37 protein-coding genes and 1 riboswitch (1 of these 38 only partly in view) are annotated in these 42,712 nt (G+C 30.1%); of the genes, 10 read left to right on the plus strand and 27 right to left on the minus strand.

Going from position 1 to position 42,712, the window contains the following annotated elements:
• On the plus strand, nucleotides 1-45 hold the end of the coding sequence (locus ACJDT4_RS03410) for a hypothetical protein (protein ID WP_406786125.1). Its footprint begins 270 nt before the window's first position; only the last 45 of its 315 coding nucleotides appear in the window; the start codon falls outside the window, past its left edge; it ends in the stop codon at nucleotides 43-45.
• 89 nt (nucleotides 46-134) lie between these two features.
• Here the strand turns inward: ACJDT4_RS03410 and ACJDT4_RS03415 are convergent, their stop codons facing one another.
• On the minus strand, nucleotides 135-1,223 hold the full coding sequence (locus tag ACJDT4_RS03415; RefSeq protein ID WP_406786126.1) for a C40 family peptidase: 1,089 nt from the start codon (nucleotides 1,221-1,223) through the stop codon (nucleotides 135-137).
• Between the two features lie 322 nt (nucleotides 1,224-1,545).
• Here ACJDT4_RS03415 and ACJDT4_RS03420 point away from each other — a divergent pair, with 322 nt between their 5' ends.
• Genes ACJDT4_RS03420 through ACJDT4_RS03430 form a run of 3 tightly spaced genes read left to right on the plus strand, consistent with a single transcriptional unit; the run spans nucleotide 1,546 to nucleotide 4,371 of the window.
• Entirely contained in the window at nucleotides 1,546-2,223 is a 678-nt protein-coding gene (locus ACJDT4_RS03420; protein ID WP_406786127.1) for a phosphatase PAP2 family protein, read from the plus strand.
• A complete protein-coding gene (locus ACJDT4_RS03425; protein ID WP_406786128.1) occupies nucleotides 2,169-2,870 on the plus strand; it encodes a response regulator transcription factor in 702 nt (233 codons plus the stop codon). Before ACJDT4_RS03420 ends, ACJDT4_RS03425 begins: the two co-directional genes overlap by 55 nt.
• Nucleotides 2,860-4,371, plus strand: coding sequence for a HAMP domain-containing sensor histidine kinase (locus tag ACJDT4_RS03430; protein ID WP_406786129.1), 1,512 nt, complete (start codon nucleotides 2,860-2,862; stop codon nucleotides 4,369-4,371). The genes ACJDT4_RS03425 and ACJDT4_RS03430 overlap by 11 nt, the downstream gene beginning before the upstream one ends.
• Nucleotides 4,372-4,627: 256 nt before the next feature.
• Here ACJDT4_RS03430 and ACJDT4_RS03435 read toward each other — a convergent pair whose 3' ends face one another.
• The 22 genes from ACJDT4_RS03435 to ACJDT4_RS03540 all read right to left on the minus strand — a co-directional run bounded on the left by ACJDT4_RS03435 (nucleotide 4,628) and on the right by ACJDT4_RS03540 (nucleotide 30,943).
• Nucleotides 4,628-5,215 carry a type II toxin-antitoxin system PemK/MazF family toxin gene (locus tag ACJDT4_RS03435; RefSeq protein ID WP_406786225.1) on the minus strand — a complete coding sequence of 196 codons (588 nt, stop codon included), beginning with the start codon at nucleotides 5,213-5,215 and terminating at the stop codon, nucleotides 4,628-4,630.
• Nucleotides 5,216-5,340: 125 nt separating this feature from the next.
• Nucleotides 5,341-6,531 carry a tyrosine--tRNA ligase gene (tyrS, locus tag ACJDT4_RS03440; protein ID WP_406786130.1) on the minus strand — a complete coding sequence of 397 codons (1,191 nt, stop codon included), beginning with the start codon at nucleotides 6,529-6,531 and terminating at the stop codon, nucleotides 5,341-5,343.
• Between the two features lie 444 nt (nucleotides 6,532-6,975).
• Nucleotides 6,976-10,110 carry an alpha-mannosidase gene (locus tag ACJDT4_RS03445; protein ID WP_406786131.1) on the minus strand — a complete coding sequence of 1,045 codons (3,135 nt, stop codon included), beginning with the start codon at nucleotides 10,108-10,110 and terminating at the stop codon, nucleotides 6,976-6,978.
• Nucleotides 10,111-10,450: 340 nt separating this feature from the next.
• Nucleotides 10,451-11,701, minus strand: coding sequence for a HAMP domain-containing sensor histidine kinase (locus ACJDT4_RS03450; RefSeq protein WP_406786132.1), 1,251 nt, complete (start codon nucleotides 11,699-11,701; stop codon nucleotides 10,451-10,453).
• Entirely contained in the window at nucleotides 11,694-12,398 is a 705-nt protein-coding gene (locus ACJDT4_RS03455) for a response regulator transcription factor (protein ID WP_406786133.1), read from the minus strand. Before ACJDT4_RS03455 ends, ACJDT4_RS03450 begins: the two co-directional genes overlap by 8 nt.
• Nucleotides 12,399-12,659: 261 nt before the next feature.
• Nucleotides 12,660-13,304: an HAD family hydrolase gene (locus tag ACJDT4_RS03460; RefSeq protein ID WP_406786134.1), complete on the minus strand. Its 645-nt coding sequence runs from the start codon at nucleotides 13,302-13,304 to the stop codon at nucleotides 12,660-12,662.
• 1 nt (nucleotide 13,305) lies between these two features.
• Complete coding sequence (locus ACJDT4_RS03465; protein ID WP_406786135.1) at nucleotides 13,306-14,322, minus strand: SIS domain-containing protein; 1,017 nt, start codon at nucleotides 14,320-14,322, stop codon at nucleotides 13,306-13,308.
• Nucleotides 14,323-14,355: 33 nt separating this feature from the next.
• Nucleotides 14,356-15,189, minus strand: a complete 834-nt coding sequence (locus ACJDT4_RS03470; RefSeq protein ID WP_406786136.1) for a PTS system mannose/fructose/sorbose family transporter subunit IID — start codon at nucleotides 15,187-15,189, stop codon at nucleotides 14,356-14,358.
• A complete protein-coding gene (locus ACJDT4_RS03475; RefSeq protein ID WP_406786137.1) occupies nucleotides 15,179-15,964 on the minus strand; it encodes a PTS mannose/fructose/sorbose/N-acetylgalactosamine transporter subunit IIC in 786 nt (261 codons plus the stop codon). Before ACJDT4_RS03475 ends, ACJDT4_RS03470 begins: the two co-directional genes overlap by 11 nt.
• Nucleotides 15,965-15,977: 13 nt before the next feature.
• On the minus strand, nucleotides 15,978-16,448 hold the full coding sequence (locus ACJDT4_RS03480; protein WP_406786138.1) for a PTS sugar transporter subunit IIB: 471 nt from the start codon (nucleotides 16,446-16,448) through the stop codon (nucleotides 15,978-15,980).
• Nucleotides 16,449-16,460: 12 nt separating this feature from the next.
• Nucleotides 16,461-16,886 carry a PTS sugar transporter subunit IIA gene (locus tag ACJDT4_RS03485; RefSeq protein WP_406786139.1) on the minus strand — a complete coding sequence of 142 codons (426 nt, stop codon included), beginning with the start codon at nucleotides 16,884-16,886 and terminating at the stop codon, nucleotides 16,461-16,463.
• 21 nt (nucleotides 16,887-16,907) lie between these two features.
• Nucleotides 16,908-18,020, minus strand: coding sequence for an SIS domain-containing protein (locus ACJDT4_RS03490; protein ID WP_406786140.1), 1,113 nt, complete (start codon nucleotides 18,018-18,020; stop codon nucleotides 16,908-16,910).
• Between the two features lie 378 nt (nucleotides 18,021-18,398).
• The gene (locus ACJDT4_RS03495; protein WP_406786141.1) at nucleotides 18,399-19,136 is read right to left on the minus strand and encodes a GntR family transcriptional regulator; all 738 of its coding nucleotides are present in this window, start codon (nucleotides 19,134-19,136) and stop codon (nucleotides 18,399-18,401) included.
• Nucleotides 19,129-19,884, minus strand: a complete 756-nt coding sequence (locus ACJDT4_RS03500; protein WP_406786142.1) for a GntR family transcriptional regulator — start codon at nucleotides 19,882-19,884, stop codon at nucleotides 19,129-19,131. The genes ACJDT4_RS03495 and ACJDT4_RS03500 overlap by 8 nt, the downstream gene beginning before the upstream one ends.
• A 653-nt stretch (nucleotides 19,885-20,537) precedes the next feature.
• Entirely contained in the window at nucleotides 20,538-23,099 is a 2,562-nt protein-coding gene (locus ACJDT4_RS03505) for an ABC transporter permease (RefSeq protein ID WP_406786143.1), read from the minus strand.
• Nucleotides 23,096-23,779, minus strand: coding sequence for an ABC transporter ATP-binding protein (locus ACJDT4_RS03510; RefSeq protein ID WP_406786144.1), 684 nt, complete (start codon nucleotides 23,777-23,779; stop codon nucleotides 23,096-23,098). Before ACJDT4_RS03510 ends, ACJDT4_RS03505 begins: the two co-directional genes overlap by 4 nt.
• Nucleotides 23,780-23,792: 13 nt before the next feature.
• Nucleotides 23,793-24,443, minus strand: a complete 651-nt coding sequence (locus tag ACJDT4_RS03515; RefSeq protein WP_406786145.1) for a VanZ family protein — start codon at nucleotides 24,441-24,443, stop codon at nucleotides 23,793-23,795.
• A 187-nt stretch (nucleotides 24,444-24,630) separates the two neighbouring features.
• The gene (locus ACJDT4_RS03520; protein WP_406786146.1) at nucleotides 24,631-26,226 is read right to left on the minus strand and encodes an ABC transporter substrate-binding protein; all 1,596 of its coding nucleotides are present in this window, start codon (nucleotides 26,224-26,226) and stop codon (nucleotides 24,631-24,633) included.
• Nucleotides 26,227-26,320: 94 nt separating this feature from the next.
• A complete protein-coding gene (locus ACJDT4_RS03525; protein WP_406786147.1) occupies nucleotides 26,321-26,893 on the minus strand; it encodes a class I SAM-dependent methyltransferase in 573 nt (190 codons plus the stop codon).
• Nucleotides 26,894-26,966: 73 nt separating this feature from the next.
• Nucleotides 26,967-27,071: riboswitch (SAM riboswitch) on the minus strand.
• Nucleotides 27,072-27,145: 74 nt separating this feature from the next.
• Nucleotides 27,146-27,856, minus strand: coding sequence for a DUF975 family protein (locus tag ACJDT4_RS03530; protein ID WP_406786148.1), 711 nt, complete (start codon nucleotides 27,854-27,856; stop codon nucleotides 27,146-27,148).
• Between the two features lie 77 nt (nucleotides 27,857-27,933).
• Nucleotides 27,934-29,736: a MutS family DNA mismatch repair protein gene (locus ACJDT4_RS03535; protein ID WP_406786149.1), complete on the minus strand. Its 1,803-nt coding sequence runs from the start codon at nucleotides 29,734-29,736 to the stop codon at nucleotides 27,934-27,936.
• Between the two features lie 169 nt (nucleotides 29,737-29,905).
• Nucleotides 29,906-30,943: an ArsR/SmtB family transcription factor gene (locus ACJDT4_RS03540; protein ID WP_406786150.1), complete on the minus strand. Its 1,038-nt coding sequence runs from the start codon at nucleotides 30,941-30,943 to the stop codon at nucleotides 29,906-29,908.
• Between the two features lie 257 nt (nucleotides 30,944-31,200).
• Between ACJDT4_RS03540 and ACJDT4_RS03545 the strand changes: the two genes are divergently transcribed.
• The 6 genes from ACJDT4_RS03545 (at nucleotide 31,201) to ACJDT4_RS03570 (ending at nucleotide 37,924) form a co-directional block, all read left to right on the plus strand.
• Nucleotides 31,201-31,908, plus strand: coding sequence for a response regulator transcription factor (locus tag ACJDT4_RS03545; RefSeq protein ID WP_406786151.1), 708 nt, complete (start codon nucleotides 31,201-31,203; stop codon nucleotides 31,906-31,908).
• The gene (locus ACJDT4_RS03550) at nucleotides 31,905-32,828 is read left to right on the plus strand and encodes a sensor histidine kinase (RefSeq protein WP_406786152.1); all 924 of its coding nucleotides are present in this window, start codon (nucleotides 31,905-31,907) and stop codon (nucleotides 32,826-32,828) included. The genes ACJDT4_RS03545 and ACJDT4_RS03550 overlap by 4 nt, the downstream gene beginning before the upstream one ends.
• A gap of 99 nt (nucleotides 32,829-32,927) precedes the next feature.
• The gene (locus tag ACJDT4_RS03555; protein ID WP_406786153.1) at nucleotides 32,928-33,848 is read left to right on the plus strand and encodes an ABC transporter ATP-binding protein; all 921 of its coding nucleotides are present in this window, start codon (nucleotides 32,928-32,930) and stop codon (nucleotides 33,846-33,848) included.
• Nucleotides 33,841-34,635 (plus strand): ABC transporter permease, encoded by a 795-nt coding sequence (locus ACJDT4_RS03560; protein ID WP_406786154.1) that lies wholly within the window; start codon nucleotides 33,841-33,843, stop codon nucleotides 34,633-34,635. The genes ACJDT4_RS03555 and ACJDT4_RS03560 overlap by 8 nt, the downstream gene beginning before the upstream one ends.
• Before the next feature lie 15 nt (nucleotides 34,636-34,650).
• On the plus strand, nucleotides 34,651-35,448 hold the full coding sequence (locus ACJDT4_RS03565; protein WP_406786155.1) for an ABC transporter permease: 798 nt from the start codon (nucleotides 34,651-34,653) through the stop codon (nucleotides 35,446-35,448).
• A 121-nt stretch (nucleotides 35,449-35,569) separates the two neighbouring features.
• Entirely contained in the window at nucleotides 35,570-37,924 is a 2,355-nt protein-coding gene (locus ACJDT4_RS03570) for a transglutaminase domain-containing protein (RefSeq protein ID WP_406786156.1), read from the plus strand.
• Nucleotides 37,925-38,535: 611 nt separating this feature from the next.
• Here ACJDT4_RS03570 and glpX read toward each other — a convergent pair.
• The 4 genes from glpX to ACJDT4_RS03590 all read right to left on the minus strand — a co-directional run bounded on the left by glpX (nucleotide 38,536) and on the right by ACJDT4_RS03590 (nucleotide 42,507).
• On the minus strand, nucleotides 38,536-39,498 hold the full coding sequence (gene glpX, locus ACJDT4_RS03575) for a class II fructose-bisphosphatase (RefSeq protein WP_406786157.1): 963 nt from the start codon (nucleotides 39,496-39,498) through the stop codon (nucleotides 38,536-38,538).
• Between the two features lie 345 nt (nucleotides 39,499-39,843).
• Nucleotides 39,844-40,464: a dihydroxyacetone kinase subunit DhaL gene (gene dhaL / locus ACJDT4_RS03580; protein WP_406786158.1), complete on the minus strand. Its 621-nt coding sequence runs from the start codon at nucleotides 40,462-40,464 to the stop codon at nucleotides 39,844-39,846.
• A gap of 296 nt (nucleotides 40,465-40,760) precedes the next feature.
• Nucleotides 40,761-41,768 (minus strand): dihydroxyacetone kinase subunit DhaK, encoded by a 1,008-nt coding sequence (locus tag ACJDT4_RS03585; protein WP_406786226.1) that lies wholly within the window; start codon nucleotides 41,766-41,768, stop codon nucleotides 40,761-40,763.
• Between the two features lie 76 nt (nucleotides 41,769-41,844).
• The gene (locus tag ACJDT4_RS03590) at nucleotides 41,845-42,507 is read right to left on the minus strand and encodes a class II aldolase/adducin family protein (RefSeq protein ID WP_406786159.1); all 663 of its coding nucleotides are present in this window, start codon (nucleotides 42,505-42,507) and stop codon (nucleotides 41,845-41,847) included.
• Nucleotides 42,508-42,712 lie beyond the last annotated feature (205 nt).

Genomic DNA, 42,712 nt, shown 5'->3' on the forward strand with positions numbered 1-42,712 from the left:
GATTCTAATGGTAAAACATTAAAATTAAATGATAATACAAAATAGTAAAATCAGCCTATATCTCATTTTTATAAGTGATTTAAGATATAGGCTTAATTTTTTAGTGTATTCTTTTTATAATCTAGGCATTTTCCCTATTTTACTCTTCTTGCAGTAATATAATCTGATCTATCCATTGATGATATTTTTATCACATCCCCAGTTCTTGGAGCGTGAATATATGTATTATTTCCAACATACATTCCCATGTGAGTAGGATTTCCTCCTTGTCCAAAGAAAACTAAATCCCCTGGCTTAAGCTCATCTTTTGAAACTCCATATCCATTTTTTATTTGATCATATGTTGTTCTCCCAAGTCTAACCCCAAAATGACCATATACATATTGCGTAAAACCCGAACAATCAAAACCTGTAGAAGGGCTTGTTCCACCCCAAAGATAAGGAGTTCCTAGAAAGCTTGAAGCATATGCCATTACACTGCCATCAGAAACAGGTGCTGCCCCAGCTGAAGAATTATATTTAGGTGCTTCAATTCTCTCTTTTTCCCTTAAAACCATAGTTGAATTTATTTTAGCTTGAGACTCATCTACCTTTGATGCAAATAAATTTTCTTCAAGCTTAGCCTGCTCAATTAATTTTTTTTGAGAAGTTACGCTACTATTTAACCTTACTAATTTACTCTCATTTTCACTTTTTAATGCAAGTAGCCCCTTTTGTTTTTCTTGAATAACTTTTTTTTGATTTTCTACTTCTGCTCTTTTATCATCTAAATAGCCTATCATTTCTTTATCAAATTTTATTATTTTCCCAATTGACTCCATTCTTGCGATTAAATCACTAAAACTCTTTGATTGCAAAAGAATTTCCAGATAATCAGTTTGATTATTCATATACACAATTTTTATTCTCTTAGCCATTATATCCTTTTTAGTACTTACTTCTCCCTCTATCTCAGTTATATTTTTCTCTGTAGCACTAATGTCATTTTCTGTTGACCCTATGAGCTTTTTATTTTGTTCTATTTTAATCATATAGTCTTCAATTTGGCTATCTAATTTTTCAATACTCGCTTCAAGTTTTTCCCTCTTATCTTTTGCTTGCTTCAACGAATTCTTATTTTGCTGTAACTGTATCTCACTAGATATTGGTGCAGCATTCACTTTAACTTGACTTATCAAAACCATAGTAATAGCAATTGCAATCACCCTAGATGTCTTTTTCAATACATATCGCTCCTTTTTATAGAGTAACATTTAGTTCACATATTTATGAAATCATATTAAATGATAATATAAAAATATGTAGAAAATATGTAGAATCTGCATATGTACCTTAAAATACTCTATCTAAGCCTTACACCTCCTCTAAATATAGATAGACAAGTTAAAAGGTTGAAATTGCAAGTTGTTCATCTATAGTTATATGCTATAGTAAAATTTTTATAATTTTTTAATAATTACTTGAACATTTTTACATAAAAAACATATATAATTATATTATGGGGTTTTTACAAATATTCAAAAAAAAAAAAAAGGGGGGGGTTCAATGAATAAAGGCAAGGATATAAAAAACAGTTTATTTTATTTAAGTTTTATGCTTATACTTCCTTTACTCCACATAATATATAAATTTTTAAATGCCCCTCATGGAAAAATCCACAATCTTTCCACAATATTTGATGAATGTTTGCCATTTGTAAAGGTTTTTATTGTTCCTTATATAACTTGGTATGTGTTCACATATATAATACTAATATATATTTACTTTAAAAATAGAAAGATATACTTGCGAGCAGTAATAACTTATATAGTTTGCCTTATTATCTCATATTTTATATTCTACTTTTTCCAAACAACAGTGCCGCGTCCTGAGCTTATAGGAAACGATATATTTACAAATATAATACGTCTAATATACAAATTTGATAAGCCATTTAATTGTTTTCCAAGCATACATGTGATATCCTGCTATATAATAATAAAATCTATAAAAACATTAAAAATACACAAAAAATACACAAAACCATTGATATACTTTATAAGTATGCTTATAATACTATCAACGTTGCTAATAAAGCAACATGTGCTTTTAGATATATTATGTGCTATATTATTAGTTGAGACAGTTATACGACCTGTTTTTAAATTTGATTGGGAGAGATTTATCGCATGGAAAAAGAAACAATTCTTATTGTGGATGATGAAAAAGAAATTAGAGACTTAATTGATATATACTTAAAAAACGAGGGCTATAAAACTCTAAAAGCTGAAAATGGCATAGCTGCGCTTGAGCTTTTAAAGAATAATAATATTGATTTAATATTGCTTGATATTATGATGCCTAAAATGGACGGTATACAAACCTGTATGAAAATACGTGAAGAAAAAAATACACCTATAATAATGCTTTCTGCCAAAAGTGAAGACATAGATAAAATAATGGGCTTAACAACCGGAGCCGATGACTATATCACAAAACCATTTAATCCTCTAGAACTTGTAGCAAGGGTAAAATCACAATTAAGACGTTATTTAAAGCTTAATGAATTTAAAAAACCCGATAGTAAAAATGGTTTCATCGAGGTTGATGACCTAGTAATAAATGTCAATACTCATGAGGTTAAAATAGGTAACAAAGACATAAAGCTTACTCCTAGAGAATTTGATATTTTAAGGCTACTTGCCGAAAATAGAGGCATTGTATTCAGTATAGAAAAAATCTATGAAACGGTTTGGAAAGAATCCTTTATGGAATCTGAAAATACTGTTATGGTGCACATAAGAAAAATAAGAGAAAAAATAGAGCAGAATCCGAGAAAACCCATATATATAAAAACTGTTTGGGGGGTAGGATATAAAATTGAAAATTAAATTTCCATCTCTAAAACTCCTCTTAAACCCAATTAGAAAATTATGGGGCATCGCAAGAAAAAGTTTAAGATTAGAGCTTATTTTTGTATTTGTACTTTCATTTTTTCTATCTATAGGAATTGGAATAATATTTAATACAATTTTGAATTCAATTTCTGCTAAAAAAAATGCAAGTATAGAATACACTTATGGAATTAGAAAAATAGATGATGCTACCAGAAGAGCTGCCTCTAAGCTTAACGATATTTACAGCAAAAATAGCTCTCCTTCTGATATACAAGATGTTATGGATGAGCTATATGAAGATTCTCATTTAAATGCAGTAATAACAGATTTACAAGGAAATGTTATTATGGATTCTAAGCCTTACTCAATTTTAAAAAAAATAAACCTATATGATGTTATTAAAAACTCTACCAATAAGTTTTTAGAAGAATATGGTGTTTCTAATTATAAAGAAAAAAACTCTAGTTCCTACAATAAAGAATTTTATTCATTCTATCCTGTTAGTTTAAAGGATAAAAAAGGCTTTCTAATAGTGAATGGCATTCCTCAAGGAGTTATTGTATATAGCCACTCAGGTGACGGTTTACTATCCATAGTTACAGGAATAACGTCATTTATATTTTTGTTTCTTTTATTTACTAGAAAAAAGATGAGATACATAGAAGAAATATCCAATGGCTTAATTGAAATATCTAAAGGCAACCTACATTATAAGGTAAATACAAAAGGTCATGATGAGCTTTCTAAATTATCAACTAATATAAATTACATGGCTTGTGAAGTTAGCTCAAAAATTGAAAAAGAAAGAAAAGCTGAGAAGGCCAAAAATGAACTTATAACAAATGTGTCCCATGACCTTAGAACACCACTCACCTCAATTATGGGATACCTAGGGCTGCTAAAAAACAAAAAATATGAAAATCAAGCTCAAATGGAGGAATATCTAAATATAGCCTACAACAAATCCGAAAAATTAAAGATACTCATAGAGGATTTATTTGAGTATACTAAGCTTACAAACGAAAGCATAACACTAAATAAAGAATGTGTTGCTTTAAATGAATTTATCGAACAACTTATAGAAGAAATGATTCCTATATTTGATGAAAATAATCTTAAGGTAATAAAAGAAATTTGTAAGGAAAGACTAATTGTAGATGTAGATACTAATAAAATATTAAGGGTTTTTGAAAATCTTCTTGCTAATGCCATAAAATACAGCGTGAAACCAGGTCAAATAAATATAAAACTTTATAGAGAAAATGAAGAAGCTATATTTTGTGTAGAAAATGCAGGCAATCATATAGGCAATAGTGATCTTGAAAAAATATTTGAAAGATTTTATAGAATTGAAAAATCACGCTCAACCTCAACCGGTGGAAGTGGTCTCGGTCTTGCAATTGCAAAAAGCATAGTTGACCTTCATGGTGGAGAAATATATGCTGACTGCAAAAAAAATAAAATAAGCTTTTTTGTAAAATTAAAAACCATATAATAATTTAATATAAGTAAAAAAATGATTCCAAAATGTAATCATTGATTGCACTTTGGAATCATTTTTAATGGTATTATATGATATATAGTCTCCCAGCCTATGCCAGGTATGATAACATAATAAAAGAAATATGGGATATGATCTCCTAGACAAGACTAGGTATGTAAAACACTCACAAAATTATTATATTACTAATTTGAAGTTTTATCAACATTTTTTTATATAAATTTTCTATTATATGACTTAAACCAACAAATTAAACATCTATTGATAACTTTAATTTTAAATTCAATATTTTATTGACAAATTCATCATTTAATGTCGCAATATGTCTTCCAAGCCTTGCCTTTGACACAACTTTTATCTGTTCACATAAAACAGTACCTGTAATTTTATTTTCTTCACCTTTTACAAGTATATAATCACTTTCCCTTATCTCTATATGTGCCGCTATTTTTTTCCTTCTATTTGATATTGGAGCTATTATTGTTGTAGGTCCTTTTTCATTTCCTGTATTGTTTTGTATAATCACTACAGGTCTTATTTTATTTTCTTCAGAACCTATATTTTTTCCCAACTGACAGGTCCAAATTTCTCCGCGCTTTGGTATTGTTTTTATACTTGCGGCTATATTCTCATTAATTTGCATCTTACTATTAGCCCAATTTACGTATTCATATATCTCTTTAATATTATAAGCTCTTTTTCTTAAATTGTTTATCTGCTCATTATCCATTAGTTTCTCATTATTAAGTTTTATATATTCTTCTAATTGTTGTTCTATTAATTCTTTAGTATTTTTTATGTATTTTCTTAATTGAACACTATTCATATCTTTTATCATGACATTACCCACATTATCCCCCTCCCCAATAAGTATGCATAAATATATGATTATTATACCATATAAGAGCAAACTTTTATATTTTTTTTACAATCATCTATTTGAATTTAATATTTTTTGAAGTTTTACCTTATAATTCTAACAAGTTTTGCCTTTCCAACCTTTAATATACTTCCATTTTTTAAGCATATATTGAACTCTGTTATTTTGTCTCCGTTTACCTTCACTGCACCCTGTTTTATAAGTCTTCTTGCATCACTTTTAGAACTTGAAAACCCTGCCGCAACAATGCATGATATTATATCTTCATTCTCATCAATTTTAATTTCTTTAATATCCTCTGGTATACTGTTATTTTGAAATACCGTTTTAAAGTGTTCTTCTGCTTTAACTGCATTTTTCTCTCCATGATACAATTTTACAATCTCATTTGCAAGCCTCATTTTTATATCTCTTGGATTTTTATTTTTAAGATCGTTTTTTATATTATCAATTTCATCTGGATGTATATCCGTAGCAAGTTCAAAGTACTTTATTATTAAATTATCTGGTATTTTCATTATCTTTTCATACATTGTATTTTCATCTTCATTTATTCCAACATAATTTCCTAGACTTTTACTCATTTTTTCTACTCCATCTATTCCTTCAAGAATAGGCATAAAAAGTGCAATTTGTTTTTCTTCACCATATTCACTTTGTAAGTTTCTTCCCATAAGTACATTGAACTTTTGATCAGTTCCTCCCATCTCTATATCCGCTTTAATTGCAACAGAATCATATGCCTGCATTAAAGGGTAAAAAAATTCGTGAATTCCTATGCTTACATGATTATTAAAACGGTTTTTAAAATCTTCTCTCTCAAGCATTCTGGTAACACTGTATTTTGATGCTAGTTCTATTACATCCTTAAAATTTAATTTTGAGAGCCATTCACTGTTAAATCTTAATTCTGTTTTGTCCTTATCAAGCACCTTAAAAATTTGCTTTTCATAGGTTTTGGCATTTTGAACTACTTCTTCCCTTGTAAGCTGCTTTCTTGTCTTTGATTTTCCAGTTGGATCTCCTATCATTCCAGTAAAATCTCCTATGATTATCACCGCTTTGTGTCCTAAATCCTGCATTTGTTTTATTTTTCTAAGCACTACTGCATGCCCAAGGTGTATATCTGGTGCTGTGGGATCAAGTCCTAACTTTACAGTAAGGGGTCTTCCTTCTTCAATAGACTTTTTTAATTTTTCTTGAAGTTCCTCCTTATTTATTATCTCCTCTACTCCCTTATTTATAATCTTTATTTGTTCTTCTACACTTAACATTTTTATTACCACCCTTCCAATTTAACTTTTATTCAGAGTATACCCTCCAAATTCAGCATAATTTTATTAATAAAAAAACTCTCATCCTCATGAAAAATTCACAAGGACGAGAGTTGTATTCCCGCGGTACCACCTTAATTTACTAATACTTCGCAATATTAATCTTTTCAAGTACAGCAATGCATAACAAAATAATTTAAGATTCACTTTGCTTATACTCTATCATTTTAACGGTTGAAGCTTCCGTAGACACCTAATATCTTCAGTGTTAAGCTCAGAGACGTATTCAGAATATCCTATTTTCATTTTCCTCTCACCAAAATATAACTTACTAAAATTCATTAGTTATATATAACGGAAATTCTCTGTAGAAACTTTAGATAACTTACTCTTTCCCTTCAAAGCATTTAAATATTATTTTTTTACATATTACCAAATACATTCCTAGCTGTCAAGTTTGATTTTAAAAGTCTTTATTTCATAAGGCTTAACTGTAAAGTTAATTCTATTGTCTCCAAAATTAACATCATCTAAATATCTTTCCATTAGATTGCACTCATACGCACTTTTTATATTCCTAAAAAATTCTAAGGTTACACTGCTTCTCTTATTATGACATTCATAAAGCCTTACTATTATGTCACAATCATCCTCTGCCTTTTTAATAACTTCAATTATTACATTTTCTTTATTTATCTTTACAAAGGAAAGTTCTTTTGGCAAAATTCCATTATGCTCTTCCTCTAAAACAGTATAAAGAGGATTGTTAAGCATATATGCCATTTGAACAGTACTTCCCTCTCTCCAATTCCCACTATGAGGATAAATAGAATATGTGAAAAAGTGCTCTTCTTTATCTGCATTAGGATTTGGGTCTATTCCACTTTTAATAAGCGTAAGTCTCATCAGACCATCTTTTATATCATATCCATATTTACTGTCATTTAGTAAGCTTACACCAAAGCCACCTTCAGATAAATCCGCCCATTTGTGGCCACAAACCTCGAACTTAGCCATATCCCAGGAAGTGTTTTCGTGGGTTGGTCTTTCTACGTTTCCATACTGTATTTCATAGGTAGCTTTACTTGCATTGATATCTATTGGAAAAGCTGCCTTAAGAAGAACTTGAGATTGTTTCCAATCTACATAATTGTTAAAATCAATCCTTGCTAGCTCTCTATAAATATATATTTTTTGTACTATTATTGAATCAACAAATTTCTTTTTTATTTCTAAAGCTGCTCTGACAGGTCCATTTTCTACAATATCTATGCTAATTACATCATCTATTTTCCACATCTTTTCGGAATAATATATATCAATATCCCAATTATCAAAATTCATCGGCTTATCTTCAAAGGCTTGAAGTTCATTTCCAAGTAACCCTTGCTTTATAAGCTCTCTTTCATTAGCCTTATCATATAAAGCTTCTATTTCTCCATTTTCATTAAATATAACCTTAAAGAATTTATTTTCTGCTAGCTTAGCATTAATTATCATTTTAGGTAAAATATCAGCTTTTGAAGCTTCTACTACAGCATAAGTTCTATAGCCACTTGAAGGAATATCTTCTGCAAAGAAAATAGCCTCATTTTGAGAAATTCTCTGGCAAATTATCTCCTGCCCATTTTCATCTATAAGAGCTGGATTCTTTATATAAGGAGGTACTTCAAATTTACAAATATCACTCCTTGTAAATGACAGTGAATTAAATACTACAACTGATTTTTGGTTAAGTTCTATATTTGAAGTTATAAATTTAGCCGAAGCTTTTAAAACATTTTTACCTGAGCTTATTATTTCCTTGTATTCTTCTTTTGTAACCTCATACACCTCTTCTATTGATGAACCAGGTAGTATATCATGAAATTGATTAAGAAGAATTTTTTCCCATCCTTTATTTAAAGCTTCAAAAGGATAATCTTTATTTAAAATTGCAGCAATAGAGCTTAACTTTTCAGCCGCAAGATATATGTTCTCGCTAAGTCTATTATCCCTTTTATTTCTTGCCATTGAAGTGTACGTTCCTCTGTGATACTCTAGATACAATTCTCCAACCCACTTTGGAAGTCTTTTGTTATCCTTAACCTTATTCTCAACTCTTTTGAAGTAATCCTTTGAGGTCCCCATTTCAACCTTAGGACATCCTGGAATACCTTTATTTAGCCTTCTTGCAGCTTCAAGCATCTCATAGGTAGCTCCACCACCACCGTCTCCATAACCAAAGCATACAAGCACATTATTATTTATATCCTTCTCTTGATATCTATCCCATGCACCTATAATAGCTTCTGGATGTATGTTGCCATTATAAGTTGTAAAATGCTCACTTAAAGGACCAGATATGTCTTTAGTGGTTATAAAGTGTGTTAAAATTTCAGTTCCATCTATACCCTTCCACATAAATGTATCATAAGGCATCTTATTAAATTGATTCCAGGAGATTTTGGTAGTCATAAAATAATTAACATCAGACTTTTTTAATATTTGTGGAAGTGCCGCACTGTATCCAAATACATCCGGAAGCCAAAGCACTTCACTTTCGGCTTCAAATTCCCTTTTAAAAAATCTTTTACCAAACAATATTTGACGCACAAGAGATTCTCCTGAGGTAACATTGCAATCTGCTTCAAGCCACATAGCGCCTTCTGGCTCCCACTTTCCCTCTTTAACCTTTTCCTTTATTTTAGAGTATATTTCAGGATAGTCTTCTTTTACAAATTTATAAAGCTGAGGTTGGCTTGACATAAAAATATACTCTGGATACTCTTCCATAAGCTTTAAAACAGTTGAAAAGCTTCTACCTGCTTTTTCCCTGGTTTGAGCCACTGTCCATTGCCATGCAACATCTATATGTGTATGCCCTGTACATGTTGCAATAACATCCTCTTTTCCACAAAGTTTCTCATAAAATTCACTTTTTAAATATTCATTTGACGCGTTAATACTGTCATAATAATCTTTTGAAAATATTTTTCTAAAATCAAGTATGTTAACAGCAGCATTTAATACGCAAAGCATGTCTATTCTTCTTTTATCCTGAGGGTCTAAACTTTTGCAAACCCATGCAGGTACCTGCAAGTTAAAATATAGTTCTCTAGTTTCAATATCTATAACAGCTAATTCTCCATTAAGTGTAGCCTTTTTATCCTTAAGCATACCACCATAAGCATGCAAATCCACCTCATAAATTTCTCCAGCCTTTGCCTCATGAGATAGCATTACCTCCCTATGATTAATGTCCAAGGCTTGCACTTGCTTACCGTTTATATAAATTATAAATTGTGGATTAACTGCATCCCAGCCTTCTTCAAAGGTATAAAAATTTAATGCAATGGTCTTGCCATCAAATTCTTTTGGAACTTCAACTTTAGTTTTAAACCAGGAATGCTTATCCCTTCCACCCCATAAATCTCCTGTTTTAAAATCGTTCCAGCCTTCTTTGACTTTATCTATTTCCTCCATTCCAAGAAAATTACCATCATGAATTTTATAATTAGTTATAGGTATTCCTTGTGAATAAACATATTTTTTCAATTCATCACATATTTTTTGTACTCTTTCTAAAATATACTTCATTATTAATCCTCCCCGCAAAACGTTTTCAGAGCATATGTCAACCGGTTACCTGTTTCTTAAATCTTATTATATATTATATTTTTAATTATTTCTACAGATTTAACTATTAAAATTTAATACTTTAATCTGTCTGAGCATCTTTTCAGTGAGTAAGCATGCACGAGGCTTGGGCGAAGCCCATTATTCTTCTATACACTAAGCAGGTACTCGTTTAGAATCACCACTTAGATTTATAAAATTTATTATCAAGAGTGGTTTTATATTGTTCTAGAAGGATAATGGGCTTAAGCCCAAACCCCGCATATGTGTATGCGACGAAGCATTGTTACTTCGCTCTTTTTTAGATTATTGTCTTTAAAAATGTTATCTTAAATTCTGTTTCTACTCCAACCTTACTACTTACCATTATACTTCCACCTTGACTTTCAACAATTTGCTTAGTAAGTGCAAGTCCTATTCCTATACTTTCAGGGTTAGTAGAATTTTCTCCTTTATAAAAGCGTTTAAATATTTTGTTTATATTTTTCTCGCTTATACCTTCTCCATTATCCTTTATACTTATCTGAACGGAAAGTGGAGTTTCTTCTGCACTTATTTCTATTGTTCCAGCCTCTCCTGTATGTTCGATTGAATTTTTAACAATATTGGAAATCGATTCTGCCATCCACTTAGAATCATGTTTAATTTTTATACTATCATCTACATTTAATATTAAATTCTGCTTCTTTTCTTTTAATTTATATATAAGTGGTTTTAATGCATTTTTCACAGTGGTAAGCAGTTTTTCATTCTTAATATGAAATTCTACTGCACCAGCTTCAAGCCTTGCCATTTTAAGCAAATTTATGACAAGCCATTCCATCCTATTTAACTGTTCCGTAGATCTTTGAAGAAAGTTTTTTCTATCTTCCCACTTCATTTCGTTATCATTAAGCATTATGTCATTATACATAATCAAAGCAGCAAGCGGTGTCTTTAGCTGATGAGATATATCTGATATTATGTTTTTAAGCTGAGTTTTATCATTTTTCAAATTTGATAAGCTTTCCTTAAGTCTTTTAGCCATTACATTAAATTCATGTCCTAATATATAAAAATCTCCCTCTCCATTCTCCGGAAAGTTAACATTAAAATTTCCCTCTACTAAAGCCTCAGAAGCCTTGTATACCTCTCTTATTTTTTTAAACATACCTTTCAAAGCATTAAATGCCAAAAAATACAAAATAAAAACTGTCAAGCTTAAAAACAAAATTCCCATAAGCACAGTCTTATTTTTAAATTCAATAATGAGCGGGTTTTTATAGGCTTCAAGTTCATAGGTATATCCGTAATCATTCAAAATATCATTACTTTCTTTTATTTCTGTACTGCTTGGTCCTTGAGTAAAAACTTTTACTATTTGCTCTTTTTCTTCTGGGTGATTTTTTAAAATTCTTGCACAAATAACCTTATTTGAAGAAATATATTTTTTATTTAATCCTGATATACCAGCATTTAACAATACATACCAACCTAAAAGTACAACTATTTGAATAATTAAAAATTTTATAGTAATGCTTTTTACTTCTTCATTTTTAAAAATATTACTCAAGCTTTATCACCTCTTTATTCCATCTATAGCCAAGACCTCTTACGGTTTGAATGTATTCTGGCTCCTTTAAATTCTCTTCTATTTTCTCTCTTAACCGCTTTATATAAACATTAAGTGTATTCTCATCTACAAAATTGCCATCTATATCCCAAAGCTTTTCAATTATTGTACTTCTAGAGAGCACATTCCCCTTATTCTCTATAAATAATAAAATAAGTTTGTATTCCATAGACGTCAAATTTATTTCCTTACCATCTTTAAATATTTTAAACTTAAGAGGTTCTATAACTATATTACCCGTTTGCATTCTTCTTGGAGGTTCATTACTAATTACTTTATTTCTCCTTAAAACTGCGTTTATTCTTGAAACAAGCTCTTTAATCCTAACAGGCTTGGTTATATAATCATCCCCACCTAAATCAAGGCCCAAAACTACGTTTACCTCTTCGTCACAAGCAGTCATAAAAATTATAGGTAAATTACTGTCAGAAGTTCTTAACTCTTTACATAAATCATACCCACTTCCATCTGGCAAAAGTACATCCAAAAGCATCAAATTAAATGCTTCATTATTAAGCTTTTCCTTAGCTTCCTTTATATTTTTTGCCGAACTTACAGAAAAGCCTTCTTTTTTAAGGGCATATTCAACTCCAACAGTAATTGCCATGTCATCCTCAACTAATAATATTTTAATCATGCTTATCTCCTTCACCGATTTATATATCTATAAATAAAAAAACTCAATTCGATATATTTAAAAGCTTAAGTGTTTTACCTTTTATTCTATTATAACAATATTTTATAAAATATATAATAAACCAAATAGCATATTTTCAAAAATGAAAATATGCTATTTGGTTTCAAACTATATTGGAGGTAAAACTATACAAAATTCCTTTTAAAACTTTACTTTATTTAAGTAATAAAGTAGAGTTCAAAAGTAATCAAAAATTCAATTTCATATAAAATTCAATATTTCGCTAACATCTTTAATAATATAATCAGCAAAAGATTGATCTTGCATAAAATCTTTACAGGCTATTGCCGCTACATCCGCACCAGCATTCTTTCCAGCCATAATTCCAAAATAAGAATCTTCAACTATTAATACACTCTCTGAGTTTACAGAAAGTTTTTTCATTAAATCAATGTATATCTGAGGATTGGGCTTAGTTTCTATTACATCATCACTAGTAAGGTAATTACAAAGATACTTAGCTAGACCTGTTTGATTAAGCATACTTTCTACGTCTTTCGATGGTGATGAAGATGCCAATCCAAGTATAAAATTATTATCTGCTAAGGATTTTATGGTGCTCAAAACATTAGGAAATAGTATTTTTTTGTAATCTATTTCACCATACAATTTATAAAATTCTCTTTGTGCTTTTAAATATTCCTTAATATCTCTACTCCTTGCCCAAGTAGACTTAACAAAATCATCATAATTCTTTGGTGTATTGCCTACAATATAATTAAATTCATCATCTTTATAAGCAATATTATTTAAATTAAAGAATTGTTTCAACCTATTAATATAGACGGGTTCTGAATTTATTAGAACCCCATCCATATCAAACAACACTGTTGTATACTTTTTCATTTTAATATTCGAATTGACGATAGTAACGTCTAAATTCTAAACTATGTCCTGTATTAAGTTCATAATGGGCAGCAAGTCTTTCTGTGAGGATGGCTGTAGCAATCATTGGTGAAACAATCACTCTAAATTCATCATCAATATCAGTCAATTGAAAATCCTTAGTATCAAATACTTCTAGCTTATCAGTAAACTTTTTAGCAAAACGTTCTACACGTTCATCTAGTTGACGATATTCATCTTCACCCATTACTAAAAATACTGGCAAGTCTTTTTCAACTAATTCTAATGGTCCATGAAAGAAATCAGAAGATTTAACTGCTTTGGTTCTTACCCACTGCATCTCTTCCAAAATACACATAGAAAATAAATAAGTTTCACCCCATAGAACACCGGAACCTACAAACATTGTATATGGCTCTTTACTATATTTCCTAGCAATTTCAGCAGCTCTTGGTTCAAATTCTTCACGTATTCTTATCAAATTAGTGTGTAAATTTTTCATTTGATCTGCCCATCTATCATATTGAGAAAAATAACCTAAGTTCTTATATAAACGCAATGCTAACATAAAATACATTAGATATGAATCTTCGCAATCACCACAAGGGTTATATATAGCTTTAGTCAATAGTTTTGCTAAAGGTGTAGTTTCATCTTTTGTAAATCCAAACACAGGAATTCCTTTACTTATACATAATTTAGAAGCTTCTAAAATTTCTTTTGTATTTCCAGATGCAGAAGCTGTTAAAACTAAAGATTTTTTTGTTAAATAACTCATATTCTGTTTAACTAAAAATTCTCCAGCATTCTCAAGATAAATTGGGAAGTCACTTAAATGCTTGCAATATTCAACTACTGGATACCACTCAGCCCAAGTTCCACCAATACCTAAAACAACGATATTTTCGAAACCTTCTTTAGTTAATTCATCAGCTAATTTTTCAATGTTTTCTCTTTGTGCATAAGTTGTTTTACCATTCTTTAAATATTTTTCTAAATTAAAATTTCTTAAACTCATCTGTATCTTTCCTCTCTTTTCTAATTTTTATATTTATGCTCCTAGAATTCCAAAGTACGCTCCTGCAATTCCAACTACCAATAAAATAAGCATAATCATTAATGGATTAATCTTCTTTTTTAACATCCAATAAACAATGCCAAATAATGCCAGTATGGTTGATCCAGGAAAAATACCATCTAATAATGATTGAACTGTAGAAGCAGATTTACCAATTCCTATCTTAGTTGCAAAATTTATTGAGACCATATTCTTAGTCATTGCACCAACAACCATTATTCCTATGATGGAAGCACATTGCATAACTTTTTGCATTAAACCAGATTCTTCAATTTTTGAAATAACATCTGATCCAAATCTATATCCTAAAAATGTACATAAGTATCTTATAATATAATGTGGTATATTAAATACTAAGAAAAATAGTATTGGTCCTAAAATTTTACCTTGAAGTGCCAATGCCCCACCTATGCCAGTTGCTAAAATTCTAAGTGTCCCCCAGTAAAAGGCATCACCAATTCCTGATAACGGTCCCATAAGTGCCAATTTTACACTTGAAATTGAACTTGTATCAAAGTTTGGATTTTCAACGTTAGCTTCTTCCATCGCCGAAGCAATTCCTAGAGGTAACGTAGAAATATAAGGTGTTACGTTATATAATTCTAGATGTCTTTTCATTGCTTTTGAAAGCTCTTCTTTATTAGGATATAGTTTTTTCAATATAGGAAGCATAGCAAATGTAAATCCTACATTTCCCATACGTTCATAATTCCACGAATGTTCATATGGAATACTTCTAAAAAACACCTTCATTAAATCTTGTTTCTTTAGTTTTTTATCATATTCAGCATGAATCTTAAAACTCATCAAAACCATCTCCTTCCGTAGTATCCACTTCCTTTACTGCTTTTGATTTCGATGTATTTTGATAAATTAACATAATAGATACCAATATTACTGCAAATATTGCAACACCTGTTGTTGAAATACCTCCGTAAGCTACAACAAAGAAACCAAAGAAGAAAAACGGAACAACTTTTTTATTCATAATCATTTGGGCTAACATTGCAAAGCCTAAGGCTGGTAATAAACCTGCTGCTACTTGCATGCCAGCTTGGATAAACGATGGAATACTTCCAAGTAAGTGTGTAACAGTGCTGGAACCAAAGTAAAAAGCTAATGGCACAATAAGGATTCCACACCAATTTTGAAGATAACCGGCAATAAACATATCAATTGTAAACCTTTTAACATCAGCGTTCTTTGCATGCTTGTCACATCTATGAATAAGCATTAGCATCAATGGTTGTCCAAAACCAATATTCATAGCTAACATGATGGTAGCCACAGGAATACCCAAAGTTAATGCCGCAGAAGCCTTTGCACCAGACTGAATTGCAAGCGATACTCCTAAGATAGTTCCAGAAACCAAATCAGGTGGATTATAAGCCCCAACAGAAACTGCTCCAACCATTGCCATTTCAAGCGTAGCACCCATTATAATTCCTGCAGGTAGATTTCCCATTACAAGACCTACTAGAGATCCTAAAATAATAGGCCTTTGCAAAAAACTAGTTCCAAGTAACCATTCTGAATAGCCTAGAAGTGTAATTAGAAAAATAAATATTGTTTTAACTAACACTTATTTCCGCCCCCTAATTTAAAATACTTTGACAACTTATTTTCTTTTCAGTAGGTACCATTTGAATAAATAAATCATAATCATTATTTAAGAGTTCCTTTAACATACTTTCTTCATTCTCATTTAGGAAAACACTTTTGCTAACCTGCCTCTTTCCCTCAGCAAAAGGAACATTTCCTAAATTTATTGTTTTCATACCAATAGCTTTAGATATCTTAGCAGCTAAATCAATCGTTTCACAAATTATGAATAGATGATATTTATCTGTTATATTGCTTTGTAAGGCCTGAATGGCTTCTTCTAGATTTTTTGCAACTACTTTTACACCTTCTGGCTTTGCTAGTTTAATCGTTTGCATTCGTAATGCATCTTTTTTTAATGTATCACTAACCAGTAACAAACAATCTGCACCTAACATAGATGTCCATGACACTGCAACCTGACCATGAAGCAAACGGTAATCTACACGAATCATTTTAATCATAATTTTTTCCTCCTAAAATTCATCTAATTGTGCTTCTTCATCACAATCAATCAAATTATTACAAAAGATAATTCCTTTCCTTGCCTCTTTCACACCTTTTTCAATAACATCTCTTATATTAGTATCATCATTAGCTGCTAATAGTTGAATAACTAAAGACAAATTAGCTCCTGCTATTAAGAAAACATTTTTATATTTATTTAATAAATTCATTACTTCTGTATTAACACTTCCACCGAATAAATCTGTTAATATTATGACTTCCCCTTCTTCTATGTACTTTTCAATCAGTTCATGTAGCTTGTTTTTAAAATCTGGGCACTCGGACGTATATGCTGGAATCACATGTAGTGTTTTTTGTTCTCCCATTATAAACTCCGTTGAAAATCTTAAACCTTTCGCTAATTCCCCATGTGTTGCAATTATTATATTTCGCATTTACATTTTTCCTTCTTTCCACTAACGATCATTTAATTTATCTTTTAATCCATTCATAACATCTAAGTAATCATCCGTTTTACAAGAAACTAACTTTTCAAACTCATTAAAATACGGATGTGTCTTCCATGCATCTAATTCATCAGTCATTTTAGCGGCAATATATTGAAATACCACAACACTCAAAATAGGCATCATATTTGCATCTTCAATCTTAGGAATTATAATACATCCATCATCATTTACATCATCTCTTGTTGTTATAAAATAGACTTTATCGGTAATTTTTTTAGTTGCCATGTATATACAGTAAATGCGATTATTCGGAACAGGGTCATCAATTAAGTATACGGAATAATTAGGAGTTAACTGCATATTAGGTCCATGAATAAATTCTTCCGTTTCATATGCCATAGTAGGAACTTTTAAAGTTTCCTGAAATTTTAATGAGCCTTCTAAGGCTACTCCATAATTGGGACCATTTCCACAAACAAATGATGGCAGCAATTGTGATAATTTCATCTTGTTTTCCTTTACAAATCCTTCTACTAATTCAACCATCTTTGAATGGCTTTTAATAACGTTTTCAAACTGCTTTAAATAAATTTCTCTTTTTTCTTTAGTTATTCTTCCCTTTAATACTACTGCCTGAAGAGCAAATAACATTAAAAACTCAATTAAAGTTACAACTCCCATTGTTACATAATCAACTGTTTCAATTCCTACTCCATAATCTATCAATACATCTGCATAATCTTTTACGTCACTGTCAAGATTTCCTGTTAGGACTACTCTTTTAGTCCCATTCTTCTGCATAAATTTTAAAGCTTCAATAATATTAGTTGAGCAGCCACTTTGTGATACCACAATATTAAACATATTATCTGCTGGTTGATTCTTAAAATTAATAAATACTTCAGGAGTTACTACTTGCACTAACTCGTTTAACTTATCCTGCATATAGATCCTAGCTGCCATAGAACTATTGTAGGAAGATCCAGATGCAATTATTCTTATACCACTTTTACCACTTTTAATGTATTCATTACATATATCCTTACATAAATCATTAGAATGCAAAAAGTTATGTTTTAATCTTTCTGATGATAATTTTACATAATCAGTCATCTTCATAGTTTTTCATCGCCCCCAAATTGGTTCTATTAATAATCCTCTTTTCATTTTTACTATACCACTTGTATTGTGCTTATGCAAGTCCTTTTTATAAAAAATCAAAAGTTTTTTAATTCATACTTTTAATTTTCATAACAACTTAATTCATAAACCTCGTAAGTAATAATAAAAACTTGTTTATCTAAAAGATAAGCTTTCTATGTCATGTAAATAATTGTATAATATCACTAAAATACAATTGTTATTTACAGAATAAATGGCATAAAAATATCCCCAACCATATTACATGGCTGGAGATATAACTTACTTTATTCAATAAAAAAAATGATTTTAAATTCTTATGACTGAAGCCTTTATAGCTAATATATCTAGGATTATTTATTTGCTAATTGTATCATATCGAAAATCAACATTATCTGGATCCATATAACTTTCAGTAAACTCAACAATATTATAGTCATTATCGGCTCCAATATACTCCATTTTAAAAATCGCCTTACCCTTTTCAAGTTCTAGCAGTTCAGCTTCTTTTTCTGTTGCATCTATAATAGTTAAATTTTGAATAAAATGTTGAGGTAAATGATTGCGAATACTCATATAATCATAAAGAGCTACATTCTTAAAATCAATGCTTTCCATATCTTCAAAAAAGCATTTAGGTACATACGTATACTCAACCGCAATTGGCCTTTTTCCTGCATAACGTACACGATGCAATCCAAACACTTCTTCTCCAGCTTTCATTCCTAACTTAGCATTAATAAAATTACTTGAATCTATCTTTCCCAATCCTAGTACCCTATTGCTTACTGCCACACCAACATTTTTTAGCATTGTAGTAATACCAGTATTAACTATTTCATTAACAAATCCTAAATTAAATTTTTGTCTTTCGCTTTTATTAATATATGTACCACTTCCTTTAATACGATACACATATCCTTTTTTCACCAACTCATTAATAGCCTTTTTTACTGTCATACGGTTAACACCATACTTTTCTGCCATTTTCCTCTCACTTGGGATCAACTCTCCTGGCAAATACTCATGTTCTTCTATTTTTTTAACAATTATATCTTGAATCTGAATATACAAAGGCATTCTATAGTCAATCAACAAAACCACCTATCTTTCTATAAATAATCATATTGGTTTGCTTAAAAGATGTCCATTCTTTATTTTTTATTGAATATAAATACTGTACTAGCCTTCCATCCTTATCATATATCATTCCTTGCTTTTTTACTAAAGGTGTCAATTGTGAAATATTTAGTAATTTTGACTCTCTTTCATTGGCATAAACAATAGTAATTCGCTGTGAGTCTTTATACGGTATTACATTATACTCCTTCTTTAATATTTCAAACAAAGAACGATTTTCAAGATCATATTCAAACAATTTAGGAGCTATATTTTCTGGTATATAGGCATCATCCAAAGATATAGGTGTGTGACTTTTATCATCGACTATATATCTAAGTCTAGTGATTCTTAAAAGCTTTGTCCCTATGGGCAATTTTACTTCTTGTGACAATTTCTTATCTACTTCTATTCTTTCAAATCCTAGTAATTTATTCTGAATATTTTTACCTAAACCTTTAATCTTCTCGGATAATGACAATACTTCCCGAAGATCCTCATCAACCCGTTTTGGTCTAATATAATACCCACTACGCTGCCTTACTTCAATAATGCCTTCTCTTTCAAGTCTTTGCAGCGCCAAACGAATAGTAGCTCGTTGCACTCCATATTTTTCTGATAGTTTTCGTTCTGAAGGTAACTTATCACCTTCTTTTGCATGACTAAAAAATATATCATATCTTATTTCTTTAGCAATAAGTTCATCCTTATTTATTAATTTCATTTTAAATTCCCTCTCCATTTTTCTTATACGGTCATAGTTATAACTATATTTTAACATATTATTAAAATTATCTTGTATTTTTATACTCAAATAATTTATTTTTCTTATAAACCAATATATCAAATAATTCTACCAGATGTTTTTTAATGTTTCTATTACACAAACGATATACTTAACTGCAGTTTTACAGTCAACAAATATTACATATCAATAATTGTCTATTCAATTTCCTCGCATTTTGATGTATAAAATATACTTTACTTAACCAATAAATATCTATATTTCAATAAGCAGATATTATAAATTCAATACAATAAATATTAAAGAGAAGGAACTAAAATGTCAAGTAAGCTGTCATATTTCAAGTAAAATTATATAGTGTTTATTTAAAGCTTTTATTAATCTACATATAACGTAAAAAAATGTACCAGATTTGTATAAGTAAATCTAAGTACATTACAATCAAAATATATACGAACCACTTTCAATATTAAATAAAGCTAATAAATCAAGTGGTGATTTAAAACGAGTGCTTGCTTAAAATCACCACTTAGATTTATAGGATTTTTTTAACACGATGAAGCATTGTTACTTCACAACTTCCAGTTTTCACATGCTTTATCTTTATTTTTATTATGCCATGTCTACGCTCTTTACTCCTCTCTCAAGTTTTCTATTACATCCATGTTTTTTAGTTTTCTAAGTGGAATTAAAGAGGCTATAAGAGTTATTAGTATTGCAGCTAAAATCCCACAAATTATAGTTCCTATAGGAAACTTAAGTTCAAAGTCTTTAAGTTCACTGCCTGTAATTATTTTTATCAAAATAAAGTCTAAACCTGCACCTATAAAGGTTCCGAGTGCAGCTGCAATAATTCCATGAAGCGTTCCTTCAAGAAGTACCATTTTTGTAAGCTGCTCTTTTGTCATTCCAATTGCCATAAGCATAGCAAATTCTGCTTTTCTTAAAATAAGATTTATACTTACGGTATTTATTATATTTACAGCAGATATAAGTGTTATAAGTACAATAAAACCATAAACAAATACTTGCATTTCAAAATCCCTTTTTTTATTGTCCTGCACAACTTTATAATAATCTGTATAATAACCACCAATTTCAGAAGCTTTATTTTCAAAATAACTATATAATTTGTCTCTTGAAGCTCCATCCTTAAATACAATACCAAATCCCCCATAATTAAGAGTTCCATTTAGCTTTTTATACATATTCTCGGAAAATATAAAATTCATTCCTTCATAGGGATATCCGTCATTGTGGCTATCCAACGGATCTTTATTAAGTATTCCAACCACCGTTAATGTAATAAACTTCTTATTATCTATAGCTTTCTTTGCCTCTTTTTTTGCATTATCAAATCCATGGTCTTCATCATTAATTATATAACTTTTCATTTTAGGAATTGTTATTTTGTCTCCTACCTTATAATTTGAATAATCTTTATACACATTTCTATGACCATTTTTATCTGAAACACTAACTTTATTTTTATTAACAATTAAAACTCCATTGTCATTTAATTTTTCTTTATCAATTTCTCCAGAAGAAATATACTTTTCAGCTAAATTAAGAGCGGTATCATCATATGAACTAATATTTGAATCATTTAAACTTATAAAATTGTTATAAGTTTCTGCTACTCCACCTCGTAAATCAGTTGCATTATAAAATTTCTTATTAAACTTATCACTTGGAATATAAATTACCCCACCAGAACTAGACATTTTGTATACTTTTTTTACTCCAGATAATTTTTTAATTTGTTCATAATCTTGTAACCTTAAACCTTCATTGTTACCTTTAAATATTACACTATCATATGGTACTATTTTTTGTGTTTCATTATTAGCTTGCTTTGTAAAGCTAGCAAAAGTGGTAAATACAATAAACATAACTACTGAAATTACAAGTGAAAAAACAGTAACCCAGAATCTTCCTGGAAGCCTTTTTATATTTTTATAAGCAAGCTCTCCCTCATTTCCAAACAAAAGCTTTATTATTTTATTACTTCTCTTTTTTAATTTTTTATTTTTTATTCCAACTGTATTTTTTAATGCATCCATAGGGCTTATTTTTCCAGCTCTTCTTACTGGACTAAACGCTGATAAAAATATTGTAAACACAGAAAGGATTGCGCTAATAATAAATACCTCTGGATACAAACCTATTTTAAAATTTGAAGAACCTATAAGTGCTAGATTTCCCATAAGCTTTACTGTAATATATATTCCAAAATATCCTGCCAAAAATCCAACCGGTATACCTATAAGACACATATAAAAAGCTTCCTTAATAATCAGCTTTTTTATTTGCACTGGAGTTGCACCTATAGATCTCAAAATTCCAAAATGCTTTATTCTCTCCATAACAGATATATTAAAAGAATTGTATATAAGTGCAGCACTAGATACCACTATTATACTTATTAAAAACACTATAATCTTAATCATAAAATCATTTCTAAGCTCATTTGGACTTTCAAAATAAGACCTTAAAATAACATCATTATATTCTATTGTATATTTTTCGGTTTTTAAATCACTTTGCTTCGTTATTCTACTGATTACCCCTTGTTTGTTTCTTTTTTGTTTCAAATTTAGGAAAACATTAAATTTAGAATTATCATTAGCACTAAATTTTAAAAAAGTAATTGCTTTACCTTGGTTGAAAATATTATATTCATAGGCTCCAACTATTTTATAAGTTTTTGCTTCATTATCCTTAAGATTTATAGTTATACTATCTCCTATTTTTTTATTTTTTAGCTGATAAAAAGTTCCCATATCAATCATAACTTCATCTTCATTTTTAGGTAATCTGCCTTTTCTTATCTCAAAACATTTATTTACTATCTTTTCAAAACCACTTTTATCATAGGCTCTTACCATCAAACTTAAATTTTCATTTTGTAATTTTACTTTTGCACTATCCCACTTTTCTTCAATTCCAGAATTAAGCACCTCTGCATTATTTATTATCTTTTCTGCCTTACTGCTTGATATATTATCATACTTAAATTCATAATTTCCAAGTGAACTTTTAGCATCTTCTATTTGAGAAGTTCTATAGCTAAACAAAATAGTCCCTATGCCAGTAAATAAAGCTACAGATAAGATTACACCTAGGATCGTAAGTGCCGTTCTTTTCTTATTCACTTTTAGATATTTAAGAGTTATTTCAGAGTAGCTCTTCATTTTGAGACCACCTCATTCGATGTTATTTCTCCATCCTCTATGCTTATTACTCTATCTGCAAGCTTAGCAATTCTAAGATCGTGAGTTATAACTATAAGCGTTTGGTTATACTTTTTAGCAGAGTATCTTAAGAGCTCAATTATTTCTCTACTGTTTTTAGAATCAAGATTTCCTGTTGGTTCGTCAGCTAATATCAAAGATGGCTTGTTTGCAAGTGCTCTTCCAATTGATACTCTCTGCTGCTGTCCACCCGATAGCTGTGATGGAAGATGATCTCTTCTATCTTTTATCCCCAAAATATCCATTATTTCTTCAAGGTAATTTTCATCTACCTTTTTTCCATCTAATAGAAGCGGCATAACCATATTTTCCTCTGCCGTCAAAACTGGCAGCAAATTATAAAACTGAAATACAAATCCTATTTTTCTTCTTCTCATTATTGAAAGTTCTTTTTCATTTAAATTATTTATAGCTGTATTTTCTATAATCACCTCACCAGAAGTCGCCTTTTCAACCCCTCCAATAATATGAAGAAAAGTACTTTTACCAGAGCCACTTGGTCCTACAACTACTGTAAACTCCCCTTCATTTATAGTTAAATTTATATTCTTTAAAGCTTCTACTTTTGTATTTCCCTTTCCATAAGTTTTACATAAATTTTTAATTTTGAGTATTTCCATTTTTTAAACCCTCCTATATTCCAAATAAAAATTCGTTATAAAATAAGAACACACTTGCAAAAGAAAGTATAAGGTAAAATGCAGCTTCATGACGAGCCAAAAAAGATAATTTTGTTTCATCTAATTCTTCCACTTCTTTTTTATTTTTAAATAACTTCTTAAATAAACAAAAAATCAGAAGTCCTAAAAAAGCTCCAATAGTGTTCATTAAAAGATCATCTATATCTGTATCACGTATATTTAAAAGCTGACTTAGCTCAATTACTATTGAAAATAAAAAACCTGCTGTAACCACTTTTTTAACTGACTTAAATTCCTTCCAAATAAGCGGCAGTAAAAAACCTAAAGGCATAAACATTATAATATTTTCTATGTGTTCAAAAATCCCTCCAGAAGCAGCATCAAAAGGCACTAAATTTATTGTAGCAAAACTGATAAGTTCATTTTCTTTAATAGCAAAGAAAAGATCATGAAGAGTTCCCGCACCAGTACACATAAATACAAGCATTAAATATACAAAGAAAACGTAAACCCATATAAAATGTTTCAGGTTATATTTATGTCCACTTTTATGTTCTTTTTTTACCATGATTATCTGAAATATAACACACAAAAATATTACACATATATACTCATAAAGTATTCCTCCAAAAATTCCACTCACAAACACTTCAACTCCAATCATTAATAATTTCAATTACTATAATAATTCTTTTTTATTACTGTGGTATAAATTGTTTATTACAAAAAAGTAATAAAAAAGTTCTTACCCATACAAAATTATTAGGATAAGAACTTTTTTATTTTTTAATTTTAAATTAGGTAACAGCATTTAACATTTCAAAACACTGTTATTTCGCGACGTCCCAATTATAAACATCAATAAATGTTCCGTAATCTTTAGGTTTTCCATTAGTTACCCTTTTGTTTACGGCTGTTAATTGACTTGCTGCATAAACTACAGGGCAAGGTACATCCTCTGCTAAAATCCCCTGCAATTTATTATAATCTTCTTTAACCTTTTCTTCGTTTGCTTCTGACTTAACAGATAAAATTAAGTTGTCTACCTCTTTATTACTATATCCATTATAATTACCTGTAAGTATGAAGAATGGAAGATCATAAGTTGGATTTATAGGAATGATGGTATCTCCCATTATTGTTAAATCAAATTGACCATTCTTTGCCTTAGCTTGAGTAGTAGCAAAATCAAATTTTTGAACTTGCACATTAATACCTATATCCTTAAGATCTGCTGCTATAATATCCGCCGCCTGCTCTCTAGTTGTGTTTCCTGTAGGAACATTAAATATAAGAGTTTTATTTGAATCAAAGCCAGCTTCTTTTAAAAGTGCCTTAGCTTTGCTTACATCATAAGTTACTTGTGGTATATTTTTATTGTAATATGGATTACCTTCTGAGAAGAAACCATCTATAGCTTTTCCTTCACCCTTTAAAAGGTTTTGAACAATTTGCTTTCTATTTATGGCATAAGAAATTGCTTTTCTAACTTTAGCATTAGGTACTGCCTTTTCATTTATAAACAAAAATTGAAGATTATTAGGCTCGCCTGCAAAAGTTTTTACATTATTTAAACTTTTTACTTTACTATAATCATCTACAGGAATAGCACCTATATTCATATCAATTTCACCTTTTTGCAATTCAACTGCTAGATTAGTGCCCTGCATAACTTTAAAATTTAATTGATCCAGCTTTGGAACACCCTTATAATAGTTGTTGTTCGCTTTTAATTGTATGTATTGATCTCTTTCATATTTAACAAATGAAAATGCTCCATCCGTAACAGTTGGATTTTGAATAAAAGGACTCTTAGAAATTTCAGTTGGCTTTATGTTTGAAAGCTCATGCTTAGGCACAGTTCTTAGATTTTTACAAATTGAATCCTCAAACAATATTAATGAAACTGTAGCTTTAGTTGTAAACTGTACTGTATGATTATCAATTTTTTTAGCCCCAGCAAAATCACTTCCTTCAGAAGGTGTAAAGCCTTTATCATCTAGTCCTTCTAATATATTAAAATTTGATGCCGCCATAGATGATATTTTAGAGTTTGTAAGAAGTTTTAATGTAAAAATTACATCATCGGCAGTTACAGGCTTTCCATCTGTCCATTTTGCTTTCTTGTTTAAGTTAACAGTAAATACTTTATTATCATTAGTTTTAACCGAATCAGCTAGCATTGGTTTATATTTCATATCACTATCAAGATCCATAAGTGGCTCAAACAAGATTGAAGCAACAATTCCAGAAGATGTATCTGCTGGATCTATAGGATTAAGATTTCCTGGCGAATTAGTTATTCCAATATTAATTACCCTTTTAGCAGTTTTACTAGTACCTTCCTTACCACATGCTGATAATACTAATAAAGTTGAAATGCAAATTAGTACAATAAAATTTTTCAATATATTTTTCTTTTTCATCAATTTTCCCCCTTGTACATTACTCTTATAGAAATAATATAGTTATACTTTTTGTTTCAAATTTTGTCAATTGCATATAAATCATATTTTTTTGCTATGATTTTTTAAACACTATTTTGAAAGTTTTATCGTAATCCTCTTCACTTTCAATTTTAAACCCAGCCTTTTTCCCTAATTTCTTAAAATACTTTATATCCTGCTCATTATTTTTCTTCATTACAGCATAGGAGGTTTCGATTAATCCATTAGGTGTAGCTATTTCAAGTTCAATAAGAAATATATCTTTTTTGCTATCATCCTCTTTTGGAATAACAGCATCCCACAAAACAAAATTAGAGCCATTTTTTAAAACTCTGTATACTTCATCAAATACTTTTTTATGATCGTCCTTGTCAATAAACATCATTGTAAAAAATGAAGTAGCTGCATCAAAATTTTTATCTTTAAAAGTTAAATTTGAAGCATCCATAACCATCTTTATTGGTCCTTCTGCTGCAGCGTCAAGTTCATCCTGCCTTTTATCTACGGCAATTACTTTTCTTCCATATATTCCTCCAATGACTCCTTCGCCACCTCCACCAATATCTAAAATTTTTTCTCCTTGTATATTATTTTCTAAAGCCAATTTCTGTTTTTTTACAGTATCTATCCTATCTTTTCCACTCAAAATATCACCCCTAAAAATAAAAAAACTGTTTCCTCAAAAAGAAAACAGCTTAATAACAAATTTTATCACCATTTTCTTATCTCCCAAATTGCTTTGCAGGAATTAACACCGTACATCTAATGGTAATGCCGGTTGTCGGGTTTCACAGGGCCAGTCCCTCCACCACTCTTGATAAGATTTTATATAGTATTCTTATATGTTTAGTTAATTATACAATTAATTATATATCATGTCAATTAATATTTGAAAATTCTATTCTTTTGTTGCATTATTAAACCAATCTAAGCTATCCATGTAAAAAAAGCTTAATCCCAATAAGTTAACAGCTGATACAATTAAAGAAATTATAAAATATATTATGCAGCCTAATGTGCTTCCACGAAGTACCATATATAAAATCCCCGGTATAATTCCAAGTATTATATTATAGCCAAAAATTTTAAGTTTGTAACCTTTTGTAAGCTTTGCAGTTAAACTAATAATCTCTAGTATACCAAGGTCAGTATTATCTATCATAACAAAAAATGCAAAAATAAACATGTACGTAAGTATTATGCCAGGTATTATAAATAATATATAACCTACAACTAATATTAATCCTAAAAGAAATGTTAATCCTATTGACTTTAACATAATGTTTTCTTTAAAGCATACAAATATATCTGAGAATATAATTTCATGTTTATCTTGATAATTTCGTGATATACAATATATTCCTATACTTAATGGTATACAAACTCCAAAAGTTACTACTAGGGTAATAATCGCACACAATAAAATCTCACCAGCAGAGTGTTCTGACATTATGGCCGCACTGCCGATTATTAATCCAGAACAAAAGCTCATAAGCAAAAATGCCAAAGCTGGTATAACCATAGCTACAACAAATTTTATTATATTAGCTGCCCCCATAGAAAAAACATTTGAAAGAACTTTAAATACTGATATTCTTTCTTTGTACATAAATTTCCTCCTTGTATATATCGTCACCTTATATATATACTATGTTTTTTCTATATAATTACTATATTTTAAAAAGTTTATTCTATAATATCAATTCCAATCATTTTCATGAGATATTTAGCATTAGTTGTATCTGAACGTCCTTTTTTTAGCTTATAATCAAATTTTATCTTATTTCCCTCATAACTTTCAGAAAAATGATAATTTTTAATTCTCTTTTTATCATCGTATTCAAGACTACATAATTCAAAATCATGCGTTGAAATAAGTCCAAATACCCATTTCTCATTGAGACTTTTAAGTACACTCTTTGCTCCGACTATTCTATCATTTGAGTTGGTTCCACGGAATATTTCATCTATTAAAAAAATCATAGGGCGCTTTGTTTTTATATTTTCTATCATTTTTTTCATTCTAACAAGCTCAACATAGAAAGTGGACATTCCCCTATTTAAATCATCTGTTATTCTCATAGAAGTATATATATCAACAATAGAGCATTTAAGCGTGCTACCGCACACAGGTGCTCCTGCATATGCAAGAACAAGATTTATTCCAATAGTTCTTAAAAAAGTAGTTTTTCCAGACATATTTGAACCAGTAATTATAAATATACTGTCTGTCATATCAACATCATTATATACTCTTGTTTTTTCATCAATTAAAGGATGCCCTATTTCTTCCCCTGAAAATACCAAATTTCCTTCTGAAAGTTCTGGAAAAGTAAGTTTTGAATTCAAATGAAACATAACAGCAAAACTAGCTAGACTTTCAAATTCGCCTATTACATCAAGCCACTGTCTTATGCATTTTCCATACTTAGCTTTCCAATTTTCAAATTCAAAAAGCCTGTGGTACTCCCAAAAAAACACAATACCTAATACTACATATCCAACTATATTGTTTATATACTCAATTTTTTCAACTATAGTTGTAAGCTCTTTAAGAATTGCATTTGCACTTTTTCCGTTGAAGGTAAGTTTTCCTTTAAGTTCCTTTAAATATGGGCTTTTGAATTCTTCATCCTCTATCAATTTCAAAATATTAAAATAAGACTCCAAGTCATTTTTCTTTTTATATATAGGTCCCAACACTGGGGACATCTTTGCATAGCCAATTCCGCTTATAAGAAGATGTATTGTAAAAAATAATCCTATATAGCCATAGTACTTATCTAGCTTATAATAAATAATAAGAATAGAGGCTACTATAGTTATAACAGGAAGTACCCAAGATATTATTTTAGCAATTGGACTAGCAAAAACCTTTTTTGTACTTTCAACATAATCGAATAGCTGCTCTGGATTTTCAACGGTATTTTTATTTATAATCCCTTCGCCTTCAATTCTTTGAGTAAAATCAAGCTTTTCTCCAAGTTCTCTTATAGCTTCTTGTCTTTCCTTTATTTTATTAATATCCTTATTAGGATTTTTTAAAAGTTCTATTAGCTTTTCCCTACCCAAAAAAGTTTTTGTAATATTTATAAGCTGAAAAAGAGACTTTTCCCCCAATATATCAAGGTCAGTAAGATATGGCTTTTCCTCATCAATCTTATCAACTCCGCAGTCTTCAAAAGAAGTCCATGTACCATCAATTCTCTTCAAATACTTTTCATTAACTTCAAGCATATTTTTTATTCTTAAAAGTTCATAAGATATCCTGCTGTGAATACTTAACAAATATACGAACAATATATAAGATATCAATGTGCCCAAAATCATAAATACAGACAGATTTTTATAAGTAAGATATGTAAGACATGCTGCAAGTATAAAAGCTGCAAATCTAAGCAAACTTATTAAGCCATAGCTTTTTTTATTTTTAGCTTCCTCCGCCTTAAAATGATCTATACGCCTTAAAAATTCATCTTTCACTTCCATAAAAACATTATCCTTTCTCAATCCCATAATCATATAAAACATTATAGCATATAAGATAAGCAATATTAGAAGTATTCACAAATATTTCAAAAAAATTAACACCAGTAATATTACTGATGTTTGGGATTTATTATAACAAAAAAGTCTGACTTTTTAATTGTCAAACTCCTTATTTATTTTCAGCATGAGGAAGCTTACTTATATCAAGATTATGGCTAAGCCAACCCAAAAACTTTTTTATTTCATTTCCATTTGCACTAAAGTACTTAACATTCTTTATTCTTTCTTCACTTATTATCCCTACACTTCTGAGCTGCTCAAGATGATGGGATATTGTTGGAGTTGTTAAATTTATTATTTCAGAAATTTGCTTGCCATACATAGGTTCCTTCATTAAAAGCTTCAATATTTCAAAACGCGTACTATCAGAAATAACCTTAAGTACTTGAAACATTTTATCTACTTTAACTTCTGTACTTTCTATCATCTTATATGCTAAAACTTGAATATCGCTCATATACCTAACATATTTTCCGATTAAAAAATATGATGGTATAAATATATATTCTTCGTATGGATCTTTCCTTCTAAAATTCCTGCCCATTATATTTTGTGATATTTCAATAGGTTCATGTGACTTTAATTCATTTTCTAACTTTATGAATTCACTTTTATAGCTTTCATACAAATTATCCATAAGTTTATGAAACTCATCTGTATAAAATTCCAGAGAGCACTTTAAAATCATATCCAAAAATTCCTGCCAACTGTTCACTATGAACTTAAAACACTCAAGATCATCACATAAATATTTGTACCCATAAAAAAATTCCTCTAAACTTCTGTCACTTCTTAAAGCTTTTTTGATTTTTTCTTCATTTATTTCAAGTCCCCAAAAATTATAAAAGAACCTTTCTTTTGTGGTACTTTTTACGCTTTCTATATACTTTTCAACGTCATCAAATTCTCTATTTAGATATAAAAATTCAAAAATTCCATATCCTCCATCCTTGAGGGATTTTATCAAAACACCTAAATTTTTATGCTTGTTTACAACTTCATCCACGAAGGACTTTCCATAGACCTTTTTAACTAAACCTCTACATTCTTCATCCTTGCTAAAAATACTTAAAGTTATACTTATAAGTTCTATGACCATAGATTTTTTTAAATATACTTTAGGTGCCTTTTTTTCAAAACTGTTCATACTACCATCCTTTTAATATTAAATATTTAATACACCTTATATTATATAAAGATAAACCATTTCAAGTTTCAGAATGGTTTATCTTTAATTCTTTACTATTATTCTATAATTATAACATAGTTTTTTAATAATATTGCATGTAATTTAGCTATTACTTAATAAATACGCTGTTAAATTCAACTTTATATATAAACCTTATGTTCACATAAACTTCCTAAAATAAAATATGTTAGAATTAATTTTAAGGAGTGATTTTGATGAAAACTACAAAAATACTTATAGTTGAAGATGATGAAGCCATAAATACTATGATTAGTAAAGCTCTTTCAAAAGAAGGCTTTGATATAGAAGAAGCCTTTGATGGTGAAGAAGCTTTGAATATTTGGACTAATAACAGTGATTTTAAACTTATAATTCTCGACTTAATGCTTCCAAAAATCGATGGCATGGAAGTCATGCGAAGAATACGTGAAAAAAGTACAATCCCAATATTAATTTTATCTGCAAAAACTGAAGAAAGTGATAGAATTATAGGGCTTGGTCTTGGTGCTGATGATTATCTCGTAAAACCTTTTTCTGTAGCTGAACTTACTGCAAGAGTAAAGGCTCAACTTAGAAGATTTATGTATTATGATTCAAATGATAATAATGAGAAAGCCTCTATTCTTGAACACGGTAATTTAAAATTAAATTTAGAAAATTACACTTTAATTAAAAATGATGAAGTAATAAATCTACGACCAAAGGAATTTGAAATATTAAAATTGCTTTTTAAAAATCCAAGCAAAGTATTCACAAAAGCTCAGATATTTAACTCCGTATGGGGACAAGAATATATGGGTGATGATAACACAGTAATGGTACATATAAAGCGGCTCAGAAATAAAATAGAAGACGATAACGCTACCCCAAAATATATTGAAACCGTATGGGGAATAGGTTATAGGCTAGGTAAACTGCAATGATGTACGCTTTTTTAATTATTGTTATTTTCATTCTAATTGCAATAATTATGTTCCAAAATATTAAAATAAACAAAATTTCAAATTCTTTAACAGAAATAATAACTGGAAACTTTAACGCAAGAATAAAATTTCACGACTACAATAAGTCGGTGAGAAATCTAATCATAAACTTAAATCGTCTCATTGATAAATTTCAAGAAGTTGCAGCTGTAAACAAGCAGTACGAGGATGATAGAAAAAAGATGGTGTCAAATATATCCCATGATTTAAGAACCCCTCTTACTGCAATGCTTGGTTATGTTGAAATGCTACAAACTGATGCCTCTCTAAGCTTAAATGAGAAAAAAGAATATCTTAACGTTATTGAAACCAAAGGTGAAGTTTTGCGAAATCTAATTGACGAATTTTTTAGCCTTTCCAAAATAGACTCTGACGACATAAATTTCGAGTTCAAAAAAATAGACATCACAGAGGTTACAAGGCAGTGCATTCTTTCTTTTTTAAAAGATTTTGAAGCTAAAGAAATCACCCCTATAATTAAAATTCCAGAAAAAGAAGTGTACATTACTGCTGATGAAAAATCAATAAATAGAATACTTCAAAACATAATAGGTAACAGCTTAAAATATGGCATCAGTGGAAAAGTAATTGGAATAAGTTTAAAGGAAAACAAAGATAGTGTAACCATAGATATATGGGATAAAGGAAAAGGAATAAAAAAAGAAGACCTACCTTATATTTTTGAAAGGCTTTATACAGGTGAAAAATCTAGAAACAGTAATTTAAAAGGCAGCGGCATAGGCTTAACTATAGTAAAAAAGCTTGTTGAAAAACATAATGGAAAAATAGAAGTAGAAAGTCTTCCCTACGAAAAAACAACTTTTAAAATCACATTTTTTAAAAAGTTAAGAAACATGTAAGAAAGGTGTTATGTATCTGTAAATATTATGATGTATTATATTATTGAAATTACAGATAAGCTTTCAGTAATTCCAAAAACAAGTACTGGGGTGAATTTTATGGAATCAATAATACAAACGTACAATCTTACAAAAACTTATAAAAATACAAACGTAGTTGATGACCTAGATTTAAACATAAAAAGAGGACAAATTTACGGATTTTTAGGACAAAATGGTGCTGGTAAAACAACAACGCTTCGTATGATTTTAAATCTTATAAAACCATCAAATGGAGAAGTTAAATTATTTGGAGAAATTAATCCTTCTAGAGAAGTGTTCAAAAAAATAGGGGCAATAATAGAATATCCTGGTTTTTATCCAAATCTTACTGGAGAAGAAAATCTTGAAATCCACAGAAGAATGATGCAAATAGAAAATAAGGAATACATTAAGGATGCCTTGGAAACTGCTGGATTGGATCTTAGTGCAATAAAAAATAAGAAAGTGAAAAATTACTCACTTGGAATGAAACAAAGATTAGGTCTTGCAAGAGCCCTTCTTCACAAGCCAGAACTCCTTATTCTTGATGAACCTACTAACGGCTTAGACCCAATTGGAATCAAAACTATGAGGGATACCCTTATTGATTTATGCAATAAAAAGGGCATAACTATACTAATATCAAGTCATTTATTAAGCGAAATAGAGCATCTTGCAACTGAAATAGCAATTATACACAAAGGTCGTCTACTTGAGGAAATAGATTATAAAGAGCTTCAAAGAAAAAACCGAAAATACTTAAAAATAAAAGTAAGTGACGATAAAAAAGCCTGCTTTCTTCTTGAAAATAAGCTTAATTTTAAAGATTATGAAGTCACTGAAAAAAATATAATAAGAGTTTACGGAATGCTAGATAAAAGTGCTGCTATTTCTAAAATACTAGCTGAAAATAATATAGAATTATATGAAATGTCTGTTAGTCTTGATAACCTTGAAGATTATTTTGTCAAACTAACAGGGGGTGCTGTAAATGCTTAATGCCGTTTATTGTGAATTTCTCAAACTAAAAAAATCAAAATTTTATTTATTTTTGCTAATAGCTGCATGCTTTTTTCCAATAGTTTCATGCAATAATTTTTTAGGAACTAATCGTACTGTGCACTGGACCAGCTATATTTTTCAAGCTTGGCAATTCACTCCTGGATTTTTGAGTATTCCAGTATCCACCTTAATTGTTTCTTATATATTTACAAAAGAATTTCATTTTAAAACAATGTCCACTTTATTTTGCTATCCACTTAGTAAAACAAAAGTATTTCTTTCAAAATTAATAGCTTCGGGTATTTTAATAGCTTTCTATATACTCTTTCAATTTTTGTTAGTCATTTTAATTGGGCTTTTATTAAAACATGACGAACTTACAAGTCAAATTTTCTTTGGCTACTTAAAAATAAATTTATATGAATTATTTTCCATGTATGCAATTTTACCAATTGGCTTACTAATCTCACTAATTTGCAAAAATTTTATAGTACCTGTAGGCTATAGTTTTATAATTTCCTTAGCTAATATGTATATTTCCATTTATATATTAAAATTAAAAACAGACTCTACTGGAAGTTTTTTGTATAGCAATCAAGATTACTTTGTAACCTATTATCCAATGCTAGTATTTCAAAATTGTGTTAAATCTATAAAAACAGTTATGAATATAAGCTTAAACTCCGTACCGATGCAAATTTCAAGTATACTTATAGCTTTGATAGTTTTTGCTATAGGAATTATTTTATGTTTACTATATTACTCCAAATGCGAAATAAAATAACAGGAGATGTTTCAAATGTATAATGTCATCTATTGTGAATTCTTAAAAATAAAAAAATCTCATTTTTATTTATCTTTAATTTTCATAGTATCAATTTTGCCAATAGGCATAACTCTTTTAGCAAGCAAAGGAAATTCCTTAAGAAATGGTATTAATTATATTTTTCTAATAGAGCAAGCATCCTTTAATTTTCTAACTATTCCACTATCCACACTAATTGCTGCTTATATATTTACAAGAGAATTTTCTTTTAAGACAATGTCTAATTTATTTTGCTATCCAGCTAGTAAACTAAAGATATTTTTTTCAAAATTAGTATTCATAACCTTTTTAATAGCTGGCTTAATATTCTTTCAGCTTTTTCTTGCACTTTTACTTGGAAACCTATTTAATCATGTCGAACTTACAAGTAGCCTTCTGCTTGTATACTTAAAATTGAACTTATATCATATATTATGCCTATATGCAATTTTACCTATTGCGATTTTAATAGCTCTACTTTGTAAAAACTCAATAGTACCATTTATCTACAGTGCTGTAGTTTGTATATGCAATTCATACATGTCATTTTTTATACCAATGGCAAACAAAAATACTCTAGGGTATGCATTTAAAAACAATTGTGATTATATTCCAACATACTTTCCTATTAAAATACTTTCTAATTGCTTTAATTTTTCAGAAGGTAAAGTCTCATCAATTATACCAAATGCTGTTTTATTAAATACTACAAACGTAGTTGCTTCTTTTACAGTTTTTGCTGCTGGTACTACTTTGTGCTGCTTATATTATTGTAAATGTGAAGTAAAATAATGCAAAAACCATTATATAATTTCCTTTATTGACTATTGTGTCCAATGATGTTTTAATATATATTATAATTATATTAAATTTAATATTAAATATATTATAGTACATAAAGGAGATTATTTTAATGAAAAAACTAATTTCAGCTGCAGTCGTATTTTCAATTATTACAAGCAGCTTATTTACAGGTTGCAGCAATAGTAACCTTACTAGCAAAAATACTGATTCCTCGCAATCATACTATTCCGATACTAATTCTGTATCAATTCAAAGCATTAAAAAAAAGTATAAAGAAGAAAATAAAAATTCTATAATGCCAATGTACAACGTACCAAATAATCAAGAATTTGATTTTACCTTCAAATCTAATTTAGAAAATATAAAAGTCCAAGACATAGTTTCTGTTCACACAGATTCAAAATGCTTAGAGCAAAGCAAAGTTCTAGCATTTGAATGGCCAAAAAATAACAGCAATGATGAAACTCACGTATCTATAAAGCCCCTAAGTGCTGTATTAAGTTCTCAAAAAAATATGACTTCAAATGGTGCTGTTTGGGGAAATGCTCCTATATATTACATAAGAATAAATTATAGTATGAACTCAAAGAATGCAGAAAAATTGGACAACCCTATAATTATACCTTTCACAATAAAATCAGATTTACCAGTTCCAAATCTAAGGAAGGAAATAAGTACTGATGGTAGACTTAAATTAGTTTGGGATAAAGTAAACGGTGCGGAAAAATACAATGTATATCACGTTATCACACCGACTATAGGTGGAGACAAAAATGCCCCTACTAGCAGTGCAGAAGATGGTTATAAAGGTTACCCATTACTTGAAGCAACAACTACTAAAACAGCTTGGCAAGATTTCATGACTGATGGTAAAGATGGTCTCGAAACCATTGGCGACAAAATTGTAAGTGAAGAGAATAGCAGTTTAAATGGAGATTATTATGTTACTGCTGTAGCTGGTGATAAGGAATCAAATTTTAGTATTCCTGTATGTACATCTACTTTAAATTCAAAACTTCCAGTAGCATTAAATGATGGACAAACCTTTATTCATAAATTCCAAAATGCTGCTGAACTTCCTCATTCTGTGCCAGTAAAATTCATCGGTGGCACTGTTCAAAATAGAGAAGTCATATATGACACAAAAAATATAAGCACAGAAGATAACACCACGCTTATAAACTACAAAATAAAGGGCACTGCTCTTAAAGGTTATACTTATTTACTCAGCTTCAATGATTCTGATAAATCATTACTAAATAGCTTTAATTCTACTAACAAAGATACCTCCGGTGGATATGTTGAGCCAACTGATACAAGTGACAACGTACCAGATCCAAATGTTCCAACAATAATAAACGATAAAAATAAATCAGATAGTAAAAATTCAAATATTGATACGCAAAAGAAAAACACTGAAAATCACATAACTAAAGCAGATAAAGAAAAGATAACTACTTCTGATATAGTAAAAGAAGCCAAAATTTCTGCTTCATCACCGCTTGAGGAGTACTTGGCTTTGAAGCTTATAAATGTTGATTCAAGTATTTCATTAGAAGCTTTTCCTGAAGCTCAAAATATGAACACATTATCAGATACTATAAAAAAAGTAATATATCAAAATCCTCTTATATTAGGAGTAAAAAGTTATTATTATGACTATTCTACTTTAACTTTAAAAATAAAATATGATGATACAGTAAATGTCACAAAAGAAAAGCAAAAGCAAATACTTACTGAAGCAAAAAAGATAGTTTCTTCAACTATAAAACCAGAAATGTCAGATGAAGAAAAGCGTAAGGCTCTATATGATTATTTGGATAAAAACACCAGATATAATAATGCTGCTCTAAAGGATGCCGAAAAAAACAATTATAAACATGTAGATTCTAAATTTAACGATTCCTTTACTACTTACGGAATAATGGTAAAAAAATCTGGAGTATGTATGAGTTATGCTTATTCATACAAATTACTTTGCGACCTAGCCAAAGTTGATTGCATGGTAGTTACTGGCACAATAGAAAATTGCCCTCATGCATGGAATAAAGTAAAAATAAATAATGAATGGCTAAATGTAGATAATACAAACAATGGTACAAACTCAGGAATACCATATATGCTATATGAAAGCAATGATGAAACTGCATCAAATTTAACATATGTTGAAGATAAGGATTTCTGCCTCAACGACGACTTTTTAAAGTTTGCAGGAAAAAGCAACAAAAATGACTATTATGTTTCTAACGGACTTGAAGTTAATGACTTATCCCAATACTCAACTAAAATAAACGATTTTCTAAAAACAAATAAACCATATATAATATTAAGGTTTTCAAATAAATTTGATAAAACCGAAGTTGCTAAAGCTACAGTGGAAGTATTCAAAAATGTTGGTACAGACAAGCTGTCTACAGCACGTATTAAATCCTTAGAAAATTATATAGAAATAACAACACACTAAACATATAGCAACTTGAAAGTTTGAAATGATGGTATCAAATTCATCATGATAAACTAAAATTTAGCGAGGTGATATTGATTTGGGATATTAAATAAAGCTAATAAATCAAGTGGTGATTTAAAACGAGTGCTTACTTACGGTATAGAAGGATAATGGGCAAAGCCCATGCCCCGTGTATGTTTACTCGCTGTCGCTCAAACAGATTAAATTCTCTAAGACTTTTACGATTTATCATCTAGGATTTATAAAGCTTTATTTAAACCATCCCAAATCAACATTACTTCGCTTAGACCTAAATGCAAGGAATATACACATATACGAAGTTTGGGCTAATATATAGATGACTAATATAAGTTAAAGAAGGATAATGGGATTACATCCCAAACCCCGTATATGATCGTTATCCTTCTTGAATAAAATATTATGTACATTATATAATTCGATTCTCTACGAAAAATACTATAATAACGATATTTTAGGCCAAAATAGTGATAAAATGTTCAAATAATGTACTATAAGGATTTATGCCAAAATTCCGTATATGATCGTTATCCTTCTATAACTCAAGCAAGCACTTTCTTAAAATCACCACTTAGATTTATAGGATTTTTTTAACGCGACGAAGCATTGTTATTTCTTATTGTTTTTATAAACCTTACTGACTCGTCTTTTAAACTCATTACAACAGTATGTGTGACGACCTGATTTTTAGTAAAAACTACACCATCTAAAAATTCACATTTGGTAATACCTGAAGCCGAAAAATATATCTCATCACCCTTAGCAAGATCATCTAATGTAAATACCTTATCAATGTCCTTAATTCCCATTTTGGAGCATCTATTTATTTCTTCAATAGTGTGCGGTTTCAATTTACATTGCATGTCCCCACCTAGGCATTTTATTCCCGCTGCTGCTATTACTCCTTCTGGTGCTCCTCCAGTTCCCATAAATATATCAACATCCAAACTTTCGATTCCACAGGTTAAAATAGCTTCTACATCACCCTCACCGAATACCTTTACTTTTGCACCTATTTTTCTGGCAGCCTCAATTATATAACTGTGTCTTTCTCTGTCTTGAAGTAAAACTGTAAGTTCTCTTACATCTTTTCCTAAAGCCTTTGCAGCACTTATCATATTTTCTATCGGAGATTTTTCTATGTCTATTGCGCCTTTTGCACCTTTACCTACAGCTATTTTCTGCATGTACATATCTGGAGCATGAAGAAGAGAATCCTTTGTGCCCATAGCAACAACAGCTATTCCATGAGATAGTCCTTTGGCTATTAAGGTAGTCCCATCTACTGGATCTACAGCTATATCCATCTCTGGCATATTACTTTCCCATTTTCCGACCTTTTGACCTATATAAAGCATTGGTGCTTCATCAAGTTCTCCTTCTCCAATTACTACCGTTCCTCTTATAGGCATAGAAGCAAATGCATCATTCATGCCATCTACTGCTGCTCCATCTGCCTCATTTTTATTGCCTCTACCAATAAGCCTTGCCGATCTAATTGCTGCTGCTTCAGTAACCTTGGCAAGACCAATAATCATATCACCGTCTGACATATTCTCACCTCCAATTCTTTATCACACAAATAAAAAATAATGCGAACTAAATCAGTTCACAGTTCACAATGCACAGTTCACAGTTTAGGATGATTTTCTTCCGCTTTGCTACAGGAAATCTAAAACTTATTGCTGGCGCCATTTCTAGATAATGCTTTATTATCTTCGTTCAGCCAGATGAACATCATACCAGTTTTTTATATAATTTTAGATTTATCTGACGAGAGGAAGATAAATCATCCTTCATTGTGAATTGTGAACTGTGCACTGTGAACTAGTTAAGTTATTTCGCATTCTTCATAGACTGAAAATATTAAATTACTTGCTGTTATCCTATTTTCTTCATTAAAAGCTTTGAAAAATTCCTTTAAATATAAACATAACTGCAACTGCTCCTGAATCTGGTCTTCCTAGAGATTTTTCTCCATAGTATGCAGCTCTTCCATGAACTGATTTTATTTGTTTTGTATTTTCCACTCCTTGTTTAGCAGCTTCATAAGCTTTTTCAAAAGCTGTTTTCACCTCTTCATTTTCCTCTGCTGCCTTTTCAAGTGCTTTTACTGCTGGATCTAGTGAATCAAGCATTGTCTTCTCTCCAACCTTAGCCTTTCCTCTCTCCATAACTCCACTTACAGCTGCCCTTCCCATTTTTGAAGCGGTTAAAAGATCTATTTCTGTCTTTCCCTTTGCTTCTTTAGCTGCTTTTAGAAAACATATAGATATTAAAGTTCCCATAGTTGATGGTACAGTAGAATTCATTTTCATCCCAAGCTTCATCATTACAGCACCTATATCCTCTGAAGTTATATTATCAACTTCATCGTACATAGTTTTAAAGCCTGTTGACATTGTGAGACCAAGATCACCATCCCCCATAGATCCATCAAGCTCTATGAGATAATTTTTTTCTTCGTTCATGACCTTAGTTATCTCTCCAAGTACTTTCTTCAAAAACTCCTTATTCATTTTTACCCCTCCAATTAACTACGATATATAGACGACTTAGAATTTCAAAATTACAAATTGTAAGTTCATCCTAATAAGTTATATTTGCTCTAAGAGTACAATTGACAGAAGACAGTGGACAGTGAAGGTGGATTTACCTTTCGTTTCACTTAGGTAAATCTCACAACTTAATAGTATCAGCTGCGCTGAATACTAGATTTCATGTGATGCGCAATCATTAAGTTTTAGATTTTTTGCAGCAATAGCGGAGAAAAATCATCCTTCACTGTACTCCGTACTCTGTGCTCTGTACTCTTCTATTTTTGATCTTGCTTAAAAAATGGTGAATATGCTTTAAAATCAAGCATTTCTTTGAGTTCATCATCAAGCTTTAATAAAGTTAAAGACATACCTGCCATTTCCATCGAAGTAGCAAATTCCCCGATATAATTTCTATATATTTTTATACCTTTTCCATCTAATATTTCATAAACCTTTCTGTATGCTATATATAATTCTTCAAGCGGTGTAGCTCCAAGACCATTAACAAGAACCGAAACCTCAGCTCCTTCTTCAAAAGGTAAATCTTCAATTATTTTATTTAACATTATCTCTACAACTTCATCATTAGTTTTAAGCTTTGTTCTTTCAATTCCTGGCTCTCCATGTATTCCCATACCTATTTCCATTTCATCATCAGAAATTGTAAAGGTAGGCTTTCCTGCTTCTGGAACTGTACATGAACTTAATGCAACTCCCATAGTCCTTGTATTATCTACAGTTTTTTGAGCAATTCTTTTAACTTCATCCAGCGAATACATCTTTTCTGCTGCTGCTCCAGCTGTCTTATATGCATAGAAAAGTCCAGCAACTCCTCTTCTTTTATCCTCCTCACCCTTTGGTGCTGATGCCACATCATCTGTAACTAAAACTTCTTCAACTCTTATATCATCCATTGAAGCAAGATCTGCTGCCATTCCAAAATTCATTAAATCTCCACCATATCTTCCATACAGATGAAGAACTCCCGCTCCATTATCTATAGCCTTGTCTACTTCATACATAGCTTCAGCGCTTGGTGATGCAAAAACATTTCCAACAGTTACTCCATCTGCAAGACCATAACCAACATATCCAAGGAAGGTTGGAAGGTGACCTGAGCCACCTCCTGTAGCAATCGCAACTTTACCAGGTTTCCTTTCATCAGCCCTAACTACACATCTAAAATTATTATCAACCATTTTTAAACATTCGGGATGTGCCAAGATAATTCCCTCTATGGTTTCTCTTGAAAAATCCTCTGGTTTATTCATTAATTTCTTCATATTAATCCACCTTTCTAAAACAATACTATCCATTCTATAACCTTCACTAAAAGTTATTATTACGCCATACCATTTTTTAATCTTTTAATTTAATTTCAGAAGGATATTGCCATTTTTGAAGCTCTTCTGGTTTAAATACATCTGGTTCCTTTCCACCATTTATTGCTAGTGATCTATAATAAACCTCTGCTAATTCCTCTACATAATGAGCCTTTAATAATGCTTCTTCAGGATCTTTATCTACAGCTACTACTCCATGCTTTTCAAGAAGTATTGTATCTGCTCTTTTTATAGGTTCTATAACACTATCCGAAAGATCCCTTGTTCCAGGTCTTCCATATGGAGCTACAGGTATTACAGCATCTTTAAGCCCAAGATTTGCACATTCATATATTATTGCTGGTATTGGTTTATTAAGAACTGCAAAAGCTGTTGCGAAACGTGAATGTGTATGTGCCACTGCAAATATATCATCTCTTGTTTTATAAAGTTCAAGATGCATTAAAACTTCACTTGTTGGTCTTAAACCTGTAACATTTTCTATTACATTTGCATCTAAATCCATAACACATATATCATGATAAGTTAATATTTCTCTATCTACACCTGTAGGAGTTACAACAACATAACCTGTCTCTTTATCTCTTATACTGAAGTTACCTGACCTATGTTTGCATAATCCAGATCTGTCAGCTTCCTTAGCTATCTTAACTACCTCTTTTTTTAATTCTTCTAACATTAATATCACTCCATTCATATATTTCAATCTTCCAAATAAATTGTTATGCAAGTTCATATCAAAATTCCGTAGGAACGAAGGAATTTTTTCCTTGCCTTACCGCTCATACGAGGCAATAGTATTTAATGTTCCAAAATATCGCCATTTTCCAACTTTTGTTTTTGCCTGTTGCTTGGACAGTGCTTGATTTAGGTTATAGAAGGAT

The sequence above is a fragment of the Clostridium neuense genome (genome assembly GCF_045310695.1).
Taxonomy (GTDB): domain Bacteria; phylum Bacillota; class Clostridia; order Clostridiales; family Clostridiaceae; genus Clostridium_S; species Clostridium_S neuense.

What these genes read in the sequence shown, in the direction of transcription:
- dhaL (WP_406786158.1), bottom strand. Translation starts at nt 40,464, where the DNA reads ATGAATAAGGAGTTTTTGAAGAAAGTACTTGGAGAGATAACTAAGGTC.
- ACJDT4_RS03485 (WP_406786139.1), bottom strand. Translation starts at nt 16,886, where the DNA reads ATGCGAAATATAATAATTGCAACACATGGGGAATTAGCGAAAGGTTTA.
- tyrS (WP_406786130.1), bottom strand. Translation starts at nt 6,531, where the DNA reads ATGTTAAGTGTAGAAGAACAAATAAAGATTATAAATAAGGGAGTAGAG.
- ACJDT4_RS03565 (WP_406786155.1), top strand. Translation starts at nt 34,651, where the DNA reads ATGTATAATGTCATCTATTGTGAATTCTTAAAAATAAAAAAATCTCAT.
- ACJDT4_RS03570 (WP_406786156.1), top strand. Translation starts at nt 35,570, where the DNA reads ATGAAAAAACTAATTTCAGCTGCAGTCGTATTTTCAATTATTACAAGC.
- ACJDT4_RS03590 (WP_406786159.1), bottom strand. Translation starts at nt 42,507, where the DNA reads ATGTTAGAAGAATTAAAAAAAGAGGTAGTTAAGATAGCTAAGGAAGCT.
- ACJDT4_RS03585 (WP_406786226.1), bottom strand. Translation starts at nt 41,768, where the DNA reads ATGAAGAAATTAATGAATAAACCAGAGGATTTTTCAAGAGAAACCATA.
- ACJDT4_RS03480 (WP_406786138.1), bottom strand. Translation starts at nt 16,448, where the DNA reads ATGATTAAAATGATTCGTGTAGATTACCGTTTGCTTCATGGTCAGGTT.
- ACJDT4_RS03540 (WP_406786150.1), bottom strand. Translation starts at nt 30,943, where the DNA reads ATGAACAGTTTTGAAAAAAAGGCACCTAAAGTATATTTAAAAAAATCT.
- glpX (WP_406786157.1), bottom strand. Translation starts at nt 39,498, where the DNA reads ATGTCAGACGGTGATATGATTATTGGTCTTGCCAAGGTTACTGAAGCA.
- ACJDT4_RS03435 (WP_406786225.1), bottom strand. Translation starts at nt 5,215, where the DNA reads ATGATAAAAGATATGAATAGTGTTCAATTAAGAAAATACATAAAAAAT.
- ACJDT4_RS03445 (WP_406786131.1), bottom strand. Translation starts at nt 10,110, where the DNA reads ATGAAGTATATTTTAGAAAGAGTACAAAAAATATGTGATGAATTGAAA.
- ACJDT4_RS03545 (WP_406786151.1), top strand. Translation starts at nt 31,201, where the DNA reads ATGAAAACTACAAAAATACTTATAGTTGAAGATGATGAAGCCATAAAT.
- ACJDT4_RS03490 (WP_406786140.1), bottom strand. Translation starts at nt 18,020, where the DNA reads ATGAAGATGACTGATTATGTAAAATTATCATCAGAAAGATTAAAACAT.
- ACJDT4_RS03465 (WP_406786135.1), bottom strand. Translation starts at nt 14,322, where the DNA reads ATGAGTTTAAGAAATTTTAATTTAGAAAAATATTTAAAGAATGGTAAA.
- ACJDT4_RS03470 (WP_406786136.1), bottom strand. Translation starts at nt 15,189, where the DNA reads ATGAGTTTTAAGATTCATGCTGAATATGATAAAAAACTAAAGAAACAA.
- ACJDT4_RS03510 (WP_406786144.1), bottom strand. Translation starts at nt 23,779, where the DNA reads ATGGAAATACTCAAAATTAAAAATTTATGTAAAACTTATGGAAAGGGA.
- ACJDT4_RS03560 (WP_406786154.1), top strand. Translation starts at nt 33,841, where the DNA reads ATGCTTAATGCCGTTTATTGTGAATTTCTCAAACTAAAAAAATCAAAA.
- ACJDT4_RS03425 (WP_406786128.1), top strand. Translation starts at nt 2,169, where the DNA reads ATGGAAAAAGAAACAATTCTTATTGTGGATGATGAAAAAGAAATTAGA.
- ACJDT4_RS03555 (WP_406786153.1), top strand. Translation starts at nt 32,928, where the DNA reads ATGGAATCAATAATACAAACGTACAATCTTACAAAAACTTATAAAAAT.
- ACJDT4_RS03550 (WP_406786152.1), top strand. Translation starts at nt 31,905, where the DNA reads ATGATGTACGCTTTTTTAATTATTGTTATTTTCATTCTAATTGCAATA.
- ACJDT4_RS03520 (WP_406786146.1), bottom strand. Translation starts at nt 26,226, where the DNA reads ATGAAAAAGAAAAATATATTGAAAAATTTTATTGTACTAATTTGCATT.
- ACJDT4_RS03500 (WP_406786142.1), bottom strand. Translation starts at nt 19,884, where the DNA reads ATGAAATTAATAAATAAGGATGAACTTATTGCTAAAGAAATAAGATAT.
- ACJDT4_RS03420 (WP_406786127.1), top strand. Translation starts at nt 1,546, where the DNA reads ATGAATAAAGGCAAGGATATAAAAAACAGTTTATTTTATTTAAGTTTT.
- ACJDT4_RS03535 (WP_406786149.1), bottom strand. Translation starts at nt 29,736, where the DNA reads ATGGAAGTGAAAGATGAATTTTTAAGGCGTATAGATCATTTTAAGGCG.
- ACJDT4_RS03460 (WP_406786134.1), bottom strand. Translation starts at nt 13,304, where the DNA reads ATGAAAAAGTATACAACAGTGTTGTTTGATATGGATGGGGTTCTAATA.
- ACJDT4_RS03455 (WP_406786133.1), bottom strand. Translation starts at nt 12,398, where the DNA reads ATGATTAAAATATTATTAGTTGAGGATGACATGGCAATTACTGTTGGA.
- ACJDT4_RS03505 (WP_406786143.1), bottom strand. Translation starts at nt 23,099, where the DNA reads ATGAAGAGCTACTCTGAAATAACTCTTAAATATCTAAAAGTGAATAAG.
- ACJDT4_RS03530 (WP_406786148.1), bottom strand. Translation starts at nt 27,856, where the DNA reads ATGTACAAAGAAAGAATATCAGTATTTAAAGTTCTTTCAAATGTTTTT.